The 57,671-nt window shown below is 51.0% G+C and carries 54 protein-coding genes (2 of these 54 running past the window's edge); 37 read left to right on the forward strand and 17 right to left on the reverse strand.

Translation table 11 applies throughout. From position 1 onward, the window contains the following. The 5 genes from miaB to M4D81_RS06710 all read left to right on the forward strand — a co-directional run. Nucleotides 1-397: the 3' end of a tRNA (N6-isopentenyl adenosine(37)-C2)-methylthiotransferase MiaB gene (gene miaB / locus M4D81_RS06690; protein WP_216531908.1), read on the forward strand. 1,163 nt of this gene lie to the left of the window's left edge; 397 of the gene's 1,560 nt are visible here — the last part of the coding sequence; its start codon lies off the left edge, out of view; it ends in the stop codon at nucleotides 395-397. 103 nt (nucleotides 398-500) lie between these two features. Further along, complete coding sequence (locus tag M4D81_RS06695; RefSeq protein WP_071220156.1) at nucleotides 501-950, forward strand: YlbF/YmcA family competence regulator; 450 nt, start codon at nucleotides 501-503, stop codon at nucleotides 948-950. 162 nt (nucleotides 951-1,112) lie between these two features. Then, nucleotides 1,113-1,898, forward strand: coding sequence for an NUDIX hydrolase (locus tag M4D81_RS06700; protein ID WP_071220157.1), 786 nt, complete (start codon nucleotides 1,113-1,115; stop codon nucleotides 1,896-1,898). 63 nt (nucleotides 1,899-1,961) lie between these two features. After that, entirely contained in the window at nucleotides 1,962-2,519 is a 558-nt protein-coding gene (locus M4D81_RS06705; RefSeq protein ID WP_260065200.1) for a cysteine hydrolase family protein, read from the forward strand. A 57-nt stretch (nucleotides 2,520-2,576) separates the two neighbouring features. Continuing rightward, nucleotides 2,577-4,031 carry a nicotinate phosphoribosyltransferase gene (locus M4D81_RS06710; protein ID WP_260065712.1) on the forward strand — a complete coding sequence of 485 codons (1,455 nt, stop codon included), beginning with the start codon at nucleotides 2,577-2,579 and terminating at the stop codon, nucleotides 4,029-4,031. Nucleotides 4,032-4,111: 80 nt separating this feature from the next. Here the strand turns inward: M4D81_RS06710 and M4D81_RS06715 are convergent, their stop codons facing one another. Next, nucleotides 4,112-4,912 carry a PepSY domain-containing protein gene (locus M4D81_RS06715; RefSeq protein WP_260065202.1) on the reverse strand — a complete coding sequence of 267 codons (801 nt, stop codon included), beginning with the start codon at nucleotides 4,910-4,912 and terminating at the stop codon, nucleotides 4,112-4,114. A gap of 211 nt (nucleotides 4,913-5,123) precedes the next feature. Between M4D81_RS06715 and M4D81_RS06720 the strand changes: the two genes are divergently transcribed. After that, nucleotides 5,124-6,122, forward strand: coding sequence for an NADPH:quinone oxidoreductase family protein (locus M4D81_RS06720; protein ID WP_260065204.1), 999 nt, complete (start codon nucleotides 5,124-5,126; stop codon nucleotides 6,120-6,122). A gap of 92 nt (nucleotides 6,123-6,214) precedes the next feature. Further along, a complete protein-coding gene (locus tag M4D81_RS06725) occupies nucleotides 6,215-6,742 on the forward strand; it encodes a hypothetical protein (RefSeq protein WP_194543515.1) in 528 nt (175 codons plus the stop codon). Between the two features lie 60 nt (nucleotides 6,743-6,802). On the opposite strand, the gene M4D81_RS06730 is transcribed toward M4D81_RS06725, so the two are convergent. Further along, nucleotides 6,803-7,321 (reverse strand): MogA/MoaB family molybdenum cofactor biosynthesis protein, encoded by a 519-nt coding sequence (locus M4D81_RS06730; RefSeq protein WP_260065205.1) that lies wholly within the window; start codon nucleotides 7,319-7,321, stop codon nucleotides 6,803-6,805. Between the two features lie 107 nt (nucleotides 7,322-7,428). On the opposite strand from M4D81_RS06730, the gene M4D81_RS06735 reads away from it, so the two are divergent. From M4D81_RS06735 to M4D81_RS06855, 25 genes are all read left to right on the forward strand, one after another. Then, complete coding sequence (locus tag M4D81_RS06735; RefSeq protein ID WP_260065206.1) at nucleotides 7,429-8,493, forward strand: CobW family GTP-binding protein; 1,065 nt, start codon at nucleotides 7,429-7,431, stop codon at nucleotides 8,491-8,493. 126 nt (nucleotides 8,494-8,619) lie between these two features. After that, nucleotides 8,620-8,958 carry a four-helix bundle copper-binding protein gene (locus M4D81_RS06740; protein WP_260065207.1) on the forward strand — a complete coding sequence of 113 codons (339 nt, stop codon included), beginning with the start codon at nucleotides 8,620-8,622 and terminating at the stop codon, nucleotides 8,956-8,958. Between the two features lie 166 nt (nucleotides 8,959-9,124). Next, a complete protein-coding gene (locus tag M4D81_RS06745) occupies nucleotides 9,125-10,345 on the forward strand; it encodes an ROK family protein (protein WP_260065209.1) in 1,221 nt (406 codons plus the stop codon). Between the two features lie 195 nt (nucleotides 10,346-10,540). Continuing rightward, the gene (locus tag M4D81_RS06750; RefSeq protein ID WP_260065211.1) at nucleotides 10,541-11,860 is read left to right on the forward strand and encodes an ABC transporter substrate-binding protein; all 1,320 of its coding nucleotides are present in this window, start codon (nucleotides 10,541-10,543) and stop codon (nucleotides 11,858-11,860) included. Between the two features lie 85 nt (nucleotides 11,861-11,945). Further along, a complete protein-coding gene (locus tag M4D81_RS06755) occupies nucleotides 11,946-12,863 on the forward strand; it encodes a carbohydrate ABC transporter permease (protein WP_083397595.1) in 918 nt (305 codons plus the stop codon). After that, the gene (locus tag M4D81_RS06760; RefSeq protein WP_083397596.1) at nucleotides 12,860-13,759 is read left to right on the forward strand and encodes a carbohydrate ABC transporter permease; all 900 of its coding nucleotides are present in this window, start codon (nucleotides 12,860-12,862) and stop codon (nucleotides 13,757-13,759) included. Before M4D81_RS06755 ends, M4D81_RS06760 begins: the two co-directional genes overlap by 4 nt. A gap of 155 nt (nucleotides 13,760-13,914) precedes the next feature. Beyond that, nucleotides 13,915-14,574: an aspartate/glutamate racemase family protein gene (locus M4D81_RS06765; RefSeq protein ID WP_083397597.1), complete on the forward strand. Its 660-nt coding sequence runs from the start codon at nucleotides 13,915-13,917 to the stop codon at nucleotides 14,572-14,574. Between the two features lie 27 nt (nucleotides 14,575-14,601). Beyond that, nucleotides 14,602-15,516: a class II fructose-bisphosphate aldolase gene (locus tag M4D81_RS06770; protein ID WP_071220169.1), complete on the forward strand. Its 915-nt coding sequence runs from the start codon at nucleotides 14,602-14,604 to the stop codon at nucleotides 15,514-15,516. An 81-nt stretch (nucleotides 15,517-15,597) separates the two neighbouring features. Next, nucleotides 15,598-18,051 (forward strand): alpha-mannosidase, encoded by a 2,454-nt coding sequence (locus M4D81_RS06775; protein ID WP_260065215.1) that lies wholly within the window; start codon nucleotides 15,598-15,600, stop codon nucleotides 18,049-18,051. Between the two features lie 46 nt (nucleotides 18,052-18,097). Then, nucleotides 18,098-19,585 carry an FGGY-family carbohydrate kinase gene (locus tag M4D81_RS06780; protein ID WP_260065217.1) on the forward strand — a complete coding sequence of 496 codons (1,488 nt, stop codon included), beginning with the start codon at nucleotides 18,098-18,100 and terminating at the stop codon, nucleotides 19,583-19,585. A 24-nt stretch (nucleotides 19,586-19,609) separates the two neighbouring features. Further along, nucleotides 19,610-20,242: a D-sedoheptulose-7-phosphate isomerase gene (locus tag M4D81_RS06785; protein WP_260065218.1), complete on the forward strand. Its 633-nt coding sequence runs from the start codon at nucleotides 19,610-19,612 to the stop codon at nucleotides 20,240-20,242. Continuing rightward, on the forward strand, nucleotides 20,239-21,240 hold the full coding sequence (locus M4D81_RS06790; RefSeq protein WP_071220173.1) for an ROK family protein: 1,002 nt from the start codon (nucleotides 20,239-20,241) through the stop codon (nucleotides 21,238-21,240). The genes M4D81_RS06785 and M4D81_RS06790 overlap by 4 nt, the downstream gene beginning before the upstream one ends. A 26-nt stretch (nucleotides 21,241-21,266) precedes the next feature. Further along, complete coding sequence (locus M4D81_RS06795; RefSeq protein ID WP_260065221.1) at nucleotides 21,267-23,570, forward strand: Sip1-related alpha-galactosidase; 2,304 nt, start codon at nucleotides 21,267-21,269, stop codon at nucleotides 23,568-23,570. 164 nt (nucleotides 23,571-23,734) lie between these two features. Beyond that, nucleotides 23,735-24,736 carry a LacI family DNA-binding transcriptional regulator gene (locus M4D81_RS06800; protein ID WP_162939115.1) on the forward strand — a complete coding sequence of 334 codons (1,002 nt, stop codon included), beginning with the start codon at nucleotides 23,735-23,737 and terminating at the stop codon, nucleotides 24,734-24,736. Between the two features lie 15 nt (nucleotides 24,737-24,751). Further along, on the forward strand, nucleotides 24,752-25,624 hold the full coding sequence (locus tag M4D81_RS06805; RefSeq protein ID WP_071220176.1) for a carbohydrate ABC transporter permease: 873 nt from the start codon (nucleotides 24,752-24,754) through the stop codon (nucleotides 25,622-25,624). A 15-nt stretch (nucleotides 25,625-25,639) separates the two neighbouring features. Further along, nucleotides 25,640-26,491 (forward strand): carbohydrate ABC transporter permease, encoded by an 852-nt coding sequence (locus M4D81_RS06810; RefSeq protein ID WP_260065223.1) that lies wholly within the window; start codon nucleotides 25,640-25,642, stop codon nucleotides 26,489-26,491. Nucleotides 26,492-26,621: 130 nt separating this feature from the next. Then, nucleotides 26,622-27,917 carry an ABC transporter substrate-binding protein gene (locus M4D81_RS06815; RefSeq protein WP_260065225.1) on the forward strand — a complete coding sequence of 432 codons (1,296 nt, stop codon included), beginning with the start codon at nucleotides 26,622-26,624 and terminating at the stop codon, nucleotides 27,915-27,917. Between the two features lie 137 nt (nucleotides 27,918-28,054). After that, entirely contained in the window at nucleotides 28,055-29,305 is a 1,251-nt protein-coding gene (locus M4D81_RS06820; protein ID WP_260065227.1) for an amidohydrolase family protein, read from the forward strand. Nucleotides 29,306-29,363: 58 nt separating this feature from the next. Further along, nucleotides 29,364-31,391 (forward strand): YyaL domain-containing protein, encoded by a 2,028-nt coding sequence (locus tag M4D81_RS06825; RefSeq protein WP_260065229.1) that lies wholly within the window; start codon nucleotides 29,364-29,366, stop codon nucleotides 31,389-31,391. Nucleotides 31,392-31,435: 44 nt separating this feature from the next. Continuing rightward, nucleotides 31,436-34,699, forward strand: a complete 3,264-nt coding sequence (locus M4D81_RS06830; RefSeq protein ID WP_260065231.1) for an FAD-dependent oxidoreductase — start codon at nucleotides 31,436-31,438, stop codon at nucleotides 34,697-34,699. A 44-nt stretch (nucleotides 34,700-34,743) separates the two neighbouring features. Beyond that, on the forward strand, nucleotides 34,744-36,111 hold the full coding sequence (locus tag M4D81_RS06835; RefSeq protein WP_260065233.1) for a sedoheptulokinase: 1,368 nt from the start codon (nucleotides 34,744-34,746) through the stop codon (nucleotides 36,109-36,111). A 272-nt stretch (nucleotides 36,112-36,383) separates the two neighbouring features. Continuing rightward, the gene (locus tag M4D81_RS06840; protein ID WP_260065235.1) at nucleotides 36,384-37,274 is read left to right on the forward strand and encodes an ATP-binding cassette domain-containing protein; all 891 of its coding nucleotides are present in this window, start codon (nucleotides 36,384-36,386) and stop codon (nucleotides 37,272-37,274) included. Next, nucleotides 37,274-38,002 (forward strand): hypothetical protein, encoded by a 729-nt coding sequence (locus tag M4D81_RS06845; RefSeq protein ID WP_260065236.1) that lies wholly within the window; start codon nucleotides 37,274-37,276, stop codon nucleotides 38,000-38,002. Before M4D81_RS06840 ends, M4D81_RS06845 begins: the two co-directional genes overlap by 1 nt. A gap of 79 nt (nucleotides 38,003-38,081) precedes the next feature. Then, nucleotides 38,082-38,546, forward strand: coding sequence for a hypothetical protein (locus M4D81_RS06850; RefSeq protein ID WP_071220184.1), 465 nt, complete (start codon nucleotides 38,082-38,084; stop codon nucleotides 38,544-38,546). 475 nt (nucleotides 38,547-39,021) lie between these two features. Further along, complete coding sequence (locus M4D81_RS06855) at nucleotides 39,022-39,957, forward strand: S-layer homology domain-containing protein (protein ID WP_260065238.1); 936 nt, start codon at nucleotides 39,022-39,024, stop codon at nucleotides 39,955-39,957. Between the two features lie 116 nt (nucleotides 39,958-40,073). On the opposite strand, the gene M4D81_RS06860 is transcribed toward M4D81_RS06855, so the two are convergent. After that, on the reverse strand, nucleotides 40,074-42,179 hold the full coding sequence (locus tag M4D81_RS06860) for an ABC transporter ATP-binding protein (RefSeq protein WP_260065239.1): 2,106 nt from the start codon (nucleotides 42,177-42,179) through the stop codon (nucleotides 40,074-40,076). Further along, on the reverse strand, nucleotides 42,180-43,937 hold the full coding sequence (locus M4D81_RS06865; protein WP_260065241.1) for an ABC transporter ATP-binding protein: 1,758 nt from the start codon (nucleotides 43,935-43,937) through the stop codon (nucleotides 42,180-42,182). Between the two features lie 584 nt (nucleotides 43,938-44,521). Here M4D81_RS06865 and M4D81_RS06870 point away from each other — a divergent pair. Next, nucleotides 44,522-44,827 (forward strand): HesB/YadR/YfhF family protein, encoded by a 306-nt coding sequence (locus M4D81_RS06870; protein ID WP_100537990.1) that lies wholly within the window; start codon nucleotides 44,522-44,524, stop codon nucleotides 44,825-44,827. Nucleotides 44,828-44,873: 46 nt separating this feature from the next. After that, nucleotides 44,874-45,323: an NUDIX domain-containing protein gene (locus tag M4D81_RS06875; protein WP_071220188.1), complete on the forward strand. Its 450-nt coding sequence runs from the start codon at nucleotides 44,874-44,876 to the stop codon at nucleotides 45,321-45,323. A gap of 141 nt (nucleotides 45,324-45,464) precedes the next feature. On the opposite strand, the gene M4D81_RS06880 is transcribed toward M4D81_RS06875, so the two are convergent. Beyond that, nucleotides 45,465-45,977, reverse strand: coding sequence for an ADP-heptose synthase (locus M4D81_RS06880; protein ID WP_260065242.1), 513 nt, complete (start codon nucleotides 45,975-45,977; stop codon nucleotides 45,465-45,467). Between the two features lie 249 nt (nucleotides 45,978-46,226). On the opposite strand from M4D81_RS06880, the gene M4D81_RS06885 reads away from it, so the two are divergent. After that, nucleotides 46,227-47,972: an ABC transporter ATP-binding protein gene (locus tag M4D81_RS06885; RefSeq protein WP_311200612.1), complete on the forward strand. Its 1,746-nt coding sequence runs from the start codon at nucleotides 46,227-46,229 to the stop codon at nucleotides 47,970-47,972. 75 nt (nucleotides 47,973-48,047) lie between these two features. On the opposite strand, the gene M4D81_RS06890 is transcribed toward M4D81_RS06885, so the two are convergent. The 7 genes from M4D81_RS06890 to M4D81_RS06920 all read right to left on the reverse strand — a co-directional run bounded on the left by M4D81_RS06890 (nucleotide 48,048) and on the right by M4D81_RS06920 (nucleotide 53,378). Further along, nucleotides 48,048-49,340, reverse strand: coding sequence for a DUF6080 domain-containing protein (locus M4D81_RS06890; RefSeq protein WP_260065245.1), 1,293 nt, complete (start codon nucleotides 49,338-49,340; stop codon nucleotides 48,048-48,050). 63 nt (nucleotides 49,341-49,403) lie between these two features. Then, a complete protein-coding gene (locus M4D81_RS06895) occupies nucleotides 49,404-49,724 on the reverse strand; it encodes an EamA family transporter (protein ID WP_071220192.1) in 321 nt (106 codons plus the stop codon). After that, on the reverse strand, nucleotides 49,714-50,055 hold the full coding sequence (locus M4D81_RS06900; RefSeq protein WP_260065247.1) for an EamA family transporter: 342 nt from the start codon (nucleotides 50,053-50,055) through the stop codon (nucleotides 49,714-49,716). The genes M4D81_RS06895 and M4D81_RS06900 overlap by 11 nt, the downstream gene beginning before the upstream one ends. Next, entirely contained in the window at nucleotides 50,043-50,675 is a 633-nt protein-coding gene (locus M4D81_RS06905; RefSeq protein ID WP_260065248.1) for an HAD family hydrolase, read from the reverse strand. Before M4D81_RS06905 ends, M4D81_RS06900 begins: the two co-directional genes overlap by 13 nt. Nucleotides 50,676-50,704: 29 nt before the next feature. Further along, nucleotides 50,705-51,610 carry a decaprenyl-phosphate phosphoribosyltransferase gene (locus tag M4D81_RS06910; RefSeq protein WP_071220195.1) on the reverse strand — a complete coding sequence of 302 codons (906 nt, stop codon included), beginning with the start codon at nucleotides 51,608-51,610 and terminating at the stop codon, nucleotides 50,705-50,707. A gap of 220 nt (nucleotides 51,611-51,830) precedes the next feature. Next, nucleotides 51,831-52,274 carry a DUF441 domain-containing protein gene (locus M4D81_RS06915; protein ID WP_071220196.1) on the reverse strand — a complete coding sequence of 148 codons (444 nt, stop codon included), beginning with the start codon at nucleotides 52,272-52,274 and terminating at the stop codon, nucleotides 51,831-51,833. A 126-nt stretch (nucleotides 52,275-52,400) separates the two neighbouring features. Next, nucleotides 52,401-53,378, reverse strand: a complete 978-nt coding sequence (locus tag M4D81_RS06920) for a YpdA family putative bacillithiol disulfide reductase (protein WP_071220197.1) — start codon at nucleotides 53,376-53,378, stop codon at nucleotides 52,401-52,403. A gap of 217 nt (nucleotides 53,379-53,595) precedes the next feature. On the opposite strand from M4D81_RS06920, the gene M4D81_RS06925 reads away from it, so the two are divergent. Continuing rightward, on the forward strand, nucleotides 53,596-53,901 hold the full coding sequence (locus tag M4D81_RS06925) for a DUF2087 domain-containing protein (RefSeq protein WP_260065252.1): 306 nt from the start codon (nucleotides 53,596-53,598) through the stop codon (nucleotides 53,899-53,901). A 96-nt stretch (nucleotides 53,902-53,997) separates the two neighbouring features. Here M4D81_RS06925 and M4D81_RS06930 read toward each other — a convergent pair whose 3' ends face one another. The 5 genes from M4D81_RS06930 to M4D81_RS06950 form a co-directional block, all read right to left on the reverse strand. Continuing rightward, nucleotides 53,998-54,624 carry an FMN-dependent NADH-azoreductase gene (locus M4D81_RS06930; RefSeq protein ID WP_071220199.1) on the reverse strand — a complete coding sequence of 209 codons (627 nt, stop codon included), beginning with the start codon at nucleotides 54,622-54,624 and terminating at the stop codon, nucleotides 53,998-54,000. A gap of 78 nt (nucleotides 54,625-54,702) precedes the next feature. Then, the gene (locus M4D81_RS06935) at nucleotides 54,703-55,551 is read right to left on the reverse strand and encodes a DUF4097 domain-containing protein (RefSeq protein ID WP_260065255.1); all 849 of its coding nucleotides are present in this window, start codon (nucleotides 55,549-55,551) and stop codon (nucleotides 54,703-54,705) included. After that, on the reverse strand, nucleotides 55,548-56,108 hold the full coding sequence (locus M4D81_RS06940) for a DUF1700 domain-containing protein (RefSeq protein ID WP_071220201.1): 561 nt from the start codon (nucleotides 56,106-56,108) through the stop codon (nucleotides 55,548-55,550). Before M4D81_RS06940 ends, M4D81_RS06935 begins: the two co-directional genes overlap by 4 nt. Continuing rightward, complete coding sequence (locus tag M4D81_RS06945; protein ID WP_071220202.1) at nucleotides 56,101-56,430, reverse strand: PadR family transcriptional regulator; 330 nt, start codon at nucleotides 56,428-56,430, stop codon at nucleotides 56,101-56,103. The genes M4D81_RS06940 and M4D81_RS06945 overlap by 8 nt, the downstream gene beginning before the upstream one ends. A 439-nt stretch (nucleotides 56,431-56,869) precedes the next feature. Further along, nucleotides 56,870-57,109, reverse strand: coding sequence for a hypothetical protein (locus tag M4D81_RS06950; RefSeq protein ID WP_006211206.1), 240 nt, complete (start codon nucleotides 57,107-57,109; stop codon nucleotides 56,870-56,872). A gap of 365 nt (nucleotides 57,110-57,474) precedes the next feature. On the opposite strand from M4D81_RS06950, the gene M4D81_RS06955 reads away from it, so the two are divergent. Then, nucleotides 57,475-57,671: the 5' portion of a hypothetical protein gene (locus M4D81_RS06955; protein WP_071220203.1), read on the forward strand. It continues 115 nt past the right edge of the window; only the first 197 of its 312 coding nucleotides appear in the window; the start codon lies at nucleotides 57,475-57,477; its stop codon lies beyond the right edge, outside the window.

The raw sequence follows: 57,671 nt of genomic DNA on the forward strand, positions 1-57,671 counted from the left end.
GGAGACGCTGTCCCTGGTTCGGGAGGTCGGCTACGACTCCGCTTACACGTTCATTTATTCTCCTCGAGAAGGAACGCCAGCGGCGGTGATGGAGGATAATGTACCGATGGAGGTCAAGAGCGAGCGTCTTCAGCGATTGAATGCCGCCATCAATGAGTACAGCCGCAAGAGCAACGACAGGCTGCTAGGCTCTACGGTGGAGGTGCTGGTAGAAGGAGTCAGCAAGAACAATGATTCCATGCTGTCGGGACGCACGCGCACGAACAAGCTGGTGCATTTCGAAGGCTCGACGGACCTCATAGGCAGCTTCGTAAATGTCCGGATTACGGATACGAAGACCTGGTATATCAAAGGGGATAGAATCCCGGACACGATTCCGGCCTCGGATGCGGTATAATAGAGGAGCAGGCAGCATTCAAATGCAGCATAGGGCCGCGAACAAAAAACCGGCCGGTGCTGCATATTCCCATATAGATGATGAAGAATTGGAGCGATGAACCTTGGCACATGATCATGTTCGTACGAACACATACGGTATGTCAACTTACAACACGCGTGAATTGATTATACGTGACGATATTTTGGCAAAAGCCGGCGAGCTGGCGGAATTAATATCCACCAGTGAAGAAGTTCAGATGTTTAAGCAGGCCGAAGAGAAGATCCAGAACCACGAACGGGTTCAAAACCTGATAAAAACCATTAAGAAAAAGCAAAAGGAAATCGTGGCTTTTGAAACGTTCCAGAACAAGGATATGGTCGCCAAAATCGAACGGGAGATCGAAGAACTGCAAGAGGAGATTGACGGTATTCCGCTCGTGATGGAGTTCCAGCAAAGTCAAAGCGACATTAATTATCTTCTTCAGCTGGTCGTATCCGTGATTCATGATACGGTTTCGGAAAAAGTGAATGTGGAAACAGGAAAAGATACGCCGCCAAGCAGCTGCGGATAGATGAAACGAGGTGCGGAATGGTTCCGCACCTTTTCTATTCTTGTTATTTCATGTACAGAATGAGAATGAATAGGGCATAGTAAACTTATATAAAGGATGGGGTCAGGAAATCCTTGACATCATTTTTAAATATGTCATAATGAAATTATCAAAATAATAGTTATGGTGATGGAAATGACGGATCGCGAACAGGCTCCAAAGAGCAGTGCCAAGAAATACAGAACACCGGATGGTGTGCCCGCTGATATCGTGATGTTTACCTTAACGAAGCGGGAACGGAAAACCTTCACCAAGACATTGCCCATACGCGAGCTTAAGGTGATGCTGATCAGGCGCAGGTCATGGCCATGTGCTGGTATGTGGGCACTCCCCGGCGGATTTTGCCGTGAGAGTGAGTCGATCTACGATGCCGCCAAACGGGAGCTGAAAGAAGAGACCGGGGTGGATGGCGGCCATTTGGAGTACTTGGGCGTGTACAGCGCACCGGGACGGGATCCAAGGGGCTGGATTATCAGCCATGCATTCTACGCGCTGGTAGAAGAATGGATGCTGGAGCATCGCCAGGCTGCCGATGATGCGGAAGAGGTAGGTCTGTTTACGGTCGCGGAAGCTTTGGAAGAGTTGGAGCTTGCTTTTGACCACAGGGATATCATCATGGATGCGTACCGCAAGATTCAGCAGCAAATGCTGCAGACGACGATTGCGCGGCAGTTTTTACCGGAGCATTTTACACTGAGCGAGTTATATCAGGTCATCCAGACGGTTGTGCCCGAGTTCAACGAGCCCAATTTTATCCGTAAAATCACATCGACCCGCAGCAGGCAGGGGATACTGGAAGAAGCGCGGGATGAGAACGGCAAGCCGCTAAACTCCAATCAATATTCCCAGCGGCCGGCCCAATTGTATCGGTTTACGGATCATGCACCATTGCTATCGATTTATACGTAGGATGGGATTCACAAGCTGTTTTTTTATCGATCACATTAATCATGTCGTAGAGGAGTGTGTCAGATGAAAGCCTTGATCGTGATAGATTTCACGAATGATTTCGTGGATGGCAATCTGCCGGTAGGGAAGCCCGCCATTGACATTCAGAGCAACATCGCGGAGCTGACCAAGTTATACAGCGATCGTGGTGATTTTGTTGTCATGGCCGTGGACCTGCATGAGAGCAATGACGCTTACCATCCCGAAACCAAGCTGTTCCCTCCGCATAACATTCGGGGAACCCGAGGTCGGGAATTATACGGTGAACTTCAGCGGGTGTATGAGGAACGAAAAGACGCCATCTACTGGATGGACAAAACGAGATACAGCGCATTTTGCGGTACGGATCTGAACCAGAAGCTGCGGGAACGCGGGATTACCGAAGTCGATCTTATCGGAGTTTGCACCGACATCTGCGTGCTGCATACCGCAGTGGATGCTTATAATTACGGATATCGGATTACCGTTTATGAAGATGCCGTCGCAAGCTTTAATCCGGAAGGACACAAGTGGGCTTTAAGTCACTTTCAAGGCAGTCTCGGGGCATCGGTAGTGCGAAGTAAGGAACTTCTTAATCAATAGACAGCTTGAACCACCCGGAAGCCAAGATGAACCGGGTAACAGTGGAGGATGATCGTGATGCTGACAGCAGGATTAGCACTACACACGGACAAATACCAGATTAACATGATGTACGCTCACTGGATTAATGGCTCTCATCGTACGCGTGCGGTGTTTGAGGCGTATTTCCGTAAGCTGCCATTCGGTAACGGATATGCCGTTTTTGCCGGTCTTGAGCGGATTGTGCATTATATTGAATCCTTGCGTTTCTCGGATGAGGATATCGCGTATTTGGCCAAACAGGAAGAGAAGTATAAACCTGAATTTCTCGAAGAGCTTCGCCGATTCCGTTTTCTAGGGAATATTCATTCCATGAAGGAGGGGGCGCTGGTATTCCCGAATGAGCCGCTCATTCGAGTGGAAGGCACCATTTTCGAGACACAGTTGGTCGAAACGGCACTCTTGAACTTTATGAACTTTCAAACCTTGATCGCTACCAAAGCGTCCCGTATTCGGCAGGTTGCCAGCGGCGATACCTTGCTGGAGTTTGGTACAAGACGTGCACAGGAAGCGGATGCGGCGGTATGGGGGGCGCGTGCTGCGTATCTGGCCGGTTTCCATGCCACGTCGAATATGCTGGCTGGCGAGAAATTCGGCATCCCGACAAAAGGCACACATGCGCATTCCTGGGTGCAGACCTTCCGGAGCGAGCAGGAGGCCTTTGATATATTTGCCGAGGTTATGCCGGATCAAGTGACGCTGCTGGTGGATACCTTCGATACGTTAAAGAGCGGGATTCCCCATGCCATCGTAACGGCGAAGAAGCTGGAGGCCCAAGGGAAACGGATGAATGCCATTCGTTTAGATAGCGGGGATTTGGCGTACCTGTCGATTCAGGCAAGGAAGATGCTGGATGAGGCCGGTCTTCATTACGTCGGTATCGTGGCATCGAACGATCTGGATGAAGGCACCATTCTGGATCTCAAGGCGCAAGGGGCCAAAGTAGATACTTGGGGCGTCGGTACCCAATTGATTACGGCAGCCGACCAGCCTGCGCTTGGGGGCGTTTATAAGCTGGTGGAGCGGGAGGTTGACGGGAAGATGGTACCGACCATCAAAATCTCGGGCAACCCCGAAAAAGTATCTACCCCAGGCAAAAAAGAGGTATACCGCATCATATCCAAGGGCAGCGGCAAAGCGATCGCCGATTACATCTGCTTCCCGGAAGAAGAGATGCCGCCGGAAAACGGGAAATTAAAGCTGTTTAATCCGCTGCATCCTTACATGCGCAAAAATGTAAAGAACTTTGAAGCGGTGTCCATGCTTGAACCGGTGTTTGTGAATGGCGAACTGGTGTATGAGCTGCCGAAGCTCGAAGAGATTCGCAGCTATCATGATGCTCAGCTGGGTCAGTTCTGGCCGGAGTATCTGCGTAAGCTGAATCCGGAAATTTACCGTGTGAATCTGAGTGAAGAGGTCTGGGAAGTGAAACAGCGGATGATGGCCGAGTTCATGGAACAGCATGAAGATTAGGTTATAAAATACAGCAATGAAAAAGACGCTTTCCCAATCTTGCCGCTTGGCAGGAGAAGGGGCGTCTTTTTGTACTCGGCCTATAGGTCAAGTCGATCCACTATACTTCCGTTGACGTCACGCGCGGTGAGATGAACCTTGTCCTTGTTCTCTAGCATGTCAGGCTGGCGTTCGTAATACCACATGTACCAATCTTCACTGACATCAGGCCTCAGTTGTTGGTAGGGTATGGTATGTGCCGGCTGACCATTTACATGAATCCGAATGGGTTCTGTGCTTCTATACAGGCCAAACACGAGTGATGAATCCAGGTTTGTCTCCGAGAATACGGACGGAGAAGCGGGATTCTCAGGAGAAGGGTATAATGTAGTTACGGCGGACATATTCCATCCGAACCATCCTTTGGTATAGGTGGATAATTGCAGTCCCAGTCCAGGTGTACCCACGAAAGCATAAACATTCTCAGAGGTTAATTCGGATTGTATGATTTCAGCATGATCTATGCTGAAAGGTGCTTCAAGAAAAGCATGTTTCTCGTTCAATACCGCCGCTTCAACCGAGCGGTGTGTGTTTGTGTATTCGTAGATCCCTGTCATTAAAATGAAGAGGAGGCCGATTAGTACATACACTTTGAGACCAGACCAGGTAATTAAAGGGAAAACCCAGAAGACTAGTCTAAACAGCGTAAGAATGAGACCCAAACTCAAAAAGAAAACGAGAAACGAGCCGGCAATACCCCCTGATTGTGTATGAATACCAAGGAATCCAAAAACCTGGCTGATCGGTTTATGGACGAGCGGTAACAGAAGTAGTGTTACCAGCGTGAGCAAGTACGAGAAGCGGAAGGATCTACGTGTAGATCCATGATCGAAATGAGTCATAACGTGGATTTCAACTCCTGCTGATAATCTTTCATAAAAGTATTCTTTTTCCATAATAACATAATTCTGATTATAAATGACGATACTGGATCATTTCTCGGGAAAGCGCATAAGTCGCCATATTCCGAGAGCATGTATAAAGCTTCGACATATTCATAGTGCAAATCCGGATTGCTTTACAGCACCTAAACTAACCCAAGGAGTGATATGTGTGGACAACGAAACCAATTTTCAGGCCTACGTGCTGCGTCAAGATGAGCAAGGGGTTCGCGGCAGCGTGGAGAACCTGTGTTTGAAGCAGCTGCCCGAAGGTGACGTTATTGTGCGGGTATTATACAGCGGGGTTAACTATAAAGACGGGCTGGCTAGCATACCGGAAGGGAAGATTGTCCGCCGGTACCCGTTCATTCCGGGCATTGATCTGGCAGGAACGGTTGTGCATTCCGCTCATGCTGATTACAAGGAAGGCGATTCCGTTCTTTGTACCGGTTATGAATTAGGCGTATCTCATGAAGGCGGGTTCAGCCAGTATGCACGGGTTAAGGGAGAATGGCTTGTCCCGCTGACGCAGGGCTTGTCTCCGCGTGATGCGATGGCTATCGGAACCGCAGGTTTTACGGCTGCATTATCGATAGAGGCCTTGATACGGAATGGACTGCGACAGGAACAGGGGGCAGTTCTAGTTACGGGGGCAACTGGGGGCGTGGGCAGCTTCGCGGTCTCCATCCTCAGTCAATTAGGCTATAGCGTAACGGCATCCACAGGCAAATCAAGTCAGAGGGACTGGCTCTTAAAGCTGGGAGCTCATGAAGTGATATCCAGGGAAGAGGCTGCGGCATCCTCCAAGGGGGCCATCTCTGCCGAGCGCTGGGCAGCGATAGTAGATCCGGTCGGAGGAAACCAACTGGGTTCACTTCTGAAAAGCGTAAAATATGGCGGAAGCGTCGCTGTTTCCGGTATGACAGGTGGCGGTGCTTTTGATTCGACGGTGTTTCCGTTTATCCTTAGAGGCATCAATCTCCTCGGAATCGATTCGGTATACTGCCCTATGGCCTACCGCCGATCGGTATGGTCGAAACTGGCGGATGAATGGAAGCCGGCATCCGTGCTACAAGAAGGAATTACAGAATACGGTCTACACGATCTGCCTGAAGTGCTGAACACCATTCTGCAGGGCAGAGCAGTTGGAAGAAGCGTCATCGCTCTATAATATTACCTTGATTTCTCATACGCATAATGTTCCTCATCCTCAGGCATTCTAAGGGAAGGCAACCTCTGACACCTAAGGAAGGGTGAGTGAACATGAATTATCGCAGAATCGTTACCGTTTTATTGCTTTGTTCCATTCTTGCCATATCGGTCGGTTGTTCCAGGCAGATAGCCAGGGACGAGATGCGCCTATATAACATGAGGGCTTACGAGGAAGGGTCCAGGGAGGCCCGGATATCGGGACGGGGTTTGAACGGAAAATTCCTTGAGGATCTCCAAGCCTCTTTTAACCAGGTGGGCATGCCGTTGACCAATGAAACCTATGCGGAGGACAACGTCGGCAATATTACGTATCAATACCGGATCAATTATGATGCAAGCCAGTTTATCACCGTATATGTCTATCAGGATCAAGCGGCCAGGGAAAAAGGGATCAAGGAGATATACGGCGTTACAGAAGGGGATGCCAATGCGGCCGGCGGGCATAACCTGATCGTGAGCGACAAAGAAACGTCCATCGTATATACGTCAACGGGCGACAAAACGGATAACTATTATGACCAGGTCAAAAAAATAGCGCCCTCCCTGCTTGCCAAACATCAACGACGTGCCAGCAGTTAGGATACAGCTAAGGCCGGATGCCCATATGCATCCGGCCTTTTGCATGGTGCCCGGCTTTGGTTATGATCTGTGTTTATCCAGCTCATATTTGATGTGCCGCAGCTCAGGCAGCAGAATCCGGTTAATCGCAAGCTTGACGGCTCCGCTAGAACCCGGCATGGAGAAGACGGCCGTGTGGCTTAGCGTGCCGCCGATCGCGCGGCTCAATATGGCCGCAGACCCAATATCCTCCGTAAAGCTTAGGAAGCGGAAGATTTCGCCGAATCCGGGGAGTTCCTTATCAAGCAATGAGGATACGGCTTCGTAGGTGGTATCCCGGCTCGATATGCCTGTTCCGCCTGTTAGTAGGACGACATCAATGTCCGGATTGCTAACCGCAGTATAGATCGTTTCGCGGATCGTTTCGTAGTCGTCCTGAACAATGCTGTAAGATACAACGGCATGCCCGGCTTCTTCAAGCAAGCTCATCATCAGTTTGCCGCTCTTGTCCGTGTCCTTGGTCCGCGTATCCGAGACCGTAATCACCTTGCAGTTCACGGAAGCGGGGGATTGCTGTTTATGCTCTTGCGATGAATTCATAGAAATGACATCTCCTGTTATAGTTAGTGGCGGCGCGCTTGCAGTAGATGGATGAAATGTAGTACACTCGCTAGCATAATCATGATGCACGCAAAGGAGTATGGAACGTGGAGCACGTAACACCCATTTATATTTTATCAGGTTTTCTTGGCAGTGGAAAAACGACATTGCTTAGCCGTCTTATTACCTCCTTCAAGCAGCAGGGATTGCGGCCGGCCATTGTCATGAATGAGATCGGCGAGGTCAACATCGAAGGGCTTGTCGCCGGTGAAGAAGTACCGACGGCAGAGATGCTAAGCGGCTGTATTTGTTGTACCATTCGATCCGATTTATCATCTGAAATTGCGATGCTAATCCAGCGGGAGCAGCCGGATGTCATCGTCATTGAAGCGACGGGGATCGCCAATCCGATAGAAATCCTGGACGCGGCGGCGGAAGCTTCTTTATACATGAGAATCGATGTGAAAAAACTGATCACTGTCGTGGATGCCGCGCATCTGCTGCATTTGAATATAGAGCAGAAGGGGAAAACCTATCGTTTGATGCAGGAGCAGATTCGTGCAGCCTCGGCGCTTGTCCTCAATAAGATGGACCAAGTAACGGATCAGGGCAAAGAGACGGTTCAGCAGCTGGTCGAGCGCTGGAATCCGTATGCTCCGATCATGCCTGCGGTGCGCTGCGACATAAAGCTTGAAGATCTGCTGCAGAGCGATCCCCAGGACCGGGATGAGCATTCGATTGCACATAATCGAGAGGGCAGGGATGCCCATGAGCATACAGACAAGAACAAGCAAGCCAACAGCCATGAGCATGACCACAGCCATGAGCATGACCATGAACATGACCACAGCCATGAGCATGGTCATGCTCACGATTCTCATGATCATGTAATGTCCTACACATACTATTTCAGCCATCCGGTAAACAGTGTGGAATTCGAACGATTGATAGCCGGGCTGCCACGGGATGTGTACCGGGCGAAAGGCATTCTCACCTTCAGCGATACGAACAGCCGTTTTTTGTTCCAGTACGCGTTTCGCGAATCCGATTTTATGAAGATTACGCCCCAGGGCCAAGTGCCGGATGTGGTGGTGTTTATTGGGGAGCACTTCCAGAAGTCGCTGCTAAGAGAGCAGCTTGAAAAGCTCGAGGGGAAGACAAGCTGGGCATAAGTCAACCATTTGCCTAGTTAACTTGGGCAATTATACCTTGGGTCTTCTGGCCGGTGTTTGATTCAGAGGGCAGTCGAACGTTTAATACAAAGGCATAGCGTAATAACTACAAGGAGGATCTATCCAATGTTAAATGAACTCAAATATAAAGAATGTATCGAAGCATGTCTCCAATGTATGAACGCTTGCAATGTATGTTATGTGTCCTGCCTGAAAGAGTACGAACTGGCCATGCTTCGCGATTGTATAACCCTCGACAGAGAGTGTGCCGATATATGTGCGTTTGCGGCTCAAGCCATGTCACGAAAAAGCCCTTACGTTAAGGAGATTTGCGAGCTGTGCATCAAGGCATGCCTCGCTTGCGCGGAAGAGTGTGGGAAGCATGAGCACGAGCATTGCAAACAATGCGCAGATGCATGCCGGAAATGTGCCGATGCATGCCGCGAAATGCTGAGCCACGTTTAAGTTAAACAAACGCAATTGTGCGATATCATTAGGCCTGATTTCCCATGAGGAGATCAGGCTTTTCATTTGCAGACTGAGGAAGGGGTTTTACTAACTCCGAAATTTCCCCTATGATAGATGTGTTAGAGGGCAAGTACAATTATTGGTAAAAGAATGAGGTTGTAACATGAATAATTCCGTTGGAAAGAACAATCGGCATGTCCGAAACCTGAATCGTATCGGCATTATTGCGCTGCTCCGCGACTATGGCAGTTTAACGAAAGCGGAAATCGCAGCCAAGATGAATTTGACGTTTACCGCCGTTAACAATTTGGTGGAAGAGCTGATGAGGGATCGGCTGATTGCTGAAGCCGGGTTTTATGACGAGTCCAGCCGGGGCAGGAAGCCCAAACTCCTCTCCTTGAATTCCGGTGATATTTACGCGGTCGGCGTTCATATCAGCGCCTCCTCCGTAAGAGCGGCAGTCATTAATTTGCAGGGGAAAGCGATGATGGAGAAACGCTCCATCTTCGAAGATAACGCGAATCGCGGCAGCGTGGTGAATGTCATTATTTCCACGATCCAAGCCGTATTGGACGAGTCGGGCCTGAAGTCCCAAATCATCGGCATAGGCGTGGGAGCTCCCGGACCGCTGGATCCGGTCCAAGGCAAGATCCTGTCTCCGCCGAACCTTCCCGGGCTGCATCAGGTGCGATTAAAGGGACTGATCGAGGAGAATACGGAGCTTCCGACCCAAATCGAGAAGGACGCTAACGTGATGGCACTCGGTGAGTTATGGTATGGAAACGGCAGGCATTTCAGCAATTTGGTATACGTGGATGCGGATGTCGGAATCGGGAGCGGATTGATCTTCAACCAGAAAATATATCAGGGGTACCCTTTTGGAGCCGGTGAGATCGGGCACTGCACGATCGATATTGACGGTCCGCGCTGCAATTGCGGCAATTATGGCTGCCTGGAAGCGATCGCCTCCGGCATCGCCATCGTCCGCAGGGTCGGAGAAGAGCTGCGGCGCGGAGCTGCGAGTTCTCTTAAATCCTCGTTTGATGGCAATGATCACGGATTGGACGTCACCGATGTGATTACGGCCGGTCTGGAAGGAGATCAATTGGCTGCCAACATGCTGAACGAATCGGCTCGTTATGTCGGCATATCTCTGGCGAATGTCATTAATCTGCTTACCCCGGAGACCATTATCATCGGTGGAGTCCTTGCGAACCGATACCCGGATTTCTTCAAATATGTCAAAGAGACATCCTATAACAGAAGCCTGTCCAGCTTCCACAATAAAATCGTGCTACAGCCATCCGAGCTGGGAGAGTTTGCAGGGATCATCGGTGCCGGAACGATCGTGCTCGAAAAATTTCTGAACGAAATGAGCGAGTAGAGGGGAAATGATTGCCCTCACCCTTCTTTATTATTAAAGATAGTTCAATAAATTTAGTGAAATCATTAAAAAAATATAGACATTTTATAATGTAAGCGTTTATAATTCCGATATGACTCCTTAATTATTGAATAAGGTTTAATAATTAATGATCGAATGTTCAAATGTTCACTACTACTCATACAGGGGGCCACGATGATGAAGAAGATAAGGCTTGGCACTATGCTTTTAACCTTTGTACTCTTAATGTCAACTGCTTTAGTAGGCTGCGCAGAGACGGACACGAATACATCGGCGAATCCGGCCGATGCCGGCAAAATCACGCTGGAGTTATGGGATTGGTGGGGTGACGGTACGCATAAGGCTGTCATCGAGCAAATTGTAAGTGATTTCAATGCTTCCCAGGACAAAATCGTTGTCAAGCATGTCCATTATCCTTGGGGTGATGTGTGGACAAAGGCGTTAGCGGCAACCGCGGCAGGCAATCCTCCAGACATTGTCATTCAGGATATTAACAGCGTTCCAACCCGGGCGGACGCCAAGCAATCGATGGATTTGCAGCCTTATATCGATAAGGAGCCGGGCTTTAAAGATAAATTCTATCCTCAGCTGTGGGATGCAACCGTTCATGAGGGCCATTCCTACGGCATTCCGTTTACCACGGATACAAGGCTCCTGTTCTACGATAAAGATATGTTCAAAGAAGCGGGCCTGGATCCGGAAGCTCCTCCGTCAACATGGGACGAATTGATTGAGACCGCCAGAAAGCTCGATAAGGTGAGTGACGACGGAAATATCGAGCGCCTGGGATTCTACCCGTTAACCCATGTCGATTGGGACTTCTGGGCATTGAATGCGTCCGGGGGACAGTCTTTCCTCCAACCTGACGGAACTGTAACCGTGAATACGCCTGAGAAGCTGGCAGCCGTGAAATGGGTGAAGGAGAACTATTTTGATTATTACACCAAAAGAAAACTGGATGCGTTTACAGCCGAGTTCGGCAACGGGATGACCAATCCGTTCGTATCCGGCAAGGTAGCGATGATTGCGCAAACGGCTACCGAGTTCACCAAGGTACGCGATTTCGCGCCGGATAAAAATTACGGCATGGCCTTCATTCCCGAGTTCAAAGAAGGCTCAGGGTACTGGTCCTGGGGCGGCGGCTTTACAGCTGAAATTCCGGTCGGGGCCAAGCATCCGGATGCCTCGTGGGAATTCGTCAAGTATTTGACGGATACGAAGGCTCAAACATATTGGGCGACGCAAGTATACGACAGCGTAGCCAACATCGAAGCCGCGGAGAGCAAGGAGGCGCTCTCTCATCCAGTATTCCAAAAAGCGACCGAGAACATGGAGTGGACCGCGCTGACGCCGTTCCCCGTATTCGCGCCAAGCCACATGGACCTCGTGAAACCGAAGGTAGAGGAAGTATGGATCGGCAAAAAGACGCCGGAAGAAGCCATGGCCGAAGCCCAGAAAGCGGTCGAAGATCTCGTGCAGCGAAATAAGAAGTAAGCATCATAACCGTATGATCCGCAAAAGGGCGCGACTCGGTGTTGCACCCTTTTGCGGATATACCACTAACTAGAAGCGGGAAGTGATGAAAATGCGGAATAAGGCAAGAATCGGCTTAAGAAGCAATTTGGAGGGTTACTTGTTTATCTCGCCGTGGTTGTTGGGGTTCTTCGCTCTAACCGGCGGACCGTTGCTGTTTTCCTTGTATGTCTCATTCACCAACTACAATATTACTTCCAGGCGGGATTGGATCGGCCTCAGCAATTATTCCGAAATGTTCTTTCAGGATACTCTCTTCTGGAAATCGATCTCCAACACGCTGTGGTACGTAGCGGTCGGGGTTCCGTTCTCGGCCATCGCGGCCATCGCCGTATCCGCGCTGCTGAGCCAGAAGGTATGGGGCGGCGGATTTTTCCGGATGCTGTTCTATTTGCCGACCGTACTGGCGGGCGTTGCGATGTATATGCTGTGGATGCAAATGCTTGGTCCCCAGACCGGCCTGATCAATACGGTTCTCCGTTTCTTCGGGATCGAAGGCCCTTCGTGGCTGACGGATCCGGCATGGACGAAGCCTTCGCTCGTGCTGATGAGACTGTGGGGAATCGGGACCAGCATGCTGCTTTACCTATCCGCCATCCATTCCGTTCCGAAGCAGCTGTATGAAGCCGCAGAGATCGACGGGGCGGGAAGAATCCGCCGCTTTTTCAAAATTACGATTCCGATGATTACACCCATCATATTCTTTGACGTCGTCACGACGATGATCGGCGCGTTCCAGGTGTTCCAGGAAGCTTACGTCATGTCAGAGAACGGGGCAGGCGGCCCGGCCTCCTCCCTGCTGTTCTACAATTTGCATTTGTTCAACGAGGCGTTCGTGGACTATAGGATGGGATACGCTTCGGCTATGGCATGGTTCCTGTTCGTCATTGTCATGATCATCACGGTCATCAACATGACCGCTTCGAAATATTGGGTTCATTACGAAGGCGGTGACCATCGATGAGCACTCCCCATTATTCCGTACCTGCACCAGAAGCAGCCGCCAAGTTGAAACGGCTGTCGAGCGTGAAAAAGACCAACCGCATGCTGAAGGCGGTCAACTTTATTCTGCTGTCGTTATTCTCGTTAACCGTACTGCTGCCCATGTGGTTCATGTTCATTACAGCGGTAAAGACATCTCAGGAGGTATTCGCCTATCCCCCGACATGGTGGCCTACGGAATTTGTATGGAGCAATTTCGGTGAAGCCTGGCAGGCGGCGCCGTTTAGCGGCTACCTCGGCAATTCGGTCATCGTCGCCGCCTTTGCGGTGGTCGGATCCGTCTTGTCCAACTCGCTCGTTGCATATGGGTTTGCAAAAATGAGGTTTGTCGGACGAAATTTCTGGTTTGCGGTCATCCTGGCCACGATGATGATCCCGGGGTTCGTAACGATGATCCCGCAGTATATTCTTTATGCGAATATTGGGTGGGTAGGTACGTTTCTGCCGCTGATCGTGCCGCCGTTTCTGGGCTCCGCGTTCTTCATCTTCATGCTGAGGCAGTTCTATATGACGATACCTACGGAACTGATCGAATCGGCTTATATTGACGGGGCCAACAATTTTTATATCTGGCGAAAACTGATTGTGCCCATGTCCGCACCGGCTTTGACCACCGTCGGAGTACTGGCTTTCAACGGCAGCTGGAACGATTTTCTCGGCCCCTTGCTGTACTTGACGGACCCGGCAACCTTTACGCTGCCCATCGGTCTGAAGGTATTCATCGGACAGCTGAACACGCAGTGGAACTTTCTGCTGGCCGCATCCTGCATGGTGCTGCTTCCGATTATTATCGTGTTCCTGCTGTTCCAGCGCTATTTCCTAGAAGGCATGAATCTGAATGGGGCCCTGAAGGGTTGAGCCATCTAGATGACGGTTTTCGCAGCCGTAACCCCCATGCTCATGTCCATGGGCATGGGCATCCAGATGTCCATCCGCTCTTTTCCATGCGAACGGGAACGTTCCCAAAAATAAATATGCAATGCCAACTATGGTATCGACAAGGAGGCACGAACGTGAACAAATTAGCCATTATCCATACGACGGCGGTCACGATCCCGCTGTTGAAAGAGCTGGCTTCGGAAATACTGCCCGGCTGCACACTCCTTCATTGGCTGGATGATTCGATCCTGTCGCAGTTGAGGGAGGGGGATGAGGCAGCCGTCCAGACCGTGGCAAATAAATGGTCCACCTATGCCCGGTATGCGGAAGAAGCGGGGGCCGAATGTATACTGTCTGCCTGTTCCTCCGTTGGCGACATCGCCGAGCGGGCCGCTGGAACGGTCAGCGTGCCTGTGGTTCGCATTGATGATGCCATGGCAGATCTGGCCGTATCGAGGGGCCGGAGGATCGGGGTCGCCGCAACGCTGGAGACGACCATGAGGCCCACCCTGAATCTGCTTCACAGAAAGGCCGCCGATCAACAGGATTCCATCCAGCTCATTCCGCTGGTCGTTTCCGAGGCTTACGCCAAATTGATGGACGGGGACCAGAAGGGGCATGATGAGCTTCTTGCGGAGCAGCTCCAGCAGCTGGCGCAGCAATGCGAAGTCGTGGTGTTGGCGCAGGCATCGATGTCCAGGGTCATACCGGCCTTGCCGAAGGAAATCGGATCGCGCATATTAACCAGCCCAAGGTTAGGGATGGAGCGGCTAAAGCAGCTTTATTTTACCTAGACAAAAAGGATAGGGAGAGATGAAATCATGACTCGTACAACCAAGCCGGACAACGTACTTACGCTGAAAAAAGCATTGGAGATTGCCGAGGTCAACCGGTTTGCCATCGGTTCCTTCTCGCCACGCTATACGCCCATGATCGCGGCCGTGTTACAAGGAGCCCAGAAGAGCGGCTCACCGGCAATCGTGCAAATTTCACATAAAGAATTGATCCGTTACGGCATAACACCGGCCGAATTCGCGGATGAATTTTACGAGCGGCTGAACACGGACCGCATCACCGTTCCGGTCGTTCTGCATTTGGATCATACCAAGGAACCGGGACCGATTCAGGAAGCGATAGAGGCAGGTTTCACCTCCGTCATGATTGATGCTTCGGAGAAAAGCCTGGAGGATAACATCGCCATTTCCCGGGAGGTGGCGGAGTATGCTCATGCCAAGGGCGTATCGGTCGAGGCCGAGCTCGGCATGATCGGAACGACGGATTTCGTGGAGACGGACAAGGATGAGGAGCTGTATACGGATCCCGAGGAAGCGGCTTATTTTGTCCGGCAGACCGGTGTGGATGCACTTGCGGTTTCGTGCGGTACAGCTCACGGTGTCTACATGGTAAAGCAGCCCAAAGTGGACTATGAAAGGCTCCGGGCGATTCGTACCCTGACTCCCGTACATCTGGTCCTGCATGGGGGTTCGGGTGTGCCGGCCGATATGGTCCAGAAGGCGGTTAAGCTGCCGGATGGCGGTGTCAGCAAGGTGAATATCGCCACCGATCTGGAGCTGGCGCTGCTGGACGCTTTGAACCGGAAGGAACGGATGACAAACAAGGAATGCCTTCGGTTAAGTCCAGCCCAGCTAGCTTTGGGGCGGGAGGCCGTTGCGGAGACGGTGGTGGAGAAAATTCGCCATGTTCTGAACAGCGAGGGTCAAGGACATCATTTTTAGTAGGCTCATTTGCTGAAATCCGGATGCGTTTGAATTATAGATACACATTCAAATCTTTGAACTTACAGGAGGTTCACACATATGAAGCAAAAGCAGAAGCTCCACATGATTGGCAATGCCCATCTGGATCCCGTGTGGCTGTGGCAGTGGCAGGAAGGTTTTCAGGAGACAAAGGCGACTTTCCGTTCGGTGCTCGACCGGATGAGCGAGTATGACGATTTCGTCTATACGTCAAGCTCGGCTGCCATGTACGAATGGGTGGAGAACAACGATCCCGCCATGTTTGAAGAGATTCGGCAGCGCATCTCGGAAGGCCGCTGGGAGATCGTGGGCGGCTGGTGGATCCAGCCGGACTGTAACATTCCGAACGGGGAATCCTTTGTCCGCCAAGGTCTGTACGGTCAGCGATATTTTCTGGAGAAATTCGGCGTGACGGCCAAGGTCGGCTACAACGTGGACAGCTTCGGCCATAACGGCATGCTGCCGCAAATTTTGAAGAAAAGCGGGATGGATTCCTATATTTTCATGCGTCCGATGCCAAGCGAGAAGGGATTGCCCGGCCGGTTATTCCTATGGGAGTCCAGCGATGGGAGCCGGGTTACCTCTTACCGCATTCCGTTCGAATATTTGTCCTGGGGCAAGGATTTGGAGCGGCACGTCAGCCGCTGTATGACAGAGCTTAAGGATCCGCATAACGAGATCATGGTGTTTTACGGCGTGGGCAATCATGGGGGCGGACCGACGAAGGAAAACATCGAGAGCATCCGGAGGCTGAATGACGACGAGTCTTTCCCGGAGCTGGTATTCTCTACGCCGAATCAATATTTTGCGGAGATGGAGAGGCTGGAGGTTCCCCTGCCTGTCGTTCATGACGATCTCCAGCACCATGCCAGCGGCTGTTACGCGGCCCATTCCGGCATTAAGCAATGGAACCGGCAAGCCGAGAACAAGCTGAGCGCTGCAGAGAAATGGTCCGCTCTCGCGGAACGTCTGTTGGGTCAGCCTTATCCGCACGATTACGGAACCGCCTGGAAGAACGTATTGTTCAACCAGTTCCATGATATTCTGGCTGGCACAAGCCTGGAATCCGCTTATGAGGATGCCCGGAACATGCATGGGGAAGCCATGTCGATTGCCGAGCGCAATCTGAATTATGCGATACAGAAGTTCTCATGGAACATCGGCATCGAGCATGAGGAGGGAATGAAGCCGTTCGTGGTTTTCAACCCGCATGCCTGGGCAAGCAGCGTCAATGTCGAGGTGGAGATCGGCGGCTTGAAGGAAGGGGCCGTTTTGGTGGATGAAACGGGAAAAACGATCCCTTATCAGACGGTGCAGCCCCATGCCACGTCCAATGGACGCTACCGTTTGAGCTTCGTGGCCGAACTGCCGTCCTTGGGATACCGCGTGTATAAGCTGCTTCAGCTTGCCGGCAGCACCGACGTCAAACCGGAAGGCTTGAAAGCCAACGACTTCGCGATGGAGAACAAGCGCTTCCGGCTGGAATTTGATCCGGCAACCGGATGTATCAGCAGCCTCTACGACAAGAAGGTCGGCTTTGAGCTGTTTAAGGGTCCGGCTGCTGTGCCGACCGTCATGAAGGACGAGTCGGATACATGGAGTCATGAGGTGCTGCACTTCCAGGACAAGATCGGCGAATTTCGGGCCGTCTCGGTGAAGCGAGTGGAGCATGGTCCGGTGAAGTCGGTCATCCGGGTGACAAGCGAGTACGGCGCTTCGCGTCTGGTGCAGGATTTTACGATGTACAAGGAGCTTGATTACATCGATGTTAAGGTGCACGCGGACTGGCGCGAGCAGTTCAAAATGCTCAAGCTGGTCTTCCCGATGAATCTGATCTTTACCCGCCACAGCTATGAAATTCCGTTCGGTTACATCGAACGCGAAGGAAACGGGGAAGAGGAGCCTGGCCAAAGCTGGGTCGATTTCAGCGGTATTGTACGTGAGGACGAAAGCGTCTACGGGATGTCGCTGATGAATGACGCGAAGTACAGCTACAGCATCCATAACAAGGAGCTGTCCCTTACCGTACTCCGGAGTCCAATATATGCCCACCATGATCCGCATGTGCCGAAGCGCGACGGGCACTATTCCATCATCGACCAAGGCATTCAGCAGTTCCAATACCGGCTGCTTCCCCATGCAGGGACATGGGAGCATGCCGGCACCGTCAAGCGGGCGCTCGAGCTTAATCAACGGCCGACGATTGTCATCGAGACCTATCACGATGGTGAACTGCCGCAGAAGGACTCACTGCTGGAGGTGGATCAGGACAATATCATCGTGAGCGCCGTGAAACAAGCGGAGGACAATGATGATTTGGTGATCCGTTGTTACGAAAGCAACCGGGTCGGAACCGAGGCCGTCATTCGACTTCCGAAATGGAACCGCAGCATCGAGGCGGCATTCGGGCCAAGCGAGATCAAAACCTTTCGCATCCCGAAAAACCCGGAAGAGCCGGTGAAGGAGACCAACCTGATGGAATGGGATCTGGAGGAAGGCTCCGGATTGAAATAAATCGGTTGTCGGTGGCTGAATTCAACGGATAAGGAGAGGGTTTGGCATGCTCATGATCGGCATTGATATCGGAACGACCAACAGCAAGGTCGGTGTCTTTGATGATACGGGCAGGATGCTGTCCCAAGCGAGCCGTCAAACCAAGCTTTATGTTCACAGGGATGCCAGTACCTACTTTGACCCGCTCCGCATATGGACCGACGTGGCGGACATGATCAAGGAAGCCGCCGGCAAGGTGGAAGCGGCAAGGATCGTTTCCATCGGAATCACCAGCATGGCGGAGAGCGGACTACTGCTTGACAGGAGAACGGGAGAGCCCATATCGGAGATCGTGCCCTGGTCGGACAGAAGCTCCGCGCCTCAGGCTCAACTGCTGGAAGCGGAGGATGATCCGTTAGCGAGGTTTCTCGCCAGCGGACTGCATCCTTCCTTCAAGCTGAGCCTGGCCAAAATCCTGTGGCTGAAGGAGCGCGATCCGACCGTAATGAGTCATGCGGTATGGCTATCGGTAGCCGGCTACATCGCCTACCGGCTGACGGGCGTGATGGCCTTCGATTATTCGCTTGCGGCCCGGACCTATGCCTTCGATATCCGGACCAGGACGTGGGATAAGGAGTGGCTAGGCCATTTGAAACTGCCGCTGGACCTGTTTCCGGAGGCATTTCCAAGCGGTCATGCGATCGGGCATGTGACCGGCGCTGCGAACCATCTCGGCCTGCCGCGCTCGGCGCTCGTATGCATCGGCGGCCATGACCATCTCTGCGCCTCGCTGGCGGTGGAAGCGTTAAGACCGGGAGACGTGTACAGTTCCATGGGCACCGCAGAAACGCTGGTTGGCGTTATGGAGGAACGAGGGCTCAAGTCGCGCGATTATGATTCAAAGCTTGCCTTCGGACTCCATCCGGTGGAGGGGCGCATGTTCTGGATGGGCAGCAATTCGGCCTCCGGAGGTTCTGTGGAATGGGCACGCTCGATTATGGGCCATCCTCGTCTCACTTACGAAGCACTGGAACAGGAGGTGCTCGGCTGCGGGCCGGGACCGACCGGAATTCTGTACTTTCCGTTTCTGACAGGAAGCGGTCCGCCGGAGCCCGATGCGAATGCCAAAGCTGCGTTCATCGGATTAACCCAAGGCCACACCCGCGGTCATCTGTGCAAAGCGGTGCTGGAAGGGACCTCGTACCAGATGGAACGCGTACGCGAAACGGCAGCGGGCTTGCTGGAAGGGCCGATGGGGCGGATCCGCGTGACGGGCGGTGGTGCAAGGCTTGCTTCTTGGCTGCGAATAAAAGCGGCCGTGTCCGGATGCATGCTGGAGGTACCGGATATCCGGGAGGCGTCCATGATGGGAGCGGCGCTGCTCGGCGGCACGGGATCAGGTATCTATTCCTCGCTCCGGGAAGCAGCGGCCAGCGCAAATAACGCAAGGAGCTCAGAATATATCCCGTTTCGGGAGGAGGAGCATTCGGCTTACCGTGATATTTACGAATCTCAATATATTCCGATCAGCCATCATCTTAGATTACGGAAATGAGCTGGATGAGGAGTGAAGGCTAACATGAATGCAATCATGGAAAATATGCAGAGCAAATACCCGGAGCTTGCGGGCTGCGCGCATGATGTTCTGCGTGCTTTTGAAATTATAAAATCTGCTTTTTATAAAGGGAACAAACTGTTGATCTGCGGCAACGGGGGAAGCGCTTCGGATTCGGAGCACATCGTCGGCGAATTGATGAAGGGGTTCCGGATGACGCGTCCGGTGCCCCTGGCGTTTCGAAGGAAACTAATCGAGGTCGACCCGGAGCAGGGGGATTATATGGCCGATCACCTGCAGGGAGCGCTCCCGGCCATATCGCTCGTCAGCCAACAGGGTCTGATCAGCGCGTTCAGCAATGACGTGGAGCCGTCCATGGTGTATGCCCAGCAGGTATACGGGTACGGCAAACCTGGCGATGTTCTGCTGGGACTCAGCACTTCAGGCAATTCCGTCAACGTAATTCGGGCGGTCCAGGTGGCCAAGGCAGCGGGAATGAGCAGCGTCGTCATGACCGGCAAAAGCGGGGGAGTCCTTAAAACGATCAGCGATGTCACGATTGCCGTTCCTTGGGAAGAGACCTCGGACGTTCAGGAACGGCATCTTCCGGTTTATCATGCCTTATGTCTGATGCTGGAGGAGGCGTTCTTTGCATGACCTATTTGTCCGGTTTCGATATTGGAGGGACGAAATGCTCCGTGTCCGTCGGCAGGCAAGAAGCTGACGGAACGCTGACCATCCTGGCCAAAGAACGCTTTCCGACGCCTCATGAACCGGAGGAAGCACTAACCATCATGATGAATGTGCTTGAGCAATTGCTGCAGCAATTGCACCTGCCCGGCGTTGAGGCAATCGGCATCAGCTGCGGCAGTCCGTTGAACAGCGAGCTCGGGCTTGTCCACAGTCCGCCGAATTTGCCGCATTGGAACGGGATTGATGTTGTGAGTCCGGTCAAACAACGTTTCCGGGTACCGGTCGGCCTCCAAAACGATGCCAATGCATGCGCCTTGTCAGAATGGAGATGGGGCGCCGGCCGTGGCACGAAAAACATGCTGTTCCTGACATTCGGAACAGGCATGGGAGCCGGCTTGATCTTGAACGGTCGGCTGTATACGGGAACGAACGATATGGCCGGCGAGATCGGCCATATCCGGCTGGAGCATGACGGTCCGGTCGGGTATGGCAAAGCCGGATCCTTTGAAGGCTTTTGCAGCGGCGGCGGGATCGCCAGACTGGCTGCAACCCATGCGGAAGCGGTGCTGAACGCCGGAGGTACGACCTCCTTTTGCAGCGATAAAGAACAGCTGGCTTCCATCACGGCCCAGTCGGTCGGCGAAGCGGCCCAGGATGGTGACCCAACGGCCCTGAAGGTTTTTCACCTCGTGGGAGAAGAACTGGGGCGGGGACTGTCCGTGCTGGTGGATATTTTGAATCCCGAGATGATTGTCATCGGCAGCATCTACGGCCGTCAGCAAAAACTGCTGGAGCCTGTGGCGCTTGAAGTTCTGAAACGGGAAGCGTTACCTGGGGCTTTGTCGGTATGCAAAGTGGTTCCGGCAGCGCTGGGCGAACGGGTCGGAGATTATGCGGGCCTATCGGTCGCCATGCATGCACTGTCCATGCTGGCAGATGCGGAGACAGTTAATCCACGATGATGAAGCAAAGAGGGGGAATATCGGAAATGTCCGCAACCTACACGAATGCAACCAGGCAAGAGCTGCCTCAGCGCAGGTATGTGCTCGATCTGATCCATCAAATGGCGGTTTCCGTCCATGACTATGAACGAGGAATGATTCCCTTGGAGCTCATCGGCGTTCAAGAAATCGGATTCGATCATGACGCTGGTGTGCACAGAGAAGGGAATATACCGGTAACGGTTACGAAAGACACAAGCGTCTCGGAAAAGAGCGTACAGGACGAGGCGGGATCGAATTATACTGCCACGAATCATTCGGGAGCCGCAAACGCAATATGTTGCAACACGGATGGTGGAAGGCTGGACGGTTGTCTTCTCTATGCTTATCGCAGTGCCGATGGAACCGCCTCGGCGGATATTCGAATCGTGATAAAGGAAAAGAGCGTGCTGGCCTATGTGGATGCCAAGCTGGCGAATGATAGCCTGTTTGGCAAACAAAGCTATTTCAAACCGGAAGCGGCCGTCACTGTAAGCTTTGGCCATCCCGTTCATGAGGGGTATATGGCGAATTACCGGCATAAGGACTGGTGGACACGTCCGCATTTCGGACCGGGATGGGATACGCTGCCTCGGCGTACCCAGTCGCTGGTGTGGAGAACGGCCCCGGACCAGTACCTGTATCTGCTCCCGGTCTGCGATGACCGATGCCGAACGGATCTGCAAGGGGATGACAGCGGGCTTCAAGCCGTAGTATCGCCTTTGATCCTCGGTCATGATTCGATCAAAGCGCTGGCGTTTTCGCTATCGTGGGGAAAGGAGCCTTACGAGGTTGCAGAGAAGGCTTCATCAGATAGCCTTCATGCGTTGAACCGGGAGCATCGTAAAGGGAAGGCATACCCGCCGTTGATGGAGTATATCGGTTTTTGCTCCTGGGATGCCTTCTACCATGAGGTTCATGCGGGCGGAATACTGGAGAAGGCCGAGGAGCTGAAGCTCCTGAAGCTGCCGGTCAGGTGGTTCATGATTGATGATGGCTGGCTCGATGTGTCGGAGATGCGGCTCCAGTCGCTGAAGCCGGACGGGAATAAGTTCCCGGAAGGTTTTCTGCCGGTTACGCGTCAGCTCAAAGAAGATTATGGCGTGGACTGGGTCGGAGTATGGCATACCATTGCCGGCTACTGGGGCGGCATTTCCCAAGGAAGCGACTTGGCGGCGCGGTACGGGGAGTTCCTGCACGAAACTCGGAATGGGCGGCTGATTCCATCTCCGGAACAAAGCAAGGGCTTCGGGTTCTGGGATGTTTGGCACCGTGAGCTTAAGGAACAGGGCATCGATTTCGTCAAGGTTGATGGCCAAAATTCCATTACGAACATGACCATGTACAACATGACGGCCGGCGAAGCAGCGGCAGGGGCCCATGAGGCTTTGGAGGCTTCGGTGTATCAACATTTTGAGGGGAACATCATGAACTGCATGGGCATGGGTTCGGAGAACGTATGGCACCGACCCGTCTCTTCCATGTCCCGGAACAGTGACGACTTTGTGCCGCAGGAGGCAGGCAGCTTTAAGGAGCATGCGCTTCAGAATGTATACAATTCCTATTATCATGGACAGTTCTACTGGGGAGATTGGGACATGTTCTGGACATCGCATGAGGATGCGCTGCAGAGCGCCGTGCTCAGGGCAATCAGCGGTGGACCGGTCTATTTCAGCGATCCCGTTGGGACTACCGACCCGGCTCGGGTATGGCCCATGATCTATCGGGATGGCCGGATCGCGAGAGGAGACCTGCCGGCCCAGCCGACAGTGGATTGCCTGTTCCGCAACCCGAACACGGAGCCGATTCCGTTAAAGGTATGGAACCGGGTCGGACCATCGGGCGTCATCGCCGCTTTTAACATCACGCTGGATGACGCGATTGTGAAGGGCACCGTCCGTCCAAGCGATGTACCGGGCCTTGAGGGCGAAGCTTTTGTACTGTTTGAACCGCTTACGCGGAAGGTGCGTACGCTCCAAAGAGGAGAGGAGCTGAGCCTGCATTTACAGCCGGGTGAGGTTGCGGTTTACAACGTGATCCCGGTTCGGAAATTCTGCACACCTATCGGTTTGACGGATAAGTTTCTATCCACTCACGCTGTGCTGCAGATTGAAGAGCATCCTCAGAAAACGGCGGTTCGCTTGGTTGAAGGCGGCATCTTCGGGTTTACAGCGGACCCTGCCCGCTCCGTTAAGGCTATAGTCAATGGCTTGGAAGCCAGGGTGGTTCGGAGCGGGGAGCTGTGTGAGATTGATTGCTGCGAAATAGAGGGAGAGCCTGTCATCGAGATTTTCCAAGAGTTCAAAGTTTAAGGCCGAATGCGCATTGGAGAGGTCGCAGTTGCTATCTGGCAGCCAGGACGGATCAGTTAGAAAACGGCCTTTCCTCGGCGATCCCCGTTTTGGGAACGTTCCCAAAAATTTGCTATTGCATGAGTCTGTTCAGCCATCACTTAGAAGAAGGAGCGTTTATCGCTATGGTTCCTACGATTCATGACGTGGCCAAACTGGCGAATACCTCCAAGAGTACGGTATCCCGCTACTTAAACGGCCAAAAGGTTAAGAAAACGACGCAGGCTGCACTCGACAGGGCGATACGGGAGCTGAATTTTCACCGCAACGCCCACGCCCGCCGTTTGGTAACCAGCAAGACGTTCACGATCGGCATCGCCATCGACGACATCTCCAACGTGTTTTACTCCGGGATGATCAAGGGGATCGAGGACGCTGTCAAAAAAGAAGGCTATAACTGCATCTATTACAGCTGGACATCGAATTTCAACCGGGAAATATCGTTTTTGGATCTGCTGTATGAAGGACAGATTGACGGGTTGATTCTCGTCAGCTTCAGGCGCAGGCAAGAGGAAGAACTGCAGAAGATCCGGGAATCTCCGCTGCCGGTGGTGCTTATCGGCGACCGTGGCGGGAAGGACGGCATCTTCTCCGTCGACGTCGATAATGCGTTCGGCGTGTCCGAGCTGGTTGCTTACCTGCATTCGATCGGACATCGGAACATGGCTTATATTACCGGACCCGATCATGCAGCTGCCAGCAAATACAGACTGAAGGGATACATCGACACGCTTGGGGCGTTGGGAATTCCGTATCGCCCGGAATGGGTGGTGACATCTGATTGGAGCAATCAGGGAGGGTACGAGGCGATGCTGGAGATCAACGGTCTTGAGGGAATTACCGCCGTTCTCGCCTCCAATGACGAGACCGCCGTCGGCGCCATGCGAGCCATCCAGGAAAGCGGCCGCAGCGTGCCGGAGCATATGTCGATTGTCGGATTTGACGACATCTCCATCGCGCAGTGGGTATATCCGGCCTTGACGACAGTTCGCCAGCCATTTTTTGAAATCGGTAACAAGGCGGCGGCCGGCCTGTTCGATAAAATTCACGGCAGGCCGCATGCGGAGAGCGCAAGTCATTTATTAAGACCGAAGCTTATTATTCGGAATTCCTGTGCGAACACGTAAAGGGAGGCACGCCCGGTGAAGACGAAAATCAATAAATCGAATTACGGCTACCTGTTTATTTCACCTTTTTTTATTGGATTCATTATTTTTGGTCTGGTGCCGATTTTATACACCTTGTATCTCAGCTTCACGAAATGGGATGGCTTTGACGATCCCGTGTTTCTGGGCATTGCCAATTATGAGCGGATCCTCCAGGACAGCTTCTTTTATCAGGCGATCGGAAACACGCTGATCATCTGGCTGATGTCGATCATACCGCAGCTGACAATTGCGCTTATATTGGCCATGATCCTGAACGAGAAGTTCATTCGCGGCAAGCATTTTTTCCGCGCGGTCTATTTCTTTCCCCACATCATTACGCCGGTTACGCTCGGCGTCATGTTCAGTCTGATGTTCGACTGGCAGACGGGAAGCATCAACAAAATCATCATGGCGATGGGCTTGGTGGATGATCCGGTCAACTGGTTCAACCATCCTTGGCTCGCCAGGATGATTGTCGCCGGCGTCATCTGCTGGCAATATTTCGGTTACAACATGATCGTCTTTATCGCAGGTCTTCAATCCATTCCGTCCGAGGTGTACGAGGCCGCGGAAGTGGATGGGGCGACGAAGTTCCAAACGGCGCTTCGTATCACGTTCCCGATGCTGCGCCCGGTCTTTCTGTTCACGCTTATTACGTCGGTGATCGGTGGCCTGCAGCTATTCGATGCGCCGCTGATGCTCGGATCGGGCCCAGGCAACGCGACCCGGACCATGGCGATGTATCTGTACGAAACAGCTTTCCTGAACTTCGATTACAGCTACGGGGCAACGATTGCCTACGCGATCTTCATCGTGATTATGCTGTTCTCGCTGATTACGGCTCGGGCTGCGAGACTGAAGGACTAGGGGGTGCCAGAACTTATGAGAGCTGCAGCGGTTAAACAAAACAACGTCAAGATGATTTTGGGGCGAACGGTGCTCTACCTTTTTCTGCTTGTGATTGCCCTGACCTGTCTCATTCCTTTTTACAGCATGATCATGACCTCGACGCATGCCAATTCGGATATCGCCAGAAGGTTGCTGGTCGTACCGGGAGTCCAGTTTCTAGTCAATTATGAGCGGCTGATCGATACGGTCCACATTTGGCGCGGGTTTGCCAATTCGATCATCATTTCCGTAGTATCCACGGCCATTGGCTTATATTTTGCGGCATTGGGCGGCTACGGATTTGCCAAGTACAACTTCAAGCATAAGAACATTCTCTTCGTGGCCGTACTGGGAACGATGATGATTCCGGGACAGCTTGGCATCATCGGTTTCTACAAGCTGATGGATACGTTCAATATGCTGAATACGTACTGGCCGTTGATCTTGCCTTCCATTTCAAGCGCATTCGGCATCTTTTTCCTGCGTCAGATCGCGGACTCTTCGGTGCCGACGGAGATTATGGAATCGGGCCGGATCGACGGCTACGGGGAACTGAGAATTTTCCACCGCCTTGTCATTCCGTTGATGATCCCCGGCATTGCCACGCTCGGCATTTTGAATTTCATCGGCAGCTGGAACGAATTCCTGACCCCGATGATCATTTTGTTCGATAATCAGCTGCAAACGCTTCCGGTGATGATTGCCAGCGTTAAATCCCAGTTCACTTCCGACTTTGGCGCGCAGTACGTCGGCGTTGTGATCTCAACCATCCCGATTCTGATCGTATTTTCGATCATGTCGAAGAAAGTAATCAGCGAAATCGCGGCGGGAGCCGTAAAGGGGTGACGGCCGCAAGGAGTCTGAAAGGAGGGATGCCCTGGCCTAGGCCTGCTTGTCGCTTCTTTATGAAATCATTTCGGATGGGTTTAATCGAGGTTTGTCTAGAAACGAATGAAATGTATAGGGGGAGATTGTTTTGAAAAGGAACAAGTTAATCGGCATGCTGCTGTCCGCCATTCTGTTAACCGGACTTCTCGCCGGATGCTCCGGCGGCAGCGAAGCAAGTCAGGGAGGATCATCTCCGGCCAAGAACGAGAACGGGGAGCTTCAAGGCAAACTGGTGATATGGACATTCTTTGATCAAGTGCAGGACATGGCGGACCAGTTCGAGGCGAAACATCCGGGAGTGACCGTCGAGGTGAAGATGTTCCCGGGCGATCAGTACCAGACGAAGCTGCTGACGGCGCTGCAGACCGGCAAGGATACGCCGGATATCTTCGATTTGGAGCGGGGATACATCGGCAAATTCATCGATTCCAAATTCACGACGGACTTATCGGCGTTGGGCATTGATGAGCTTGTCAAAGATAATATTCCATACGTAACGGAGCTCGGAAGAGGGTCGGACGGCAAAATCCGCGCGGTATCGGATCATTCGTCACCGGGCGGATTCTGGTATCTGCGCGAGACGGCACAGGAATACCTTGGTACCGACGACCCTGACGAAATCAGCGGGATGGTCGACAGCTGGGACAAAATCATCCAGCTTGGAAAGCAGGTCTATGAGGCGAGCGGTGGCAAGATTCACCTGATCGCAAACGCCGGAGACGTATTTGATATTGCTGCCTATAATCTGGAACCATGGGTGAAGGATAACAAGCTTAACGTGGATCCACAGTGGCAGGAATACTATGAGATTCAGAAAGAGATTCGTCAGAACAACGTGGACGCTAAGCTGCCGTTCATGTCGGCGGGATGGGGTAATGCCTTGAATGACGGCAGTGTCGTGCTGACTTCCATGCCGGCATGGGCGGGCTTTATGGTGGATAACAAGGATGGCAAGGCCGAAGGGAAATATGGGGTAGCCAAGACGCCGTTAGGCTTCTACAGCGGAGGCACTTACCGCAGCATATATTCCAAATCCGAGAATCAGGAGCTGGCCTTTGAATTTATTAAATACATCGCTGGACCGGAGTGGCAGCAGCACAATCTGGAGAAGACAGGAAATATGCCGGCTTCCGGCAAAGTTTACGAAGACAACCTGGAACAATTCAAATCCCCGCTGTTCGGTGATCAGAACATACTGGCTCCGTACTATGAAACGGTTAAGCAAATGCCGGGACATACCGCAGACAAGTATGGCGAGGAAATTCTGAGCAAGTGGAGAAAGGTTGCTGGTGAAGGGGTCACCAATAATCGGAGTTATGACGAAGTATTGTCCGATTTTATAAAGGAAGTAAAGAATTCTTTCCCTGAACTGAAAATCGATTAAGCACGTCACATATCATATCTGCGGTTGATGGGGGAGGCTGCTTCCTTCGCGAGGCAGCCTTTTCCTGTCCTTTTTCGTGAAGGATAGACCTTGGATGTAGGAAGAAGACATTGTATAGAGTGGAAGGAGACACCTTGATGAACAGCTTGCAGGAATATGTGCAACAAATCCGTATCATTGACGGGCATGAGCATTTGGCTACGCCGGCCATTAGAAAAAAGGAGAATACCGGTATCTTTGGCTTGCTTCATTACCTGGACTCGGATCTGATTACGGCCGGCATGCCACGGGATATTTTAAGCCCAAGAAGCAAAACCAGCGACGAAGAGAAAGCTGCCGTCTTCCTGAAATATTGGGACCGTACGAATAATACGACGTATGCCCGGATGTTGAAGACCGCCTTAGAGGATCTGTACGGATTCAGGGATTGGAGCGTACAGGGCATCCTGGAATTGGACGGGAAGGTGAAAGCCGCCTCTGCCAACGATGATTGGTACCGCAAAGTGCTGAACGAGCAATCAGGGATCGACGTGGCGTTTACGCTGATTCAGACAACCGAGATGAACACCGAGCTGCTGAGGCCGATCATGTTCCTGGACTTTGCCTTTAAACTGCGAACATTAAAGGATATTCAGGCGGTGGAGCGTTCCGCTGCCGTTACCGTGCATACCTTGGAGGATTACTTGAATGCGGTGGATTCCTTGCTATATAGATACGTTCAGGAAGGGATGGTTGCCACGAAGCTGGGACATGCGTACTGGCGCAGCCTGGCTTGCGGCAAACCGACTCGATTTGAGGCGGAACAAGCTTTTAACCGAATGATGGTCGGGTCGCTGGATGAGCCGCTGAGTCAAACGGATTGTTTGCCTCTTCAGGATTACCTGATCCATTTCATCGTCCGTCGGTCCATTGCCTATGAATTGCCGATTCAGATCCATACCGGCCATCACGAGACCAGCGTCTCCGGCAACGGGAATATCATTACAAATTCCAGGGTGACAGGCCTGCTGCCGCTTCTGCTTGAATACCCGGAAGCCAAGTTTGTGCTTTTGCACTGCGGCCTTCCATACCAGAATGAATATTTGAGTTTAGCGAAAAATTTCCCGAACGTTTATGCGGATTTCACCTGGGTTTACATTATATCGCCGACGGCGGCCAAGCAAATCTTAAGCCAGATGATCGAAATGGTGCCGGGCACCAAAATTCAGGGCTTCGGCGGTGACTACAATTTCGTTGAAGGCACTTATGCCCATCAGAAGCTGGCACGGCAGATTGCCGCGGATGTTCTCCAAGAGAAAGTCCGTGAAGGCTCGCTAAACGAACGGGAAGCGATGACGTTTGCGGATCGAATATTTCGCGATAATCTGATGGAGCTTTATCGACTCTAGCGGCTCTTCCCCGGCTGGATGATGGAACTATAACGAATGATGGAGGCGATATGAATAAATGGAATGGACGACGCAGAATAGAAACGGTGGGACGGAGCTTCATATTCTTGGGGGACAGGCGGGTTCAACCTGTTCCATGCGTTTTGCCGCGCTGTTAAGTTTGCTGGACGATTCCGATCATGCCGTGGATATTCCCGTTGACCGTGTGATTCCGACGAAGGACGGGTTTCAGGTTGAAGGTAAGCATGAAGATTTCGAGATTGTAAGCCGCTGGGTATTGATTCACGATATCACTTCCTATTACGACGTCCATCTGGAGATGTATTATACAGGCAGCGTTGAGAAGGAGGCCGGACTTCGAATTGGCTGCGATCTCCTCGGCGGAGGCAAACCTGACTGGATGATTCCCGGAGCCTTTTATAAGGAGAACCGATTTGAGCATAACTTCCGAAAATACCCCAGGTATGATTATCACGGAGGAAAGGCTGCGGAGATGGTATCGGATCATTGGTCATTTCGGAGCGACAGGGCGGCGCTGCCTGCCGTGTTCGCTTGGAATGACGGCATGTGCGGGGCGCTCTGCACGGACGAAGTCTCGGCGATCGGACTCAGTGGTCTCGGCTTCAGAGGGAACGCGGAAGGGACCCAGATTTGGCTCGATTTCCCTTACCGTGAAGAGCCGGTCACCTTCGTCGGAGAGCCGGTTCCGGATCCGGCGGATGTAAACATGCATTCCTTCAAACCAGGCGAGCAGATCCGATTGAAGTTCAAGCTGTATGCTGGAGCGTCGGACCCGCATGCCTACGATCCGTTTGTACGTCAGATGTACAAACTGCACCAGGAGGACCACGCGTTGAATCCATGGATCGGTTTGAAGGAAGCAGGCGAATTGACAGCACATGGCCTGTATACGTGGCATTATCGCGAAGAATACGGAATCTTGAACGAAACGGCGGCATTTGACCGGGAATTTAACAACAACGTCAAGCAGCAGGGAGACAGACCCCATATGCATGTCGGATGGGTCAGTGGCGCGCCTTATGCTTATGCATTGCTTGCCTATGGGCGAAAACATGGCATATCTAGATATATTCAGGCCGCGCATTCGGTGCTTTCCAAGGTTGCCTCGGGGATTGCGCCAAACGGTACGTTCTGGGCATCCTGGATAGTCGGCAAAGGCTGGACTACCGGATGGAATCCGAAATCGGACTGGCTGCAGGCGCGTACGATCGCCGAAGCGACGCTGTTCATGATCCGGGCGCTGGTCTTGGAGCAATCCTATGGAGATCAGCACAAGGATTGGGAACAAGCGGTTCTGTCCAATCTGGATTTTGCTGAAGCGCACCAACGGGAAGACGGCAATTTCGGCTCGTATTACCACTGCGAGAGTGGTCGGGTAGAGGAATGGGACGGTGCAGGAGGGATGCTGTGGATTGCCGCACTGCTCGAAGGAGCCCAGCTGTTCGGAAACAGCGATTATAAGGAAGCCGCCGTCGCAGGCGGAGCTTATTATAAGAGCTTCATCATCAATGAATATATTTACGGCGCGCCGGAAGACGTGCATCTGACGCCTACGTCGGAGGATGCTTACAATGCAGTGGTCTCCTACGTTCTTTTGTATGAGCACGACAAGCAGGACAAATGGCTGGACTTGGCAAAAAGCGCCGCGGATTGGATGATGACCTTTCGTTGGACGTACAATCTCGATTTTCCCAAGTTTTCGTTTCTGGGTCAGTATGATTTCAAGTCCCGGGGCGCGGACCAGGCGTCAACCTCGAATCAGCACCTGCACAATTACGGATTGTTCTGCGTACCGGAGATGCTCAGGTTATGGAGGTACAGCGGCGATGATTATTACAAGGACCGGACGAGAGATCATATTGCCTGCTTCCTTCAGTTCGTGGCCAGGGAAGACGGTGATTTTAACGCATATAAAGGGATGGTTACCGAGCGGTTTTACAACACGAATTGTTTCCAGCCCAAAGGCATGATGCTGACGTTATCCCATGCCTGGTGCGTGGGACTTGTATTGTATGCTTCACAAGAAGCGATGGCATACGCGGCCGATCTGGATCTGCCGTTGTGAAGCATCTGTCTGACCAAGACATGATAACTAGGGGGAAGAGCGTGATGAACGTGTTCATGAATGCGGAAACCTTGCCTGTTCTAGGCAGGAGTGATGTGGTTGTCATCGGCGGGAGTTTTGCGGGCATCGCTGCGGCAATCCGTCTGGCAAAGGGGGGCAAGCAGGTCGTATTAATCGAGTCCCGAACGTACCTGGGAACGGAAATGACAGCCAAGCTGATGCCTTGGATCGAGCTTACCGGGGATACGGATGCGGCATTACCCGAACTCATTAAAGCTGTGATGGCTCAGCAGAATATGGGAGCGCTGCTCCATGAAAGTTATGCGGGCAGCATCAGGGAGGGGCAGGGGCTGGATGATCAGGCAGCAAGCATTTCTTGTATTCCTATGCACCCAGACCGATTAAAACGGGGCTTGGAGGATCTTCTTCTTGAACGTGGAATTGAGTTTGTATATTCCTCCATACCGATTGCGCTGCATCATGAACATGGCCGCCTGAACGGCATCGTGGTCGCCAACAAATCAGGCCGGCAGGTGATACGCGCCGAATGCATCGTGGATGCCACCGAGACGGCCATCACGGCTGCGCTGATGGGAGAACCGCTTGCCCGGTTTCCTCATGGATCGTCGGCATGTTATTATAGGACCTTGGAATTTACAGGAGCCGTGGATGTGCGGTCAGGTGAGATGTTAATACCGGAAGAGCTAGGCCTTCTGGATAACACGATCCGTGTTCGCTTCGGCTGCCGGGGAGAAGGCCATGTTTACGTTACGTTCGGTCTGTCGCTCCAGAGCGGTAACACGATGAAAGCGGACCGCGACAGGGAAGTGTCCGCACGATTCATCGGCATGAAAGTGGCTTCGTATTTGACGAAGCAGGTACCGGGTTTTGGCAAAGCCGTATTGAGCTTTGCTTCCCATGAATTATCTGGTCCTTATGCTTTCGGTCCGGCGGGAGATTTGTACGGATGGGAAGCCACTTCCGCCAATGAATCCATGCAAGGCCCTTGGCCCGGCCTCCTGTGCTTGTACAGGGATGTCTATGTGAACGGAAATGCCCGCTTGTTGAATCCCGTAAGCGCAGCTGCATTAGGAGAGGCGGCGGCTCTCTTGCTGCTGGAAGGAGAAACGTATGCCCTTGGAAGGACGCTGCAAGAAGCCGAAACGGTTATCACCGAAAGCGGGGCTGATCCTGAAAGAGCTTGGATCAACCGGTCGGCCAATTCCGAAGAGGGTGAAAAGAACGATTATGAAATATCGTCCATTTCCTCTTTTCGGAAGGAATGGGCAGGAGAAGAAGCGGAGGTTGCAGCCATGGGGCTGCCTGTGCTCAAAAAAGCAAACGTGCTGGTCGTCGGAGGAGGCTCCAGCGGGGCAAGTGCTTCCATAACGGCTGGCTTTGAAGGTATGGATACCGTTTTGGTGGAGCTTAATCCCGGTCTCGGAGGAACGGGAACCTACGGCGGGGTGGACAGCTACTGGTTTGGCCGCCGGGGCGGCTATGCGGCACGAATTCATGAAGCCGTTCAACAGGTACAGTCTTCCATCCGGTATAGGGGCCATAAATGGAATATCGAAGCCAAGGCATTTGCGCTGCTGCAGCTGACGGAGAAAGCGGGAACGGATGCGCTGTTCAATTGCACGACCTGGGGTACGGTGAAGCAAGGGAACCGGGTATGCGGAATTGCAGCCGCCACGCGCTGGGGACCTGTTGTACTGTTGGCTGACGTCGTGATCGATGCTTCGGGCGACGGGGATGCAGCCGCTTTTGCCGGCGCGGAATATGTGTACGGCTCCAGCAAGGATCACACCGTGATGTGGTATTCCTTATCCCAATACAAGGCGCCTTCCAAACTGCAGAACAATTTCACCAGCATGGTCGATGTTTCCAGCATTCTCGACTATACCCGGGCTATCCTGGCCGGGCGGCGAAGGGGCGAAGAATGTCATGATCATGGCATCTACGTAGCAACAAGGGAGAGCCGGCATATCGTGGGCGATGCCGTGATGCAGCTTCCAGATCAGCTGCTGCACCGGCGTTGGCCAGACGTTATTAATGTTCATTTCAGCAACCATGACATAAAAGGGGTAAGCGGAGCGGATTGGGTCAACATCGGATTGATCCCTCCGAACCTTGAGATCGAGATCCCGTACCGTATGCTGCTGCCGAAAGGGCTGGACGGCATTCTGGTTGCAGGCAAGGCGGTTTCGGCGACGCATGATGCTCTGCCTGCCATACGCATGCAGTCCGATCTGGAGAATCTGGGCGCCGTTTGCGCGCTGGCAGCCGTACAAGCGGTTGGCTGTTGCCGGTCGCCAAGAGAGATTGACATCAAGCTGCTGCAACAACGTCTTGGCAAGGAGGGGCTCATACCGGAAGACGCCGTTACCCGAAAGCTCTCCCCTTACAGGTACACGGATGAAGAATTGTCCCAACTCGTGGACTCCATCGAAGGTGATGTGCCGCTCTATGAATATTCGAATATGCGAATGAACGAAATCTATCGGGGACGCCTGCCGTTTGTCGAGATATGCTCGCTGGGACAGCGGAGCATTCCCTATCTGGAATCGCCCTTGACGAAGGCGTCCGAGCGCAAGAAAATCGTGCTCGCTCAGGCTCTGTCCATGCTGGGTGCAAAGTCGGGAGTCCAGGTGCTGATGGATGCGATTACGAAAGAACTCCAAGGCGGCCGGCTGCCGCTGCGTACGGCAGAGATCATGTATGTGCAGCTGCCTCCGGACCACGGAGCAATGCCCGAAGCCGCCAATTGGTTATACTCCCTTGCAGCGGCAAGGGATCCTCGCAGCTTGACGGTATGGCAGCGGGTTGCGGGGTTGCTGCATCCCGGTGAGGAGGATTTCAAGGATACCCTGCAGGGAATCTACTATTATATTGATGCGATATGCCAAGGAGCCGAACGGCTGGGGTCAAGGGATGCCGTCCCGGTGTTGTTAAAGCTCCATAACATCCCCGAGCTGCGGGGACAATCCTGCAAAAGGGGAGCGCAGCCCGATTACTTTTTGGAGAGGCGCTCGATGCTGGAGCTGGCGATTGGAAGGGCTCTGGCCCGATCGGGAAGCATGGCAGGATATGAAATTCTGATCGATTACCTGGATGACAGCCGGTCGCTGTTAGGGAGAAGCGCTCTTCTTGAGCTGCACAGACTCAGCGGCAAACGATATGGGAAGTTGGCAAAGGTATGGCTGGAATGGCTGCACCGGCAGGAGAGTCGTCTGACGCCGCAGCCGCTCGAGATATTGCTGGATATCGAGTGTAACAGCGAAGACATGCTGCGATGCATCGATTAGCGCGCGGGGTCAAGCAGGAATACGTTGAAGTAGGAGTTATGCCGATGAAATATATTGGTTTGGATATCGGAACAACGAGCATTTGCGGTGTGGTATTCGATGCCGGACTTGGCGAAATATTGTCCACCGCAGCTGAAGCCAACCGGGCCGCACGAGACGGGGCTTACCCGTGGGAACGGCTTCAAGATCCCGAGGCGATTTGGCTGCAGGCAGAAGCGGTAATGAGACAGCTGCAGCAGGAGCATCCGGATATTGGCGGCATTGGCGTAACAGGCCAAATGCATGGCATCCTATACCTGGATGAGCTTGGCAGAGCGGTCAGTCCCTTGTACACATGGCAGGATCAACGCGGAGCGGAGCGCCTTACACAACAGACTTACGCCGAGCGGCTGTCCGAACTCACAGGATATACGCTGTCAACGGGGTACGGCGTTGTAACGCATTTTTTCAACTGGATGAATCATCTAATCCCGTCGTCTGCATGCTGTGTCTGCACGATCCCTGATTATATCGTGATAAAGCTGACCGGTCGTCAAAATCCGTTGATGGATCCGACGCATGCAGCGGGGACCGGCTGCTATTCATTGCAAAAACAAGACTTTGATGCTGAAGCGATGGAGCAAGCAGGGATAAATCGTAGCTGGTTTCCTTCCGTTCGGGCTTCGGGAACGATGGCTGGATCAACGTCCGGCGGAATTCCGGTGTTTGTATCGCTGGGTGATAACCAGGCCAGCTTCCTGGGCAGCGTAAAAGACATTCACCGCACGGTACTGCTGAATATCGGAACAGGGGGGCAGCTTTCGATCCATGAACCGACGAATGGCCCCGATGTCCCGGAAGGGTTGGAAGCCAGACCGTTTCCAGGGGGCGGCAGGCTGCTTGTCGGCTCTTCCCTTTGCGGCGGAAAAGCTTATGCAATCTTGGAGCAGTTTTTTCGGAAAGTTATCGCCTCCTATACCGGTGAGCCTGTGTCCGCGGGGCAGGTCTACGCCTGGATGGAGCGACTGGCAGCCGAAGATAGCTTATGTGGTGGCGACAGCTTGTCCGTGAATACGCAATTTCTCGGGACAAGGCAAGAACCCGATCGGCGGGGTCAGATTGTCGGCATTTCTGTAGATAACTTTCTCCCCGAATTGTTGGTTGTAGGCTTCCTCCGGGGTATGGTGGAGGAACTGCATGCGTATTTTGAGCGACTGCCGAGAGCTATTCGTCATAACGTCACTTCTTTGGTTGGAGCCGGAAATGCCATCCGCAGCAACGATAGGCTAAGGGACGAAGCAGTCAGGCAGTTTGGTCTTCCCGTGCATGTACCGACTCATTCCGAGGAAGGCGCGGTAGGCGCTGCGCTAACCGCGGCCGTCGGATCAGGGGAGGTTGTCTCGTTTGAAACCGCGGGTCAACGGCTGGGTTGATTCATTAAGGACGCATCGGGCGGCCGGCAGCATATATTGAAGGCGGGTTGAACATGAAGAGCGACATGATACAAAAGGCGGCCCGCAGGGCCGCCTTTGCATTTTATTATGGATTCGAATCACGAAGGAGTCCTTGAAAGCAGATGCGGGCCATGATATTGTCATGTGAGGTACAAATCCGTTGTACGCTGAGCTTGAGATGTTGTGTTTACAGGTAAATTAGCACTACAATACATACAAACACCAGATTATGTGAACAGGAGTTGAAGTGTTTGCAGGAGCTGCTGGAATTAAACGGAGTACATAAGCGTTTCGGCAAGTATGCCGTCCTGCATGACATCACCTGGAGCATCTCCCGCGCTGAGTGCGTTGCGATAACAGGAAGCAATGGCGCAGGAAAGAGCACCATGCTGCATGTGATAGCAGGGCTTGCTAATCCGTCGGTAGGGTCACGGATCGAACATGGAACATCGATGCGCGTCGGCTATGTACCGGAACGTTTTCCTGCGCTGCGGTTTCGTCCTTCCGAATATTTGCGCCACATGGCTGGCATTCAGGGCATGGACAAACAAGAAGCAGCGAAGCGGATCGATGCCATGCTGAATGTGTTTCGATTGCAGGACATGAAGATGACGCTATGCTCCAAGGGGATGCTGCAAAAGGTCAATATCATGCAGGCCTTGCTTCGCCAGCCCGATTTATTGGTTCTGGATGAACCTCTGTCGGGATTGGACGAGCCCTCTCAAATGGAGATGATCGGCATTCTAAGTGAAATCAAAAGACAAGGAACAGCGATCGTGATGTCCGTTCACGAGCCGCTGCTTATTGCTTCGCTGGCCGACCGGGAGACGCAACTCCGCGAGGGGCGGATCGAGCGGGACGGCATGCTGGAAACCGATACGGAGATGGGACGGATGAAGCTGGAATTCACGCGTGTTACTCAAGACAAAATGCTGGAACTGGAACGCCGTTCAGGGTTCCATTATTGGATATCGAGAGGTAATCCTGCATCGATGGTAGTCTCGCGGCAGGTCGCGGATGAAATGCTGCTGGATATTCTACAGTCAGGCGGATCGCTGACACGGCTGGAGCCTTGGAGCATGGAGAAGGCAGAGCAAGTGCAGCCTAACCTTGGTCAATCCATGGAAGGGGAGGGAGCATAATGGGATCATTGATTCATTACATGCTTGCCAGTTATACGAGATCCTATCGGTATTTCGCGCCGATGGCCTTTATGCTGATATCGGTAGTGTTTATCTACTCTTACCGGCCTAACCCGATCATGGACAGCTATGCCGTAACGGCAGCATTTCTGTTTGTCGGCTCCGCTTGGCTTGGTTTGAACTTTCTCAACCATGATCAAGGGCGTCAAACGATGCTGCTGATTGTTCATAGCGGGAAGGCCATACGATATTATGCCGCCCAGTATTTAACCGTAACGCTTCTATCTATCCTGTTCAGCTTATTTGCTGTCCTTTACCCGATCGTGTTTGGAATGTTCGATAAGCCGATTACATTATCCCAGTTTGTTTTGGGTTATCTGGGACATGCTGCTTTGTCCTTGCTCGGCATTTCAATTTCGGTATTTTTTCAGTTTGGCTTTATGGAGAACCAGGGAAGAGCGGCAGGTTTGCTGTTAATCGTTATCGTTATTTCCTTAGCCGGACAATCCATCGTTCAGGATGATTTGGCTTATTTGAGAATGATTCCTTATGTGCTGCCTCCCGTCTCTGTAATGATTGATATGCTCATTCATGCTGACGAGCGTTCCCGGGCCATGTTATTCATGACCCTTACATATACGTTCATATACAGCTTCATTTTGCTGGCTGTTTATCTATGGACGGCCTGCCGCAAGGATGCGGCAACCGTGATCCGAAAAGTAGGTTGAAGTAGGAGGTATCTTCCTTTACCATAGGGATATACACAAATAGAAACGGTAAAGACAGCCAATACTAGAGGAGGATACCATGAAACAATCTCGACTGATGGACAGCGACCACTCCAAAGAGCTGTTTGCCTATTTCGGATTAGCGGTGTATTATTCACAGGCGCTTGAGCAGCAGCTGGCGAATCTGTTGATGCTGATCAAGCTTTCCCAGGGGAATGTGCCTTCAGAAGAAGATTTCACCCAATTATATCAGCGGAAATTAAGCAGCTCTCTGGGCCAATTGGTACACGAGATCCAGCATTACTTTCCATTCTCCGAAGAAGAAACACTTCAATTAAAAGAGGTCTGGAAGCAGCGCAACTATATCGTTCATGATTATTTCAAAGAGCGGATTCATGAGACATTCAGCCCGGCTGGCCGATCCCGAATGATTCGGGAGCTGACCGCTTTTAAGGACCAGGCCCAAGCGCTGGAGCAGAAGCTGCAGGGTTATTCCCGCGAAATGTATGTGAAGCTTGGTCTGGACAGCGAAAAAAGCGTGTAAGTGCGTGCTCAAAAAGGTCGATTTTCAGCACCGAAGCTTATGCTCCCGATGTGCGTTTTTTCAAAACGCTTCAGCTGGATGTAGCTAGGGAGTGAGGAGCGGAGCTACACGTTTTCGCAGAACACGACTTCGAAAGCATCCGCTGTTTTGGGTACGTGAGCACCTGAAATGTTTCCGCAGGAAACATGCTTCGGAAGCTTATACTTAGGCCCGGCTGAATTCAAGATTCGATGCCGAGCTGCTTCCTGATTCGCTTCGTGTTAGATATAGAATTTATGAGTTATCAGTGGAGCTGATGAAATTCTATATCGCAAGAAAACCTACCTATGCATCGCGGTCGCTCATCCTTGAAGTGGCCTCGATAGAGGTTTTCTTATCAAAAGCGGACTTTTTGAACAACCTCTATAAAAGAAATTAGGGCTGAGATGAAACATATTCCAGCACCTCTGCGTCAGAAAGAATAGGAGGTGTAATTATGAAAAAAACTACGAAATTGTTAACTGCATTGCTTGTCACTTCGTCATTGCTCGGTGCCGGCGCCGCCTCTGCTTTCCAGGATGTTCAAGAGGGGAAGCCTTTGCAAATGGTGAAGGAGCTGCAAGCGAAAGGTATAATCCAAGGGGTTAGCGCCGACAAATTCGCTCCGGCCAAAACAATAACGACCGCACAAGCGGTGCGGATGATTGTGAATATCGCCGACCTGAAGGTACAACCGAACTTTACGGGCCGTTCGTTTGACAGTGTGCCGAAGGATGCCTGGTTTGCTGAAGCTGTGAATATAGCGGCTCAGAACGGATTGTCCGTATCCGCAGACATGAAATGGAATGAGCCGATAACGCGTGAAGGGTTCGCGACATTGCTCTCGGAAGCGATTCAGAAGACCGGAAATTATCCCGTGGTTATGATGTATTTGCATGTAGCCGACGAGGATCTGATGAAAGAGGAGAGCCGGGGAGCGGTGCAGTTCCTGTTGTTAACCAAGATCGCTGAGCTCGACGTTAACGCCAAGTTCCATCCAACGAAGAATTTAACGCGAATAGAAGCGGCAGAGCTTGCGTACCATTCGATCCGATTCATTGAGGAGCATCAGAAGAACATGATACCCCAGAAGCCGGGACAATCTGAACCGGATGTAAGTACAAAAGTTGTTAAGGTGGATGAATCGCAGAACAAAGTTACGGTAACCAAGGAAGACCTGCCGAATCCGGGGTACGGCATTAAAATTACGTCGGTCGACTATGTTAGCGATACCGAAGCCGTGATCCACTACAAAGTTCTTCAACCCGATCCGGACAAAATGTACCCGCAAGTCATCTCGAAATCTTCCGATGACGTGCTCGTGCCTTCCAAGTACACCAAAATCACGGTCAAAGCAGAAGGTACAGAAGGTACTCTTGATTCGACAAAGTAATTTTTGCAATATACTGCCAGCATACCATGTTAAAAAGGCTGTTCCCAAGCGAATGTTACATTCGACCGGGGGACAGCCTTCTTGTTTAATCCTACATTTATCTAACGCAGCTGGTACTACACATGACCACCGGCCAGCTTGCTGTTGGAGGTGGCAAGCACCGTTTCCTTGGTCTCTGCAATCGAAGCCGTGCTGCCCTGCTGGAGCTGGTACATTTTAAAATACCTTCCGCCCAGGGCCATCAACTCGTCATGGGAGCCCTGCTCCACAATTTCTCCACGGTGAAGGACCAAAATCTGATCGGCGCTGCGAATCGTGGATAGGCGGTGAGCGATGATAAAGGTCGTGCGCCCACGCTTCAGTACCTCCAGGGCTTCCTGGATTAAGGCTTCCGTCTCCGTATCGATGTTAGCGGTGGCTTCGTCGAGAATCAGTATGGCCGGATTGAATGCAAGAGACCGGGCAAACGAGATTAACTGGCGCTGTCCTGCCGACAGCGTACTGCCCTTCTCCAGTACCGGCTCATCAAAGCCTTGCGGAAGATGAGCGAGCAGTCGGTCGGCCCCGACGTCGCGAAGCGCCTGCTCCACCTGTTCCCGTGTGATCCCGGGATCACCGAGGCTGACATTCGAAGCAATCGTGCCGGTGAACAGGTAAGGGTCTTGCAGCACGATGCCCATATGCTTGCGGAGCCATTGCTTCGGAATATCGGTAACGGGCTGCCCATCAATGGTAATCGTGCCTTTCTGCGGGTCATAGAAACGGAACAACAGATTGATGATGGAACTTTTGCCGGAGCCGGTATGACCGACAAGCGCCACGGTTTGGCCCTGCTTCGCTTCAAATGTAATGTCTTTTAGCACATAGTCCTTCTTGTATGCGAAGGAGACATTCTGAAACTCCACATTTCCTAAATACCGCGGCATGCTGCCGTCCGTTATTTTTTCGCCCGTTTCATCCATCAGCTCGAATACCCGTTTGGCGGAGACGATGGAGGTATCGAGCGCGGCCAGCTGGTTAACCATGCCCGTAATCGGCTGGAACATGCGGCCAAGCAGATCAACGAAGGCGTAGAGGACGCCGATCGATACGATGCCGGCACCGTTCAATGATGCCGAACCGAAATACCAAAGAACGACCACAAAAGATACGTTACGCAGCACATTCACCAGATTGTGCGTGGTGAAGGAGTTCAGATTGAGCATTTTGTTCTGATGGGCCATATAGTCCGCATTCAGGGACTCGAACTCTTCTTGGGTCGCTTTTTGGCGGCGGAATACACGAATGATGGCCATGCCCTGAATGGATTCATTAATAATGGCGTTGATCTCGCTCAGCCGGGAGCGGATGACCGTATTGTATTTGGTTGCGAATTTACGGTACAGGATGGTCCATACAATCAGCATTGGAATAACAAACAAACTGATTAAGCCCAATCTAACGTCCAGAAGGAACAAGGCAACATAGACACCCGTGATATATACGGCGCCAGAGCTGAAGTTGGATAATACCGCAACAAACAGGTCCTTTACCGCTTCGGTATCATTGGTTACCCGGGAAACGACTTTGCCCGCCGGTAAATTATCAAAGAAGTTGACGGGCAGCCGCTGAATATGGGCATATACATCGGTACGCAGCTTCTGAATGACCCGGTTGGCTGCCGATTGCAGCCAGTAGGTTCTGCCGAATACCGTAATCATGGAGATCAGCAGACAGATCAGGAACAGGCCGACGAGCTTGTAAATGCTGGGCAGCTCGGGTTTATAAAATTCAAACAGCTGTTCTTTGGTTAATTTGACGGCCGGATATTGCAATTCTTCCGAGGCATAGGAAATCGTCAATACACCGTCCTGGAAGGAACGGTTTCCTTCCGTTCGGGCTACCGGCTCATTAATGAAATAGAAGCTGCGGCCTGCCTGGACTAGGCGTACTTCCTGTCCTCGCGTCTCGCCTTCTTGAAAGCGATCCTCCCGTTTATAATAAGTTCCATTATAGGATGCAGCATCTTGGGCTTGCGTCGTCTCATAATAGGGACGCTCGATGCCCAGGATATGCTCGTCGATCATCGTTTTTGCGATGAAGGGCCCAGCAAGCTCTGCGGCAACACCGATGGCCAGCAGAATCAAAGCGCTAATGAAGGTGCCCTTGGCCGTTAAGGCATAGCGGAACAGCCGTTTGGCAATTCCGGATTCATTCGAGATGGTTGTATCGTTTGGAGTCAATTAAGACACCTCCTCGGAGGTCAGATTGTTTTCTACCTGCTGGCGTTCGAATTGCTCACGGTACCAGCCGCCGAGCTCCAGCAGTTCATCATGGGTTCCCTGCTCCGTGATTCGGCCGTCCTCCAGCACCACGATGATATCGGCATGCTGAACGGCCGAGAGTCGATGCGTGGAGATCAGCGTCGTTTTGCCGGCGCGTTTGCTCCGGATATTATCGATGATTCTGGCTTCCGTCCGGGCATCCACAGCGGACAAGGAATCGTCCAAAATTAAGATGTCAGGGTCGCTGATAAAAGCTCGGGCCAGTGAGACCCTTTGTTTTTGTCCGCCGGATAACGCCACCCCTTTTTCGCCGACAATGGTATCCAGGCCATCGGACAGGGTAACCAGATCGCGGTCAAAAGCGGCAGTTGTAATGGCATCCATTATCAGTTCGTCACTGGCATCCTTTTTGCCGAATTGGATGTTCTGGCGCACCGTCTTGGAGAACAAAATCTGCTCCTGGGGAACGTATCCGATCCAGCTGTGGAGCTGATCGCTCGCCAGCATCTCCATGGGGATGTCGGAAATGAGGATTTCGCCGGTTCCGGTAGGGTACTCATGGAGAAGCTGCTTCAAGAGCGTCGATTTGCCGCTGCCCGTGCGCCCTACGACGCCGAGCGTCTGACCTTTTTCCAGTGTAAAGTTAATATTTTTCAAATTATCTATTGTAGAGGTCGGGTAACGGAAAGTGACATCCTTGAATTGAATGGTATCCAGAACCTTCACGTCTACAGGGTTCGCGGCGTCGGTAACATCCGGCGGGGTCTTTAAGGTTTCGTTGACCCGATCCAGTGAAGCGTTTCCGCGCTGCATAATGTTGATCAATTCCCCGATGGCGAACATCGGCCAAATCATCATCCCGAGGTACATGTTGAACGATACGAGATCTCCGAGTGTGATTTGATTCTGGAACACGAGGTACACGCCGTAGGCTAAACCGATGACGTAACTGAGACCAATGGAGAAATTGATGGTCGGTTCGAATAAGGCGTCTACTTTCGCTACCGCCAGATTTTTACGATATACGTCATCCGTAATGTCCTGGAATCGCTGCTGATCGGCGCGTTCTTGTACATATGCGCGGACGACGCGCACACCGGCTACTGACTCCAGAACCTGATCGTTCATGTCACCGAAGGCATCCTGCGCCAGTGTGTAGCGCTTATGAATGGCTCTTCCATAGATGACCATGCCAATGGCAATGATCGGCATGGGCAGAATAGCCGCCAGCGTCAGCTGCCAGCTGACAATGAAGCCCATGGCGAAGAGGACGACAATCAAGTATATGGTAGAGTCGGTCATGACGAGCATCCCGAAGCCGGCAGTTGCTGCCACGGAGCGAAGATCATTCGTGGCTTTTGCCATGAGGTCTCCGGTACGGTTGCGTTCGAAAAACGGCGGAAGCATCCGCAGCAAATGGTTCATGTACCGGGTACGGAGCAGGCGTTCCACGAGGTTCGCTCCTCCGAATAAACGGTGCATCCAAATGTAAGTGGCGCCGTATACGACAGCAACGATGCCGAGAATCATGAGCAGATATTGAACGAGGGAAGTCCACGTTATGGAACTGCTGACGATATCGTCAATGGCGTTTCCGAGCAGAAGCGGCGGCAGTAGCTCAACCAGTCCGCAAAAGATGAGAAGCGCAAGGCCGATCAAGTAACGCTTTTTTTCTTGCTTGAAAAACCAGCCTAGATTTTTAAGTACGGCAAACACATTATCCCTTCCTTTCGTAGGTCGTTCTGGCATCATATCATCCGCAAAAACCAAAAAAAGCACATCATCCGACGACGGACGATATGCTTCATTAATTTTGAACTTATCATACGCACGGTGATCCTGACTTCCGTGCAACGGTTAGCAGCTTCGTTCAGATCATTCTGGCAACGAATGAACGAGGCTTGATGATGATGAGACAGCACCATTGGGGAGTCGATCCATATTTAATTGTAGGAAATGATGATCAAGATGATCTTGATCCATTGCAAACAGTTTCAACATGTCACTCACCCTTTCTTCGTAATTTACATTTTATTCAAATCGATCTCGTATGGACTGAATTTTATCACCATGAACTGGAATGTGTCAAACTTATTTTTCAGGATCACTCGCAAGATATTCGATAGTGAAGGTAGGTTAGAACCTTATGTCACTATTTTATTATCAAAATGATTTGTATCCTAACGTATGTATGCGTTATGATAATATTGCAGCTAAATATGGATACCGTCCCTAAGATCTCCGGTCTGCTAACAGATTGGGGTCAACATATTATGACGTCTAAGGAGGGTGTACGATACATGCAAATTCAAGTCAGCGATCAGGCGGCACGTTGGTACAAGAAGGAACTTGACCTTCAGGCAGGCACGTTCGTTCGCTTCTTTCCACGATATAGCTCAGGCGGAGGCCTCCATCCTGGCTTTTCGCTCGGTATTTCGGTAGAAGAACCAAGAGAAGCGGGACTGACGGAGCGTTCCGAAGAGGTAACATTCTTTATGGAAGAACAGGATCTGTGGTATTTGAAGGGATATACGCTACGCGTGAAATATGAGGAATCCTTGGATGACATTTCGTATATTTATGAAGAAGAGGGCGCAGTAAATTAACCTGATGAGAGACTGCAGCGCCATCTAGGGAAAGGAGGTTCCCAAGATGAGCGTATATCACCGTGATATTCGCCAATACATCGGCAAACGTTCGGTGGTTCGTGTGAAAGCGGCGGTTCTTGTGCTGAACGATAATGGAGAGATTCTGCTCCTGAAACGGCAGAACAAGGACGAGTGGGGACTTCCCATCGGAACCCTGAAGCCCGGCGAAGCTCTTGAAGACACAGCGTCCAGAGAGCTGTGGGAGGAGAGCGGCCAGACAGCGGATGATATGCGACTCTTGGACCTTGTATCTGGTCCGGAGTATATGAAGAAGCAAATTGGTGGAGATGAAGTGTATTATGTGATAGGTGTGTATGAGGCAACCGGTCTGCACAGTGCCATTCATTTGTCCCCTAATACGGAAGTATCTCTTAAATATTTTGATTTTCAAGCATTGCCCGCAATGGATGCGATCACGGTCCGCTTGCTGGACAAGATTAAAAAGAACAGCTGAGGCTTCGTTAGTGGTGGCAGTTTTATACGCTTTAAATTCCCCGCATGGGGAATTTTTTTCGGTCAACATGAGGAGTCCCTGCCCCATTCAAACCGGGGGAAGGGACTCCTTTTGCCATGCGAAGGTGTGTACATACGCTCATTATGACTGCCCGGACAGCGGGACCTCCAATGCAAAGTCAAAATCGTCGATATCATATACCTGAACGGGAAGAGCGCTCTCGACGATACGCTGAATCAGTTCGTATTGATCGGTCAGTATGGGAGCCTCTGCTCTTTGGGATGCCAGGAGCAGCTCAGTTTCAACAGGATCAAAGGATTCCCCATAAGGTGCGGTGTCCATGGTGTTCATGACCGAGACCCGGGTAGTTTCACTAACGGGAATGGTAGGGCTTTTGGACCAGGGAACCTGCAGGGCACGCTCAATTTTCTTTTTGTTCAGCGGCTCTTCAAAATAGGAAATCAATTCGCCGATCTTTATCTTGACGTGCTGGTCATCAGCACTGCTATTCATGAGATGTTCTTCGGTGGTATGAAGCTCATATAATTCCAAAATGGTTGTGTACGGAATGATATACTCGACGGGTTTCGGCGGTACTAACAGCTGACCGTAAATAGCCAGCATGACGGCCTCCGTCACGAAAATTCTGGTCATGACTAAATCCTCCTGCAAGACATGATACAATTCATAAGTTTAGAACTAATAAAGCATTGAAGTTCATAAATGTCAACTGCTCTTCGCCTAATAACCGCGTGGATCTTACTTAACAATAACATCCATCGACGTACTTTCACAGAAGACAGACCGCGGGTTAAAGGTGTTATTCTTGCGATTATTGAATGGATTCAGCTTCGCAGAAAACTCGTAAATTCTATAATCTAAAGAAAGGGGCTTTAATTACCTTTGAAATCATGGAAAATCTATTATCCGTTTGTTAAGCCGTACATGAAGTGGATCATTCTGACCCTTATTATCGGCATGATCAAATTTGCAATCCCGTTATTGCTGCCCATGATCATGAAATATGTCGTGGATGATCTGCTGATCAACCAGCAGATGACGGTCGAACAGAAAATTCAGGATCTGATGTGGATTCTTGCCGGGACGCTGGTGCTGTTTGTCGTGGTGCGTGGTCCGGTGGAATACTTGCGGCAGTATTTTGCCCAATTCATTACCAGCCGTATTTTATTCGATATGCGTAACCGGTTATATGCCCATTTGCAGCGCTTATCTCTCCGTTACTATCAGAATACCAAGGTAGGCGAGGCGATATCGCGCTTTATCAATGACGTGGAACAATCCAAGAACCTGGTGGAAGTCGGCATGATGAACATCTGGCTGGATATGTTTACACTGCTGTTCGTGTTAATTGTCATGTTCTTCATGAATCCCGTATTGACGCTGGTTGCCATCTCGATTCTTCCTCTATATGGACTAGCGGTGAATTTGTTATATAAGCGGCTTAAACGTCTGACTAAGGATCGGTCGCAGGCTCTCGCCGGCATCCAGGCGTATCTGCATGAACGGATTCAGGGGATCTCGGTTATCCGCAGTTTTACTCTGGAGCGTTACGACCAGAAGAAGTTCGAAGGGATCAACGGCAATTTCCTGAAAAAAGCGATGGCCCAGACCCGCTGGAATGCGCTCACCTTTTCCATTATCAACACGCTCACCGACATTGCGCCTATCCTGGTTATCGGTTATGGGGGATACCGGGTAATTCAGGGAGATCTGACATTAGGTACGTTTGTTGCCTTCTTTGGCTATCTCGACAGGCTGTATGCGCCCCTTCGCCGTCTGATCAACTCGTCAACGGTGCTAACGCAGGCTTCAGCGTCGCTGGAGCGGGTCAAGGAGCTCATGGACGAGCCGTATGACATTGTGGACCGTCCGGATGCCAAAACGCTTAAGACAGCGGGACAGATCGAATTCGACCGTGTCTCCTTTAAGTACAACGACGCTGCCGGTTGGGTGCTTCAAGATATAAACTTAACCATTCGGCAGGGGCAGACGGTTGCGTTTGTCGGCATGAGCGGCGGCGGTAAATCGTCCCTGATCGGACTGATTCCGAGATTCTACGATGTACAGCAGGGCGCGGTGAAGATTAACGGTCATGACGTCAGGGATTTGACGCTGGACAGCCTGCGCGGATCGGTGGGCATGGTCCTGCAGGACAACTTCCTGTTCAGCGGCACCGTCCGTGAGAATATTCTGTTCGGCAATCCGGAGGCGGATGAAGAGAGAATCGTCGCCGCTGCCAAAGCCGCCAATGCGCATGATTTCATCACCCAGCTGCCGCAAGGCTATGAGACGGAAGTGGGTGAACGCGGCGTCAAGCTCTCAGGAGGACAGAAACAGAGACTGGCGATTGCGCGTGTCTTCCTTAAGGATCCGGACATCCTGGTGCTGGATGAAGCGACGTCGGCGCTGGATTTGGAGTCCGAGCATCTGATACAGCAGGCGCTGCAATCCCTGTCCAACAACCGTACCACATTAATCGTGGCCCATCGCCTGTCAACGATTACGCACGCCGATCAAATCGTTGTGCTGGAGAATGGCAGAATTACAGAGCAGGGAACGCACGGCGAGCTGATGAATCTGGATGGAAGTTATGCCAGACTGTATAACGTGCAGCATCTGGAGAGTTAATACGAAAGACCCGTCCTTCTGAGCCATGGTGTTGGGCCATGCTTCAGGGAACGGGTCTTTATTTAGGATAAAGGCTTATTTCTCGATATTCTTGAATACCGTGTCATAGGTCATCTGAATATACTCAAGCGTCTGTCCGTGCAATACGATATTGTTCACTAAGGTGATCAGCAGGAACAGGATCATGATGCCGGTCAGAGCTTGTTGAATCCGGAGGTTCTTCGTTTTGGCAATAAACAGCGCTGCAAGCACAAACACGGCAAACAGATAATGTCCTGCGTACAAGTACAGATCGTAAGCGTAAGTAGCCAAACCGAACCCAACGATGATGTGCAGCAGAATCGCGAACAGGATATAGATGGCAAATGCCCAGGTATCGCGGGATCGGATGCCCTTAATGAAGGACAGAATCGCGAGAATAAGCATCCCGATCCCGACGATATGGACATGAATCGGATACGGCTTGGCCAAATTCGTCACGAATGCCGCGATCCCCGGATCAATCATGGCAAGCTCCGGCGACAGGATCGGGCTTACAAACAGCATGTAGAAGACCCGGGAATGGTGCTCGAATGAAAAAGGAGAAACATAGCTGAGCGCACCGTTTTGTACGCTTGAAAACACGTTCGCGATCCAGGATTTACCTGAGAACAGCAAGTGTTGAAGCAGGGTTACGATAATCACCATCCCCAGAAAAGCCAGCATAATGAGGATGAAGCGTTTAAAGGCATCCTTCCAGCGTCGATCGAACAGGCTGATCAGGAGCGCACCTGCGAACGTTGCCACATTCGTAGACGTGATGCCGAAATTAATCAGGGCCAGGGAGGCATTCGGCATGACGGCATATCGATTCGTAAGCCGGCAATAGTGCAAGTAAGCGGCTGATAAGATGATCATGAACTGCGCATAAGCATAGGAATCCGGTATGAATGCCGTGAACAGCGTATACGAGCTGACACCGAAGAAAGCCGCCGTCACGAAGGACAACAGCCAGCCGGCTCCGCTTCTTCGGACGATATAGTAGACCAGCGCAGCGCTTAAGGCATTCAAGACCGATTGGATCAGAAGATAAGGGAGGTTCGCACTCCCGATCATCGTCGTTAACGGACTGGTCAGGAAATTAATGAATGGATGGATGATCGAGATATTCTCCGGTCCATATTCCATGGAAGGATCGAAGTTGAACAGATTCAATGTGAAAGGCGCACCATAGAACGGGCTGTGCGGCATCAACTCGGCTGCATGATCCTTGATGTAGGTCACGAACGGAAGGTTCATGATAACATACCATAGGACAAGACAGATACTTAGGCCGATTGCCGTGTAATTATCTTTTTTATGTCGGAATAAATAACTGAAAAAAGTCATGTTTTACGCTCCACCAATCTTTCCATTATATATGTACTGTGAACAGGCTTAAGCTGCGTTCGCTTACCAGATCAGCAGAAGCAATCCGGAAATAATAAAAGCGACGCCGGCGATTTTGCGGATCCCGATGGTTTCCTTGAATACCCATTTGGCAAACAACAAGGCCCACAGGAACGTCAGTGCATTGGCAGGCATAACCAGCGTATAGGGAAGCTCCCCTAGAAGGTATATGTTTAACAAGGCTCCCAATCCGTAACTAAGGAAACCGATCAGCAGCAGCTTGATTTGTTTGTTTGCGGTATACCCCTTGAAGAATACGCTCCCCAGCGAGCCAAGCAAAGTCATCAGAAGCAGGAGCAAGTATAGGAATCCGTCATTTTTCATAGGACGTTAATGTCACCCCGATTCCGAGCAGGGCGACGGCTGCCAGCTTTTGCAGGGTTAACGGTTCATCCAGAAAAAAGTCACCATAAAACAGAGCCACAATATAGCTGATGCACATTAGGGGATAGGCAACGGACAGTTTGTCCAATGAAAACGATTTGATCATGAGTATGGCTCCGAGGCCGTAACAGATAAAGCCGATTCCCATGTACAGCAAGTTGTCGTGTCCCCATTTCCAGAACAGCTGGCCGGTAGCCGTCAAAAATGCCGATAAGACCATGAACAGCTTGCCCAAGTGGCGCGGGGCGTTCTGCGCTTTTATCTGTTCCATGTTAATCCCTCGCATCCCTGAGCGGATTTGTGATTGATCAAATACTTGTGTTTGACGAGCCCGAGCATCGGGAGATCGGACAAGGAATCGGAGTAAGCGCAGGAAGCTGCATAGTCAATGGTCAGTTTCCGCTCGTTCAAGTACTGCTGAATCCGGTTCACTTTTTCCTCCCCCTTACAATTGTTCCCTTCGATCATCGACGTAAAGCGTCCGTCCTGTACGGAAAGCTTGGTAGCGATCACCGTGTCGACACAAGGAAGCTCTGCAAAGTATCTCATGTAAGCATCGGGGGACGCCGTTACAAGGAGCACATGATAGCCCTCGCTTTTTTTTCGTTGCATTTCCTTCAGCGCAGCCGGGAAGATCGCAGGTTTCAATTCCGTTTCGTAAAAATGTTTCAGGTCGGCATCATCCATATGGCGCATCGCATGAAAATAAGCGCTCTTTGCTTTTTCAGCTCCCAGAAGACGGAGCTTGTACAGTACGGAGTGAAGCAGGACTTTCAGTATGACGGGGGCCGTGGACGGTTTTTTTCGTATGCCATACTTTAAAAATTGAAACATGGAGTCCGAGTGGATGACCGTTTTGTCGATGTCAAAGATTGCGAATTTCTGATGCATATCATTTCCCTCAATTTACCGATTCTGTATTATTCAAAGTATACCAAAATTCCGATGACGCAGATGACATAAAGGATCACGGTGACCAGGATGTGAGCGTCCTCCAGGAGCACCCGGTCCGGAGCCCCGCCTTTTTTCTCGATGTGAATCAGATAAAGATAGCGGAACATCCCGTAAATAACGAGCGGTATGGTCCACATGAGATGAACGGTTCTGCCGGACGTAAAAGTAAACAGCGAATAACTGATGATGGTTGCTGTGGTGACAATGCTGCTCATCTGATCCAGCAGATCGAACGAATATTGATCGAGCACCTTGCGGTGAGAGCCCTTGTCATGCTGCAGCAGATGAAGCTCATGCCTTCTCTTGCCGATCGCCAGGAAGAGCGATAACAGCATCGTACAGAGAAGAAACCATGGCGTGAACGGGACGTGGATGACCAGTCCGCCTGCGATGGCGCGCAGCACAAACCCGGCCGCGATAATCATGATGTCAATGATGACAACATGCTTCAGCCGGAAGGAATAAGCTACGTTCATGGCAAAATAGAGCACCAATAATACGGTAAACAGCGGATTGAGCAAATAAGATATGACCAGCGAAGCTGTCAGCAGCAGCGCGCCGAATCCAATAGCCAGCTTAGGAGGAAGAGCTCCCGAGGCCATCGGTCGGTATTTTTTCACCGGATGATTGCGATCCGCTTCGCGATCGGCATAATCGTTCACAATGTAGACGCAGCCGGACACGAATGACAACAGAAAAAAACCGATCAGGGTGTCGAAGAGCACGCCGGGATTCACCCCTTCAAAGGAGAAGAGGGGGGCTGCGAATATGAGCAGGTTTTTGGTCCATTGCTTTGGCCTCAGCTGCCTGAAGAGCAGCAAGGGAAGCTGTTTAAGCGGAGCAGCGACCGATTCGGTATTCGTTGAAGACAATGGTGTTACCTCCTGATACTTCATATTTCATAAGGGATTGCGGGAAATAGCGCTAAAACACGATAGCTATCATACCATAAAATAGACTATATATGGTAACGATCCGTTGGTTGCGAAGCTTACATATAGAACAAATAAACCTCCCCAAGCGTTCACGATCCGGCAGGGAGGTTATGTTTCTACTTAATTAATTGTAAAAAAGAAGGCTGTATTCGTTTCATCATGATTTGCCGATCAGCAGGGACAGCAGACCGGCCGCAATGAGCGGCCCGACGGGTACGCCTCGGAACAGGGCTACCCCAAGCACCGTGCCAACGAGAAGACCCGCAACCACGGTGGGATTGGTTCCCATCAGCGTGGCCCCCCGGCCGCCCAGATATGCGACAAGCATGCCGACGGCGATGGCCAACAGCGATTTCCAGTTCAGGAATGATTCGCCGATCGTTTGCAGACTCATCTTTCCACTGGCCAGCGGTGACATGACACCTATGGTGAGAATGATAATGCCGAGTGTCAGACCGTATTTCTCCAGCCATGGAAATGCTTGCTGAAAGCCGGTTACGCGGATGAGAAGCAATGCCAGCATCGCAATGGTCACGGCAGAATTGCTGCTGATAATACCAAGTCCCGCCATAGCCAGCAGGATGAGTGAAGTTACGTCCATGGGGAATCACTCCTTATGTTTAAGATATCAGAAAGTTTAGACTACGAAGCGTATGCCTTCCTGATATCGTAAGAAAAACATCATAAAAAACCGATCTTTCTTCTGGGAAAGCACGTTGGTAATCGTTTAAGCGTTCGAGACCAGATGCTCGGCAATCAGACGACCGTGTAGTCTGCCTGTCTCAATGAACACCTCATTGGCGTTGCGGCCGGATGCAATGACGCCTGCGACATAGAGTCCCGGAACGTTGGTCTCCATCGTATCCGGATTATAAAGCGGCTTCTCCATGTCTTCATTCAGTTCAACGCCGGAGGAGGCAAGCAGCTTTCGGTCAGGACGGAATCCGGTCAATGCCAGTACAAAATCATTCTCAATGATTGTTTCCTGGCCTTGATTCGAAAGAACGGTAACGGAAGATTCCGCGATTTGTACGACACGCGAGTTCAGGTGAAGCTGGATATGACCTTTTTGCACCATGCTGTCAAACAGAGGACGTACCCAAGGTTTGATGTTTTGTGAAACTTCCTCACCCCGGTATACCATCGTCACCTCGGCTCCGACACGGATAAGCTCCATGGCAGCATCCACGGCGGAATTACTGCCGCCGATGATCGCGGTTTTCATTCCTGCATATGGATGGGCTTCCCGGAAATAATGGGTTACTTTCTCCAAGTCTTCTCCAGGAATGCCAATATAATTCGGATGATCAAAATAACCCGTAGCAATGACTACGTGTTTAGCTTCTCGTATGGACTCTGCACCACCGCGGCGCTGGGTCTTCACCTGAAAGCTCCCGTCGGGCTGCTTGGTTATGGTGAGTGCTTCTTCGTATGGGGAGATTTTCAGATTAAAGTGTCTGGCAACTCTGCGATAATAGGCCAGCGCCTCGTGCCGAAACGGTTTATCATTCGATATGGCGAACGGAACATCTCCGATTTCAAGCATTTCGGCCGTACTGAAAAACTGCATATGTGTTGGATAGAGATAAATGGAATGAACTACATTGTGTTTATCGATGATCTCGCAGCTGAGGCCCTGGTTGCGGCATTCAATGGCAGCTGAGAGACCGCATGGGCCTGCGCCGATAATTAAGACGTCGAGCATGGTGAACCTCCTTATGTATTAACCTAACGTTTAGATCAGCATTATAATCCTACAGCAAATATGAGGATAAATCCAGATTAGGCGGTATGGAGCCTGGCTGAATTGACTTCAAGCAGAAAGTATTTGACAAACACCATTAATTTGATTACCATCTAATTAGATAAATATTAAATTAGACGGTTATGAAACTTGTGATTAGGAGGGAGGAAGAAAAAAGATGGAAACGACTGCTAGCGAAGCTTATAAAACAACCGTTCTCCGGAATTTTATAGCGAATGACGGAACACTGCGCTCCATTCCGGCCCAGTACAAGAAGAAACTCGTCATATTGGAATACCTGGTTGAGCAGCTTGAAGCAGGGAAGGAATATCCGGAAAAGGATATCAATGCGTTTATCAAGCGTTATTATGCGGATTATGCGACCATTCGGCGGGAATTTATCATTCATCAATATATGAGCCGTGATCATGAAATCTATATTCGAAACCCGCGCGAGTTATGGACCCAATGGGAAAAGGTTTAAATGGGATTATCACAAAAAGCCACCTTTCACTGCCTAAGACAGTTGAAGGTGGCTATTGTATATAACGATCCGTGTTATTATTCCGTATAAGTTCGATTAGAAACCGGCAGCAGCCTTTTTAACGAGCTCAAGACCGTTCTGAACGATCATTTCTGCTTCATTAGGGAATTGGTTGTGGCCTTCAATGATCAGGGTTTCGATATCCTGTACGCCCCATTGACGAAGATTGCCCATCACGAAGTTAACAGCCATCTCAGCCGCAGCCATAGGTCCTTCGGAATAGTTGCCGCCGCGCGCATTCAGGATGACGACTTTTTTGCCAGTCACGAGACCTACAACGCCTTGAGGGGTATATTTGAACGTTTTGCCTGCTTGGTTCAGATAGTCGATATACGTATGAAGAACGGCAGGTACGGTCATGTTCCACAATGGGAAAGCAAGCACGATTTTGTCTGCAGCAAGAAACTGGTCAAGATATTTGCTCACATTCGAAGCAGCCGCCTGCTCTTCCGGTGTAGCTTCCAATCCTTGGGCAGCTTTAAACATACCGTTGATGGCAGTGCTATCATAATAAGGAAGATTCTCTGCAAATAGGTCAAGCTCCGTGATTTGGTCTTCCGGATGGCTTTCTTTGAAGGACTCCAAAAACGCGTGGTACATTTTTACGCTGACCGATTGTTCGATGGCTCTGTTGTTTGCTTTGATGAATAGTACATTAGACATGTATGAAAACACTCCTTGTTGTTAGGTTTACTTTATAAAGTATAGTATATTTCATTTTTATCGTTTGTCAACAACGTCTCAATGTACGATATCGATATTACCGGAGTACGTTTCCACTTGGATGGTATCGGTTGTTTCTTTCAGTGACTCCGGCGCCGAGACGGATCCCGACAGTGTCTTAAGGTCATAGAAACCGCGGAATGACGGGTCAGGCTGTACTTTCACGTTGCCGGATCTGCACAGGATATTAACCGATGAAACGCCAAGCAAACCTGCGTTTACGTTACCGGAGGTGACCTCGATGTCCAAGGGACCTTCCATATTTTTCAGCACGACATTTCCCGAATGATTGACGAGCCGGGTGGATGCCCGAATGTCAGAACCGCGAATACTTCCCGAAATGTTCTCAACGCTTAACTGCTCGGCTTGTATTCCGCTCATGTTAATGCTGCCTGACTTCACGGAGATGTCAACCACCTTGGAGGAAGCTCCGCTTACCTGGATGTTATCGGAGATGGTCGACAAATCGAGTTCGTCCAGTTGCGTGCTTGATGGAAGCACGATGGTCAGTGTTCCTTTTGGTGAACGAAAGTCCACACTCATCAACTGAAAAGTGGAAGGTGTAGTCAGATCCAATTCCACCTCAGGGCCAGATGGATTAAAGTTTTTAAGAATATCGACATGCTCCGGTTTTAATTTGCCGGCAAACGCGATATATCCGTTCGAATCGCCGCTGTCCTCAAACGCGAAGCTGATATTCATATTGCTGGCAATCGTTAATTTCTTCAAATTTACGGCATCCTGAAGATCCCATCGATTCTGATAGCTGACAAGCTCTTCACCGAATTTAAACTTGTTCGCAGCCATGCCGACGATTCCTACCAATATAAGTGCGATTGCTAAACTGAACAACCATTTTCTGTTCACTGTGCGTCACGTCCCTTCAATAAACGCGTATTCCATCTGGAGTACCTCAAGGTTAACGATAACAACCCAACCATGGCTGAGCGTGTGGCATATCCGAGGAAGATGCCGATTCCGATCAAAGAAATGGATAAGAATAATTTGGCCGGATAAAACGTTCCGTTTACGATGTAGTCAAGCAGAACGAGCACCGGGCTCAGCAAGGTTGCCAGGGCACCCAGAGCAATAGCGACGCCTCCGGACCATAATGCCGCAAGGAAGGGGACGGCCACCAATGCACAGAAGAACAAACCGACTCCTACTGCATATTTTCCAAAAGAAGACGGTCTTCGGATCGCTGCGGGAGCAGGCATATCCATATCCACATACCGGTCGCCTAACGCTTCCTTTGCCATTTCAAAAGGATCTCCCAGTTCACGGGCGATTTCCTCTTCAGTTCGTCCATTCTGCATGCCAATGACAAAATGGGACGCCACATCATGAATGAATTCCCGCCGTTCGTCGGGAGGAAGCGCGGCAAGACGCGATTCCAAAATTGCAATAAACTGTTTTTTAGTCATACAAATTTCCTTCCTCTATCAGATTGGTCACATTGCCCACAAAAGCTTGCCATTCCTTTACCAAGGCTCTCATATAAATCACTCCGCTGGGCGTCAGCTTATAATATTTACGGGGCGGACCCTCGGTCGATTCCTGGAGATATGTCGTACAATAGCCTTCATTAACAAGTCGGCGAAGGAGAGGGTACAACGCCCCTTCGGCTACCTCAATATGCCTCGATACCGCTTGAGCCAACTCGTAGCCATACTGGTCCTTGCGATGGATTAACACAAGCACGCAGAGTTCAAGAACGCCTTTTTTGAATTGAATACTAACATTCATACGGCAGATACCTCCTTTCATAAGTCCATGTTCATGCTGTAAACATGAGGTAGTGATTAATATTCAGTAGTGGTCTACAATAAGATATCACTAAGTACTGATTAATGCAAGGTACTGAATATAAAATGGGTTATTACCAGAGCATCGTCGAATCATAAGAAGCTTTGTGGAACGTAAGAAAGTCTCGTTTAATCTTGAAAAGGTGCGGTTAATAGAAGTTATCAGAACATAGGGTCGTTTTTCCAAGATATGAATGGAGGGATGAACAGTATGTCCATCGATCGGTTTATATTAAAAAAATTGGACAGTTGCCGGGAGATCACAACGCGGAGAAATCTCGTGAAATTGTTTCAAATCCGAATTCAGAGAGCGCAGATAGCCCAGGATCGTCATCACGGGTTATAATGGAGTTAAACAAAAAAAGGGCTATCCCTCTTTTTTAAAAGAGAGATAGCGCAAGAGAGTCGTTTTCGCTTTTGCTGTGAAGAATTGCCTCGGATCCCTCGATTTCAATGCTGATCAGGGAGTTGAGGCATTTTTGCAGCGCCTTTTTGCCGGTTTGAATTTTATGGTCAAGCGCGCTGGTTAGCAGTTTTAATACTTTCTGTACCGGCTGCTTGCTATCCGTTGTAAAGTATACGGGAACCGGCTTATTTTGGAACATGATAAGTGTTTTCATATCAATCACCTCACGAAAGATTTTTCATGATATTTGCATTATAAATTGCCAATCTTAAAATAACCTTAAATTCATAGAATTAATCAGCATCATTTTTCAGAGCGTGACATTTTTGTGAACGGCGTTATTTTACCGACGAAAAACCCGGATTTACCCTATAATCAATATATAAATAGTCCCTCAGGACTAACAAATCCGCATGAAAAATAGGAAATAGGAAATATGACACAAATTGACAGAACTGACCCTGGGATGATATTATTACAATAATGTAACTATTTTTTGTAACTATTGAAATAGGTGATTGGACTTTGCATATGGAATTAACATAAGGATTACCATGTTTGGGAAGGCAGGTTGACTAGATGATACTCACCGTGATCAGCGGTCGAAATGAAGATGATTGGTTTGATATCGACGTACCCGATGAGTGCTCCATTGAACGGTTGAATGAGCTGCTGGGGCTACGTCTTTTTCGTGAACCCTCGGGTGAAGGGATTCAATATATATTAGAAGCAAAGTTCCCGGAGGGCTTGTGGTTTACGGTAGGCGGCCATTCTAA

Source organism: Paenibacillus sp. p3-SID867, assembly GCF_025142895.1.
Taxonomy (GTDB): domain Bacteria; phylum Bacillota; class Bacilli; order Paenibacillales; family Paenibacillaceae; genus Paenibacillus_AQ.

Excerpts from the sequence above, each read along its gene's own strand:
- M4D81_RS06780 (WP_260065217.1), top strand. The coding sequence starts at position 18,098 with ATGCTCATGATCGGCATTGATATCGGAACGACCAACAGCAAGGTCGGT.
- M4D81_RS06850 (WP_071220184.1), top strand. The coding sequence starts at position 38,082 with ATGAAACAATCTCGACTGATGGACAGCGACCACTCCAAAGAGCTGTTT.
- M4D81_RS06855 (WP_260065238.1), top strand. The coding sequence starts at position 39,022 with ATGAAAAAAACTACGAAATTGTTAACTGCATTGCTTGTCACTTCGTCA.
- M4D81_RS06920 (WP_071220197.1), bottom strand. The coding sequence starts at position 53,378 with ATGCTCGACGTCTTAATTATCGGCGCAGGCCCATGCGGTCTCTCAGCT.
- M4D81_RS06705 (WP_260065200.1), top strand. The coding sequence starts at position 1,962 with ATGAAAGCCTTGATCGTGATAGATTTCACGAATGATTTCGTGGATGGC.
- M4D81_RS06745 (WP_260065209.1), top strand. The coding sequence starts at position 9,125 with ATGAATAATTCCGTTGGAAAGAACAATCGGCATGTCCGAAACCTGAAT.
- M4D81_RS06945 (WP_071220202.1), bottom strand. The coding sequence starts at position 56,430 with ATGAATGTTAGTATTCAATTCAAAAAAGGCGTTCTTGAACTCTGCGTG.
- M4D81_RS06710 (WP_260065712.1), top strand. The coding sequence starts at position 2,577 with ATGCTGACAGCAGGATTAGCACTACACACGGACAAATACCAGATTAAC.
- M4D81_RS06880 (WP_260065242.1), bottom strand. The coding sequence starts at position 45,977 with ATGACCAGAATTTTCGTGACGGAGGCCGTCATGCTGGCTATTTACGGT.
- M4D81_RS06940 (WP_071220201.1), bottom strand. The coding sequence starts at position 56,108 with ATGACTAAAAAACAGTTTATTGCAATTTTGGAATCGCGTCTTGCCGCG.
- M4D81_RS06770 (WP_071220169.1), top strand. The coding sequence starts at position 14,602 with ATGACTCGTACAACCAAGCCGGACAACGTACTTACGCTGAAAAAAGCA.
- M4D81_RS06870 (WP_100537990.1), top strand. The coding sequence starts at position 44,522 with ATGCAAATTCAAGTCAGCGATCAGGCGGCACGTTGGTACAAGAAGGAA.
- M4D81_RS06825 (WP_260065229.1), top strand. The coding sequence starts at position 29,364 with ATGGAATGGACGACGCAGAATAGAAACGGTGGGACGGAGCTTCATATT.
- M4D81_RS06740 (WP_260065207.1), top strand. The coding sequence starts at position 8,620 with ATGTTAAATGAACTCAAATATAAAGAATGTATCGAAGCATGTCTCCAA.
- M4D81_RS06750 (WP_260065211.1), top strand. The coding sequence starts at position 10,541 with ATGATGAAGAAGATAAGGCTTGGCACTATGCTTTTAACCTTTGTACTC.
- M4D81_RS06810 (WP_260065223.1), top strand. The coding sequence starts at position 25,640 with ATGAGAGCTGCAGCGGTTAAACAAAACAACGTCAAGATGATTTTGGGG.
- M4D81_RS06835 (WP_260065233.1), top strand. The coding sequence starts at position 34,744 with ATGAAATATATTGGTTTGGATATCGGAACAACGAGCATTTGCGGTGTG.
- M4D81_RS06895 (WP_071220192.1), bottom strand. The coding sequence starts at position 49,724 with ATGAAAAATGACGGATTCCTATACTTGCTCCTGCTTCTGATGACTTTG.
- M4D81_RS06790 (WP_071220173.1), top strand. The coding sequence starts at position 20,239 with ATGACCTATTTGTCCGGTTTCGATATTGGAGGGACGAAATGCTCCGTG.
- M4D81_RS06760 (WP_083397596.1), top strand. The coding sequence starts at position 12,860 with ATGAGCACTCCCCATTATTCCGTACCTGCACCAGAAGCAGCCGCCAAG.
- M4D81_RS06820 (WP_260065227.1), top strand. The coding sequence starts at position 28,055 with ATGAACAGCTTGCAGGAATATGTGCAACAAATCCGTATCATTGACGGG.
- M4D81_RS06845 (WP_260065236.1), top strand. The coding sequence starts at position 37,274 with ATGGGATCATTGATTCATTACATGCTTGCCAGTTATACGAGATCCTAT.
- M4D81_RS06905 (WP_260065248.1), bottom strand. The coding sequence starts at position 50,675 with ATGCATCAGAAATTCGCAATCTTTGACATCGACAAAACGGTCATCCAC.
- M4D81_RS06715 (WP_260065202.1), bottom strand. The coding sequence starts at position 4,912 with ATGACTCATTTCGATCATGGATCTACACGTAGATCCTTCCGCTTCTCG.
- M4D81_RS06800 (WP_162939115.1), top strand. The coding sequence starts at position 23,735 with ATGGTTCCTACGATTCATGACGTGGCCAAACTGGCGAATACCTCCAAG.
- M4D81_RS06950 (WP_006211206.1), bottom strand. The coding sequence starts at position 57,109 with ATGAAAACACTTATCATGTTCCAAAATAAGCCGGTTCCCGTATACTTT.
- M4D81_RS06755 (WP_083397595.1), top strand. The coding sequence starts at position 11,946 with ATGAAAATGCGGAATAAGGCAAGAATCGGCTTAAGAAGCAATTTGGAG.
- M4D81_RS06890 (WP_260065245.1), bottom strand. The coding sequence starts at position 49,340 with ATGACTTTTTTCAGTTATTTATTCCGACATAAAAAAGATAATTACACG.
- M4D81_RS06900 (WP_260065247.1), bottom strand. The coding sequence starts at position 50,055 with ATGGAACAGATAAAAGCGCAGAACGCCCCGCGCCACTTGGGCAAGCTG.
- M4D81_RS06700 (WP_071220157.1), top strand. The coding sequence starts at position 1,113 with ATGGTGATGGAAATGACGGATCGCGAACAGGCTCCAAAGAGCAGTGCC.
- M4D81_RS06725 (WP_194543515.1), top strand. The coding sequence starts at position 6,215 with ATGAATTATCGCAGAATCGTTACCGTTTTATTGCTTTGTTCCATTCTT.
- M4D81_RS06795 (WP_260065221.1), top strand. The coding sequence starts at position 21,267 with ATGTCCGCAACCTACACGAATGCAACCAGGCAAGAGCTGCCTCAGCGC.
- M4D81_RS06730 (WP_260065205.1), bottom strand. The coding sequence starts at position 7,321 with ATGAATTCATCGCAAGAGCATAAACAGCAATCCCCCGCTTCCGTGAAC.
- M4D81_RS06785 (WP_260065218.1), top strand. The coding sequence starts at position 19,610 with ATGAATGCAATCATGGAAAATATGCAGAGCAAATACCCGGAGCTTGCG.
- M4D81_RS06830 (WP_260065231.1), top strand. The coding sequence starts at position 31,436 with ATGAACGTGTTCATGAATGCGGAAACCTTGCCTGTTCTAGGCAGGAGT.
- M4D81_RS06875 (WP_071220188.1), top strand. The coding sequence starts at position 44,874 with ATGAGCGTATATCACCGTGATATTCGCCAATACATCGGCAAACGTTCG.
- M4D81_RS06930 (WP_071220199.1), bottom strand. The coding sequence starts at position 54,624 with ATGTCTAATGTACTATTCATCAAAGCAAACAACAGAGCCATCGAACAA.
- M4D81_RS06925 (WP_260065252.1), top strand. The coding sequence starts at position 53,596 with ATGGAAACGACTGCTAGCGAAGCTTATAAAACAACCGTTCTCCGGAAT.
- M4D81_RS06915 (WP_071220196.1), bottom strand. The coding sequence starts at position 52,274 with ATGGACGTAACTTCACTCATCCTGCTGGCTATGGCGGGACTTGGTATT.
- M4D81_RS06775 (WP_260065215.1), top strand. The coding sequence starts at position 15,598 with ATGAAGCAAAAGCAGAAGCTCCACATGATTGGCAATGCCCATCTGGAT.